This is a genomic window from Roseibium sediminicola, from assembly GCF_023156505.1.
Classification (GTDB): Bacteria; Pseudomonadota; Alphaproteobacteria; order Rhizobiales; family Stappiaceae; genus Roseibium; species Roseibium sediminicola.
The window spans coordinates 56,222-113,408 of the sequence record NZ_JALNMJ010000003.1 but is presented as its reverse complement, the minus strand read 5'-3'; the positions used below and the strand labels follow the sequence as shown (position 1 = coordinate 113,408).

Sequence of the window (57,187 nt, the reverse complement as noted above, 5' to 3'; positions counted from 1 at the left end):
GTTCTGGAAATGTCTCGGGTGTCGGAGGTCATGCGGCCCTTGCTGGCTGGCAAAAGAAACAACCAGCGCCGTTTAACGCATTTGGCGCGGCTTGCCCAGCGGCACCCCAAATGCCGATCCAGGGCCATGTATCAGGACCAGAGAAATGTCGGATTACAATCATTGATTGGTAATCGGATCGGGCGCGCGATATGCGATAAGTCCCACCGATATCCGGAGTTTGCCGTGACCAACGGCGTCCAGCCTCTCAGGATTGCGCCGACAGGCCTGGAACAGGGCATGATCTTCATGGCTGTTGCGGTCCTGATTGCGCCCATTTCCCACGCGATCGCAAAATCGCTCGGGTCCGAAATGGCGCCCGCACAGATCACGGTGGCAAGGCTTCTGTTTCAGGCGCTCATATTGGCCATTGTCTGGAGACTCGGCGACCGCAGACCGCTGCCGGCACCAACGATGTCCCAGGTGATCCGCGGGGCTTTGCTCGCGGCGGTGTTTCTGGGCGAGAGACTGGGCCTCAGGCGCATGGTGGCCATTGCCGTCGGCTTTGCCGGAGCTCTGGTTGTCACCCGTCCGGGTTTTGACTATTTCGGCCCGGCTGCTCTGCTGCCGTTGTTGTCAGCCGTTTTCGTGGCCACCGTGTTCACGATCACGCGGGCGCAAAAGGCAAAGGAAACGCCGCTCGCCCTGCAATTCTGGATCTGCGTATCGGGATCCTTGGCAACGGTTGCTGCAATGACATTGGGCGCGCCGTTGCAGGTGCCGTTTCTCGCCGCCTCTCAGCCCTCGGCAACAAACTGGGCACTGCTGCTTGCCCTTGGCGCGGTTGGGACTGTGTCACAGCTTCTGGCGACCAGGGCCGTCCGCATGGCCCCCGCCGGCGCGCTCGCGCCGCTGCAATATCTGGAAATTCTGTCCGCCAGCCTGCTCGGCTATCTTGTCTTCTCGGACATTCCCGATGAAACGACGCTCACCGGCATCGCGATCATCGTTTCGGCGGGTCTTTATATCTTCTACAGGGAGCGGCAAATCTCGAGGCGGTCGTTCGGGAGATGACCGGCCGGGCGTGAAACGCCGCTCTATCGATCAGTCGAGAAATGTCCACGTGTCGGCACCGTCGAAATGGCGGTGGCCGATGGCTTCGATGGTGCCGGGTTCAGCCAGGCGCAGGTTGACGGCCATGCGGCCCCTGGCCTCGCCGTCGATGCCTTCCCAATGGGTGGTGCAGCCACAGGTGCGGCAGGAGTGAAAGGCGAGCTCCTTATCTCCCCAGGAGTAGCTCAGCGTTGCTTCCGGCGCCGATTTAATCTCGATCTCGCCTGCCTCGCCGTGGCCCCAGACGGTGCCGAGACGGCGGCAGATCGAGCAGTTGCACTCCACGGCGTATTTGGGCTGTGTCTTCATTTCGTAAGACACGGCCCCGCAATGGCAGGTGCCGGTGATCGGCAGCTCAACGGACACGGCTCTCTCCTCCCAAGGCCTATGATTATTCCAGGCCGATCTTCTGCTTCAGCATGTCGCTGACGGCCTGCGGGTTGGCCTTGCCCTGGGACTGTTTCATCACCTGGCCGACAAACCAGCCGAGCAGGCCCGGTTTCGCCTTGGCCTGTTCGACCTTGTCCGGATTGGCGCCGATGATCTCGTCGACAATCGTCTCGATGGCGCCGAGGTCGGTCACCTGCTTCATGCCACGCTCTTCGACGATGGCCGCCGGATCTCCGCCTTCGGTCCAGACGATTTCGAAGAGGTCCTTGGCGATCTTGCCGGAAATGACACCGTCCTTGATCAGGTCGACAATCGCGCCGAGCTGGTCGGCGGAGACCGGGCTCGTCGCCAGATCCTTGCCTTCCTTGTTGAGGCGGCCGAAGAGTTCGTTGATCACCCAGTTGGCGGCAAGCTTCGCATCGCGGCCCTTGGCAACGTCTTCGAAGAAATCCGCGGAGGCCTTTTCGGCGACCAGAATGTCGGCGTCATAGGCGGTCAGGCCATAGTCGCCGATGAACCGGTTTTTCTTTTCGTCCGGCAGTTCCGGCAGATGCTGGGCCAGATCGTCGACAAAGGCCTGCGTGAATTCCAGCGGCAACAGGTCCGGATCCGGGAAATAGCGATAGTCATGCGCTTCTTCCTTGGAGCGCATGGAGCGGGTCTCGCCCTTGACCGCGTCGAACAGCCGGGTTTCCTGGTCGATCGAACCGCCATCCTCCAGGATCGCAACCTGGCGGCGGGCTTCATATTCGATGGCCTGGCCGACAAAGCGGATGGAGTTGACGTTCTTGATTTCGCAGCGTGTGCCGAACTCGCCGCCCGGCTTGCGCACGGAGACGTTGACGTCGGCGCGCATGGAGCCCTGGTCCATGTTGCCGTCACAGGTGCCCAGATAACGCAGGATCGAGCGCAGCTTGGTCAGATACGCCTTGGCTTCGTCGGAAGAGCGCAGATCCGGCTTGGAGACGATTTCCATCAGCGCCACGCCGGAGCGGTTCAGATCGACGAAGGACATCGACGGATGCTGGTCGTGTAGCGACTTGCCGGCGTCCTGCTCCAGGTGCAGGCGCTCGACGCCAATCTCGACCTGTTCGTCCGGCATGTCCAGAAGGATCTTGCCTTCGCCAACGATCGGCTGCTTGAACTGGGAGATCTGGTAGCCCTGCGGCAGATCCGGGTAGAAATAGTTCTTGCGGTCGAACACGGATTTCAGGTTGATCTCGGCCTTCAGACCAAGGCCTGTGCGGACCGCCTGGCGTACGCATTCCTCGTTGATCACAGGCAGCATGCCGGGCATGGCCGCGTCCACGAGGCTGACATTGTCATTGGGATCCTTGCCGAATTCGGTCGAGGCACCGGAAAAGAGCTTGGCGTCGGACGTGACCTGGGCATGGACTTCCATGCCGATCACGATTTCCCAGTCGCCGGTCGCGCCCTTTATGAATTTCTTCGGATCGGGTGTGCGTACGTCGACAATCGTCATTTTCGTCAAGAATCCTGTGTTCGGTTTCGCGCAGGAAAGCAGCGAGGCAGGATTGCTGCGGCGCGATTTGATTGCAGACTGATGACCTAGTCGGGAATTGGCCCGGCTGCAAGGGTTTCGTTGCCCCATAGCCGCGCTTTCGCACAGTCACGCACCTGCTCACTCCTTCGGCGGATGCTGTGCGTTGCCGGTGCGCATGATGAAACCGATCAGCACGGCGACCGCCTGATAGAGTTCAATCGGAATTTCCTGGTCGATCTCGATCTGCGACAGCGCCTCGGCCATCATCGGGTTCTGCTCGATCGGAACACCGGCTTCCTTTGCCAGCCGTTCGATCTGTTCGGCGACGGTTCCGGCGCCCTTGGCCGTGACGACAGGCGCCCCGTCATTGTCGTATTTGAGGGCAACCGCCAGTTTCTTGTCCTTGTCGGTCTGGCTCACGGAATAATGCCCCTCATGACTGCCGGTCCACCATCGCGCCGTAATAGGCGGCCGTCCTTGGTGGCACCCCCCGGATCAGCCGCAGCTCCCGCAGGTCAAGACCGGCGTCGGCAAAAGCCGCTTCCATGGTCTCGCGGACCGCGTTCAGATTGTCGAATGTGTCCTTGCGGTCGACCCAGAGGCTGGCATAGGTGCCACCGCCGCGCAGGCTGATCGCCGCTTCCAGCGGGCCCGTCGCCGTCAGATCGAGCGCGAACCTGAGGCGCCAGGCGGGCTCACCGTCCTGTTCGGCCTGCGTGCCGGGGCCGTCCCGGCCGATCTGCATCTGCATGACCGCCGTCTCCTGGCCGAGCGCGAGCGGCAGTTCCAGCACCAGATCCATCGGCTTGGAGGCCGCATGCGGCGCCCCGCCTTCCCTGGCCAGGCCGGTATTTGTCAGCTGGGTCAGACGCAGGCGGGCGAGCGCCGCGTCGGTTTCCTTCATCAAGGCTTTCAGGTTCTGCGGCGCGGCGCCGGCCCAATAGCCGCTAGCCGATTGCGGGGCCTGCCCCTGCGGCGCGTGGTGGCGCGACGGCGCGGCCGGCTGTCCGGCGGGCCGGCTGATTTCCGAACGGGCGCCCAGCTGCTGCAGCAGCGATTTGAAGGACAGCAGCGCGGATTTGAGATCTGCTTGCGCGCCCGCGCCGCGCCCCGGCAGGGCCAGCTGGGCCTCCCGGAACTGACCGGACTGGCGCACGGCCTGCTGGAGATCATCGGCGCTGGTGCCTCCTGAGGCATTCAGCCTGAGCCCCAGGATCTGTTGCATTGCCTTGACCACCGGCTCGGGCAACGTGACCGCCCCAGCGCTTTGCGCGCTCATCAGGCTGCCGACCTGGGCAAACAGGCTGGCGAGACCTGCCTGCTGCTCGGCGAGCGGCTGGCGAAGGGCCCCGGCAACTTGCGCGGCTGGTCCAGGGCTGGCGGCAGCAGTCTGTTGGCCTGTGGCGGCTGAAGCGGCCCCTCCGAGCCGCTGGCCGCCAAGTTGCTGGTAGGGCTGCCCGCTTAAAATTCGGACGGGCGCGGCTCCCGGCTGCTGGCCAAGGCCGCCAGTGCCTGCGGTCAGGGTCGCCAGGGCCGCCCCCTGCCCTGTCGGCAGGGTGCCCGGTTGAGGCGCGGCAGCCGTCGCCACGCCGGAAGGGCTCGCACCCGTCCCGGCAGCCGGTGCCGGGATCGTAGGCGCTTGAGCCGGAGCCGGCGGCTGAAAGCCGGCCTGGTTTGCAACGGGCGTAGTTGTCTGACCGGCGGCGGCCGGACCGGCGGCGGCCGGAGATCCCGGTTGCGCCTGAACGCCTGGCGATCCTGATTGCGCTAGAGGGCTGGCCCCGCCTTGCTGCACCGGCGTGGTTGTGCCCGCCTGTCCGCCCGGGGCAAGCGGCGCACCGCTTTGGCCTGTTGAATTGTTGGCCGTGGCAGCCGTTGGTCCTGCGGCCGGCGCCTGGGCACTGGCGGGGAGCGCGGAGGGAGCCTGCCGGACGGCTCCGGATTGCGGGCCGTTTGCGGGACCAGTTTGGATTGGCCCGCCGCCGGCCGGTGTGGCCGCCGCAGCAACCGGAATAGAAGCAGCTGGGGAGGAAGTTGCCGGAGTGCCGGGGGCTTGTGGCGTCGCGCTGGCAAGCGCCCCGGATTGCGGCGGCAAGACCTGGCCGGAACCGCCCGCAACAGAAGGATTTGGCGATGTTGTCGGCGACGGGCCCGGTATCGGGTTTTGCTGAGCCAGGGATCCCGCAACGGCTCCGCCGGACGGCGCCTGCGCGGCAATCGGACCAGACTGCAGTGGAGCCTGCAGCGATCCGCCGACTGTCGATGGAAGCCCTGGCGCGCTCCCAGCGCCTGTGGGCGCCGCGGAGGATGCGCCAGCGGGCAAGGGAGCCGCAGCTTGTGCCGGAGGAGCCTGGACAGGCTGTGGAGAGGCCGCGAGCGAGGCCTGCCCCGGCAAAGGCACTTGCCCTGCCGGCCCCTGCACCACTCCCCCGCCGGCGGGAAGCGTCACCTGGCCGGCTGCGGCCCCACCGGATGCGGGGACCGCATTGGCGGCCAAAACCTGAACAAGATGCGCACCGGCCGGTGTGGCCGTGAAAACCGGTCGGGCGGCGTTCGCCTGGGCCGCGGGTGCGGTTGGGCTTGCTCCGGATTGCGTCGGATAGGACTGGGGTGAATTGGCCTGTGCTTGCTGCCCCCCCTGGCCCTGAGAGCCTGCGCCGGATTGCTGCCCGGCCTGGGCGGGCGCCTTGTCGGTGGAGATCTGAATAACCGGTTGCTGCTTGCTGCCGGTCACCGTTACCGTCACTTCCGCTTCGGCCGGCAAGGGTGCGGCAACGCGCAGGTCGACCTTACCTTCGGCGGTCGCAAGGCGCACGATGCCGCCCGGCAGGTTGCTTTCCACTTTGGCCTTGAGTTCGGTTCCCGGCTCAAGCGGCGGCGCAGCGGACCCGTTGCTGGTCCCCTGGGGCAGTGGCGTCGCACTCACCGTTTCAACCATCACACCGTCTCCGGAGGCGTGGATCCTGAGCGCAGGAACCCGAGCACGGAATCATAAGGGGCGAGTATGGCCGGTTTCTTAAAGCTTGCCCAGAGTTGACACGGATCAAGGCCTTGTCGGCCGCAATGGGTCAGATTCGCCACATCAGCCGATGTCAGGCTCCTGGCCGGCGCGAGACAAGAAGGGCGACACAGAGCGCGATAATCCCGCCCCGACAGAAGGAGAGAGAGCGTGAACTGGATGGATCGACTGAACGAGCGCGCCGACCTGATGGGCAGGATGCTCGACACAATCGGCGCGATGAAGCAAATGCCTGTAGGCGTGCAGTCTGGCGCCGCCCTGCGATCCGCCGCTCACCGTTGCATCAATTGCTCGGAAACCGAGGCCTGCCGCGCCTGGCTGGACCAGCATCCGGATGGGGCCGACAGACCGCTGCAGGAATGTCCGAACGCCCAGCTCTTTAACAGCTGGCTGGAAAACTGAAATCCAGCAGCAGCAGGTCAGCCGCGCTTGCGCCGTTGGCTGAGCCAGAACGCCAGCCAGGCGGCAAGCAGTCCACCCACAAATCGGAACGGGAACATGGCCAGGGCGCCGGCGTCCTGCGAGATCGGCTGCGGCAACTGCAGCATTCCTACCGCCGCTTCGAGGATCAGAGACAGAGCGGCAGCCGCGAAACCCGCGATCCACAATTTCTGAGCCCGATCGGCACGCCACCCAAGATAGGCGCCGATCAAAAGCGCAAACGGGTTCAATAGGCCGGACAATTCGAACAGGTCGTACCAGGTGTCTGAGAGCGTCGTCATACGCTCCTCATACCCACAGCCGTAAGAAAAGGCGAGAGGCATTCTTTGGTCCGACGCCCTCCGCTGTTGTTCCATCGCGCAAGTTTCGCGCAATCCGACACCTGCGGCAAACTGCAGCAACAATAGGCAATATTACGAAAGCACTCGCAAACCAAGCAATATGAATGACTATTCATGTAAATATTCCAACTTTACTTATTGCTACTGTGTGCTACTTTTAATATAGAGGGCTCTAAAATCGCATTGCCCATGGCCTTTCCATTTCCTATTGGCAAGATTGAATTACATGTCTTTACTTCCTTTTATTGCCGCAGACGACCCCACCGTCCAAGTATTGTGCGATTCCGACCGGCGCCTTGGCATTCTCTGCGGCCATTGCGGCCGCTTTCGCTACATGAGCGCAGCGCGGTTTGCGGGCGATCAGAAAATTTCCGCTTTAAGCGAAACTCTCAAATGCAGCGCCTGTGGCTCCAAGGACGTCAGCGCCGTCGCCGTTTCCAGAAATCCCGACAATGGGTATTGGCCTGCCGAACGCAGCTGATATTCTTTCGGATAGCCTGCCATTTCCAGCGCCAAGACCTGTCATAAACGCTCTCGCATCAATTGAGAGGTTTGGATCCAAACAACCTAACCGGGTTGAAAAGGGTACGGGTAAAACTCGACAACCGCTAAACCATCAGACACCGGATTCCTGAAGCGAAATCCGGCTAGACAGCTTTGAACGGTTTGAAACCGATGCCCGTCAGGCCCTGTTGTTTCATTTCATCGACGACGGCACTGGAAAGGAAGTTGCCATAGATCACGTGCTTGTCGACCCAGGCATGAGCATCGCCAATCTGTTTCAGACTGAACACAAGCTCCCCGGTGCGCGGCTCAAATGCGATGCCTTTTATGAGCTGAGCTGTCGCCTGTTCCCGGTCCATCCCGTCCAAGCGAGTGCAGATGTTAAAGAAGTACATCTGCCGCGCGAATGACCCGTCCTTGTAGACCAATTCGACCGGAAAGAACTGATGAACGCCCGATTCATGGCGTTCAATGATGTCCTTGAAGGCCTCCGACACCAAATACATCTTGCGCGTGTACACAACATCAGGGGGGGGATACCGCTTGCTTCCCCATTGTGCACGCGTTGGAACATGGTCTGGCTTGACTGCGCGACCTGCATACAGCTCGCCTGCGTCAAACAATGGTGTGTGCCCCTTGTCACGGGTTGTATCGACATATTCGATCTTTTTGACATCACCATCCAAAGGAGCACACCCGATCATATGCGGGGCCTCTTCTCTGGCCCCAAAGCTATAGATGACACCTTCGGTCATTTTCATCTCCTCACGCTGATCATGCTGACCCTAGTTGGGCTTGCCTGCGGTTCCGGGCTGATTTGGTGCGTTTGCGAAGGCATTTAGTTCAGGAATATCAACCAGGTAACCCATCAGAAAACCCTTCTAAAAAAATGTAATTTCGCTAGACAGCTTTGAACGGTTTGAAAGCGGTGCCCGTCAAGCCCTGTTGTTTCATTTCATCGACGACGGTACTGGAAAGGAACTCGCCATAGATCACGTGCTTGTCGACCCAGGCATGAGCATCGCCAATCTGTTTCAGACTGAACACAAACTCTCCGGTGCGCGGCTCAAATGCGATGCCTTTTTTGAGCTGAGCTGTCGCCTGTTCCCGGTCCATCCCGTCCAAGCGAGTGCAGATGTTAAAGAAGTACATCTGCCGTGCGAAGGACCCATCCTTGTAGAGCAATTCGACCGGAAAGAACTGATGAACGCCCGGTTCATGGCGTTCAATGATGTCCTTGAAGGCATCGGACACCAAATACATCTCGTACGTGTACACAACATCAGAGGGGGGATACCGCTTGCTTTCCCACTGCGCACGCGTTGGAACATGGTCTGGCTTGACTGCGCGGCCTCCATACAGCTCGCCAGCTTCAAACAAAGGAGTGATCCCTCTGTCAAAAGTTGTATCGACATATTCGATCTTTTTGACATCACCATCCAACAGAGCACATCCAATCATATGCGGGGCCTCTTCTTTGGCCCCAAGGCCATAGATGACACCTTCGGTCATTTTCATCTCCTCACGCTGATCATGCTGACCCAAATCGGGCTTGCCTGCTGTTCTGGGCTGATTTGGTTCGTATGCAAAGGAGGCATTGGAAGACGTTGTTCCGTTTTCAAAAGCGAGCAGTCATGTGTCTGAAGCCTTGAGATCCGGCCGGTCACCAAGCAAATACCTTGGTCCGCGGCCCTTGTTGGCCGCGGCGTCGCCGGCATTATAGAGCTGGCAGGACTTCAGTGAGAGGCAGCCGCAGCCGATGCATGAATCCAGCTTGTCCCGAAGCGCCGTCATGCGAGCAATCCGCTGGTCGAGATGGGATCTGAATTCCCGGCTGATCCTGGTCCAGTCCGCCTTGGTCGGTGCCCGGCCTTCCGGCAAGCGTTTGAGCTGCTCCGCGATCTCTGCAATCGAAAACCCGAATTCCTGCGCCACAAGCACGAAGGAGAGCCGCCGGATGTCGGCCCGCAGAAACCGCCTTTGGCCGCCGGCGTTCCGGCTCGGGCGCACCAGCCCCCTGTCCTCGTAGAACCGGATCGCAGAGACCGAAAGGCCGGTCCGCTCCGCCAGGTCTCCGATCGTCAGAAGATCGCCCCCCTTCATAAGCTTTTTCATCTTTTTGACTTTTCCCCCTTGACCTCAACTATACTTGAGGAATTATCTCCAGTGTCCAGCAAAGGTCAAACCTTGAAAGGACAGCAAATGAGCAGCGCATTCCTGGAACATGTGAACGTCACCGTCAGCGATCCGGAGGCGACCGCAAAACGCCTGGAAACCTGGTTCGGCTGGAAGGTGCGCTGGAAAGGTGCCGCCAAGAACGGCGGCACGACCTATCATATCGGCAACGACACCAGCTACATCGCCGCCTACACACCGCCGGAAGCGCCGAAGCGCTCCGACACCGTCAGCTATCATACCCATGGAGGCCTCAATCACGTCGCCGTGGTGGTCGACGATCTCGATGCCACCGAAGACCGGATCAAGGCCGGTGGCTACAGAACCCACAATCACGGCGACTACGAACCCGGCCGTCGCTTCTATTTCGACGACGATGACGGCATCGAGTTCGAGGTGGTCAGCTACGCGGACTGAGCCAGCCAAACAAAAAGAGACCGGGTGCCGAGACCCGGGCTCTTTTATTCGGCAGCGCGTATTGCCCTAATGCCCCGTCAAGACCAGCGTCTTTACCGGGAAGAGCAGTGCCTGCAGCCGCAGCAGCATGGCGTGAACGAGGCCGACCGTGTCAACCGCGTGCAGGAAGATGAACTCGCCGGTTGAAAGCGGTTCGCCCGATGTCAGCCTGTCGTGATTGCTTGTATAGGCATTGACGATGCAGATGGCCCCGGGTGGCAAATCCTCCAGCCCGTCTTCGTAGAGCGGTTCCAGCATCGTGGTGATCGTTGCCGGTTTCACGGACTGGCTGGTATCGACGAGTTGCCCACCCGTGCTGACCTGGCCCGAAGCGATCTGGGTCTGCACTTCCGTCACCACAAGCGGAATGATGGTGAAGGGAACGGCGCCGCAAAAGGCTTCCGCGACCATCCCTTCCTTAAGCACCTGCGCCTCGATCTGGCCAAAACCGGCAATGATCCGCTCTCGTTGTGTGTCTTTGGGAATCAAAACGCCGGCCGGCCGCATGAATGGATTAACGATGTCACCCTTTTGCAGAATAAACTGGCTGATGGTGCCGTCGACACCGGCATAGACGGTCATCTTTTCCAGCTCCACCTGCGCTTCGTTCAAGCGGGCCTCGGCACTCTTGAGCTTTGCCGGCAGCGACACGTTGATCTTGGTCTCGACCAGTTCCTGGTTGGCCTCGGCCGCCCTCAAGCCGCCGGATCTCGCATCCACTGTGTTCTGCAGCTTCTCGATGTCGCGCTCGCTGACCACATTGGCATTGCGCTGAAACAGTTCCTGACGTGTGTCGAGTTCGTCCTGCGCCTGTTTCAGAGATGCCTGCGCCTGCTCGACCTGGGCGGTCACCACAGCCAACTCGCTTTGTGCCAAGGCCATTTCACCCTGGATTTCAACGATCTGCTGTTCGGCTGTCACCACATCGGCTTGCTGGCGGGTGTCGTCCAGCTTGAAGATCGGATCGCCCGCCTTGACCTCGACCTCGAGTTCGCGCGGGACAAAGGTTTCGACCACGCGGCCGGAGCCTTCGGGAAGGATCGGCACCGTCCGGAAGGTGGACACGGCCGTGGTCGCGGTCGGGTGGTAGTAAAAAATCAGCGTGATCAGGGACACGGTCAGGATCAGGCACAGAACGATGCCGTAGCGCAGCTCATACCATACCGAATAAAGCGTGATCTCATGACCGATACGCTTGCCCTGGACGAAACGCCGGATCAGGAAGTCCGGCAGGATGGTGAGGAGCGAACAGAACAGGAGCTCAAACATGTTTGTTCTCCCCGCTGTCTGCGGCCGTTGCCTGGGTCGCGCCTTCAGAGGAAACAGTTTTGTCTTCGCCCGCCGGCGGATCCTCGGCGAGACCGAATTCAACTTCCGTGTCGTGTTCCACGAGTGTCTCGGAAGAGACGCCACCCGTGCCCGCCATCCGGCTCAGCGAATGCGCGATCGACTCCAGCGGCGTCCAGAAGTCGGGAAGCTGAATGAAGGCCAGCAACAGCGCCGCCACCCAGAAGATGTTGTTGTGGGTGAACAGTGCCAGCAGGCCCAGCACGGCAACCAGCTCGAACTGCATGCGTCCGTGCTTGTGCGCCAGTCGCTCCGGGATCGAATGAAGATGGAGGTAGAACACGCCCGCCAGAATGACACCAACGATCAGGGCGATCAGCATCACCGACATCAGCCAGTCGCTGCCATCCGAGGCCGGTATGAACGGCGGCAGATGATGCGGCGCCAGTTCATGCACGTGTTCAGCCATAAATCTCTCCCCAATCGTCAAGGTTGCGCCGCTCCATTGAGCACCGCGACGTCAGCTTAATCGGGAAATGAACACATGCGTATGAAAAAGTGTGTCTGTGGAAGACTTTGGCGAGAACGGCGGCGCGCTGACCCGCGCCGCCGGCAGTTGTGCCTTGTCAGCGCGGGGCCATCCGGATGGCGCCGTCCAGGCGAATGGTTTCGCCATTGAGCATGTCGTTCTCGCAGATGGATCTGACCAGCTGGGCATATTCCGTTGCCCGGCCGAGACGCGAGGGGAACGGCACCTGCTGGCCAAGGGAGTCCTGCACTTCCTGCGAAAGGCCCAACAGCATCGGCGTTTCAAAAATTCCCGGCGCTATGGTCATCACGCGGATGCCGGATTTGGAGAGGTCTCGCGCCACCGGCAGCGTCATGCCAGCAACCCCGGCCTTGGAAGCGGCGTAAGCCACCTGCCCGATCTGGCCGTCGAAGGCGGCGACGGACGCAGTGGAGACGATTACGCCGCGGCCACCGTCCGCAGTGACGGGATCCAGGGCGGCCATGCCCGTTGCCGCGATCGACAGGCAGCGGAAGGAGCCGATCAGGTTGACGCCAATCACCTTCTCGAACATGTCCATCGGATGCGGCTCGCCGCGCGACGTGGTCTTGGCCACCGGCGCGATGCCGGCGCAATTGACCAGGATCCGTTCCTGGCCATGGGCGCTGCGCGCCGTTTCAAAACCGGATTCCACACTGGCCTGGTCCGTGACATCGACATCGGCAAAGACACCGCCGATTTCAGAGGCGATTGCAGCGCCCTGATCGGCATTTCGGTCGAACAGAGTAACCTTGACGCCTTCGGCAGCCAGCATGCGAGCCGTCGCCGCGCCCAACCCGGAAGCACCGCCGGTGACAATGGCGGAAAGAGAAGAATCCAGTTTCACATCTACCTCCAAAGACACAATCCATTGAAAATAATGGATTTAATCTGTTTTATTGACGAAAAGGTCAATTTGAAGGGCAAAGTGACCGAGAACGAGGCTTTGGTCAAGTTATTCTGCGTTGCAGACAGGAGACGTTGCTCCGAGCCAGATCAGGTTGCTATCGGGCCAGGACAACCAGGTCGACCGGCGTCTTCATGCCGGCGACCGCTTCCGCCGGGCGCGATTCCAGCAAAGGCACCGCGTATCCTTGCGCACAGGCCAGCTCGAAGGTTGTCCGGTCGGTCAGCGCCTTGGATTTCTGGATCTTGTTGGCGTCCTCAAGTTTGGCAGCCCGGTTGACCGCATCGCCGATCACCGTGAATTCAAGCCTGCGTTTCGAACCGATCACACCGACGGTGACCGGACCGGCGGACACTGCAGTGCCGATGCGAAGCTCCTCCGGCCAGCCGGCAGCTTTGAACCGCGCCTGCTCGTTGGCAGCGCTCTCAACCAGGCGCGCAGCGGCCCGCAGCGCGTCTGCGGCATAGGTCTCGGACGGGTGAACCGCGCCGAAGGTTGCCAGGATGCCGTCGCCCAGGAACTTGTCGACGCGGCCGCCTTCCTCGACGATCACCTCGACGGCCATGTTCTGGTATTCCGCCAGCACGGCCAGCACCGTTTCCGGCGCCAGGGTCGCCGAGGTCGACGTGAAGGAGCGGATGTCGGCATAAAGGATCGCGGCGTCACGCTGAACGCCTTCACCTGCCTGCAGTTCGGTGTCCGCACCTGTGATGGAGGCGGCCACTTCGGGCGAGAAAAACCGGCTCAAATCCATGGCCGCGGCATGATCCCTGGTGGCCTCGAACAGCATGGACCGCCCCCGGTAAAGGGCCACGGACAGGATGACCGTGACCGCCAGAATGACCATGGTCTTGTCCAGTTCTGCACCGACCAGGATGGTGTTGCCGGTCAGGTATTCGACATAGTTGCGGGTGACCCGCATGCGGTCCATGTCGGCAATCACCGCATAAAAGACCAGGCCAAGCCAGCCGGCGACCGCGACCAGACCGGTCGTCAGCACGAAACGCGGATCGAAACGCAGTGCCCTCAAGCCGATGAAGATGAACACATACATCAGCGTCGGTGTCTTTAAGTAGAAGGTCGGGTGCTGGTCATACTGGATATGGAAGGAAAAGATCAGTCCGACCAGCAGGCTCATGTCGACAAAGATAGAGATCAACAGATACCACTGCGGCAGCTCAAACCGGTAGGACAGCACCAGCCGGAGCACCGTGAAAAGGAAATAGGCCGCCAGGGCGAGCGGCACGAAGTTGAACCCGGCAGAGCCCTCCGCGCGGGGCGCGATCGCGTAAAGCGTGGAAAAGAACAGCACAATGCCCAGCTGGACCCAGCCGATCAACCGCTCCGAAGACGCCTCCCGGGCGCGGATGTCATCGCGGATCCGCTCCGGAAGACCGGTTTCCGGCGGACCGCCGCGCAGGACGTATTTCACATTGTTCAGAAAAGAAGCCATCACGACGCCACTGCAAAGAATGAGTGTGCGGAGTTTCCACGCCGGCGCGCGTTTGCGCAAGCGGCCTACCGGAAAGTGACCGGAAGTGAGCAACCGCGAGCGGGTTCCCAGTTGTATCTATGAAGGCCACTCGGTCTGCAGACGCAGTTGTTCCACCTTGCGAACCAGATCGCTCTGGCGTCGACTGCCGGTCTTGGACAGCGCCGACTTGATCTGGTTTCGCGCCGTATGCACGCTGATCTGCCGGTCTTTGGCGATTTCCGCCGGAGTCAGTCCGTCCCCGAGCCTGAGCACAGTGGCGGCCTCGGCTTGGCTCAGACCAAGAACTCTTTGCACATGGTCGCCGAAAGACACCCGGTTCCGCTCCGGTTTCAGTGCGACTAGAACCGCGGAAATGGATTTGTCCATGAAAATGCCAAAAGGCGTGCGATCGAGATCGGCGAGCCGCAGGGCCAAAGTGCGGCAGGTCCATTGCTGCCCGTCCTGATCCGAAAAGCGCCAGTTCTTGAAGATGTCGTGCTCGCCCCTGGACTGGAACCGGGTGAAAGCGGAAAACTCCTGCTGAATAGTCTCAGACCGGAATTCAAGTCGGCGGTCGAAGCCGTTGCGGACCAGGGTTCCTCGGTCCAGCAGCAACTGCGCTTCCGCACAGGCATAGTGGATGCTCATGTCCGGATCGACCACAAAGATGGCGGTGCCGGTTCCCAGAAAATGCTGCTCTGCGGCCCACTTCTCGAAAGAAAGACCTGAAATTGTCCGGTTGACCTCAAGCGATTGACGTATGACGGGTGTCAGGCCGACGCAGAGACTGAGCCAGTCATCTTCGTATTTGTCCCGGTCCCTGGCGCGCATGTTGCCTCCAATCAGGAACATCCGGTCCGCGTCGTAGGCCAGCATCGCGCCACCGCCGCCGGTGATATCCTCAAGCGGGGCCAGCAAATCCGCGTAGAACTCCGTCTTTTTCAGAGCATCTGGCGGACACAGCTGAAATGTGGAGATGACCTCCCCGACCGCGCATTTGGAAAAATTCGCGGCAAACGGGTTCTTGTCGGCATAGTGCTTTTCATAAAGCTCGAGGATGTCCGGATCATAGCCGGACGAATAGGCCAGCGGCGCCGCCCTGGTGAGCTGGTCATAGCCGATCAGTTGCGTGCAGACGCGGGTCCCGAGGGCCTGCCCGAGTTCATCGAGAAACACCTGCCAGCGATCCGGATCCAGGGCCGCCGAAACTGCAAGATTCGTCAGGTGAATGTATTTTTCCGCAGCAACAACCACATCACCCCCGGCGGATCCTGTTGTTTTTTAACGATACCGCCAAGGCAACGCTGACGGTCACCTGCGAAAATCGCCCCTCATAGTCCATTTGGATCATGCACTTAATGCATACACCCTGTAAACAACTATTGATCGTATCTGACAGTCATACGTACCGGGCTTTGAAGGTGTGTATGGCCGTTTACCGGTCGCACCAATGGGATACCCGCATTCCAGCGTCCGGCGTACGATCAATTTTTTAGGGGTAGTGTTTTTTGGGCGGCCATTTGGGCCGCCCATTTTTTATGAGTTCAACTGCCCACGCTCAGGGACGCAGCACCATGCCTTCGCTGGCAACGAGGGTGCCTGGATAGGCATTTTGCGCGGCCAGGCCGATTTCATCCAATTCGTCATCCGAGCGGCGTGGATCATGGTGAAACAGCACCGGCGTCCGGACATTGCCGTCCTTCGCCAGCTGAACCGCCTTTTGCCAGGTGGAATGGCCCCAGCCCTTGTAGGTCAGATATTCGTCATCGGTGAACATGGCGTCATAGATCATGACATCCGTGTCCCGGACAAAGTCCGGCAGGGCAGCGTCGATCTCGGGATCGCCGTGCTCGTGATCCGTGATGATGCAAATCGATTTGCCGTGAAATTCGAAGCGATAACCGCAGGCGCCGCCCGGATGATTCAGTTTGGTGGTCCGGATCACGAGGTCATCGGATCTTGGAATCGGGTCACCTGCGGCAAAGGACTTGAACTCGACCGCCTTGAGCGTCTTCGCCGCCACCGGAAAGATCGGCGGCGACATGATCCGGCTGACAATATCCACCAGTTCTGTGCCGTCCTGAAAATGCCCGGCCCAGGCGGTGACCTCGAAACTCGGATCGTAAGCAGGTTTGAAAAACGGCAGACCGCAGATGTGGTCGAGATGGGTGTGCGTGAAAAGGAGATCAAAGGAGCGCGTGTTGCACTTGCAGATTTCCATACCGAGATTGCGGGCACCGGATCCGCAATCGACCAGGACGAGCGCATCGCCCGCACGGATTTCGAAGCAGGAGGTTTCGCCGCCATAACGGAGCGTACTCGACCCGGGGGTCGGTGTGGATCCTCTGACGCCCCAGCAGCGAAGCGAAAATTCCTCGGTCACATGCCACTCCTCAGCCGGCGCCGGCACCACGGCGCGCATCGGCCAGATCTCTGGTTGTCCGCTCGAGACGCAAAGCCAAAGTCCGCATCACTTCAAGTGAGATATCCGGAAATTCTTTCAAGAGTTTCAAGAAATCGTCTTTCGAAACGGTCAAAACATCCATGTTGTTCGCAGCAACAAGTGTCGCGGTTCTTGGTACGTCGCACAGAATCGCAATTTCGCCAACGATTGAATTTTCAGAAACCTGCGCGACCTTCTTTTCTCCTTCCGGCGTCGCCACCAGAACATCGGCATCGCCGGACAAGATGATAAAGGCGCAGTCACCTTCTTCGCCTTGAGAGCACAACCGCTCGCCTTCCGGATACTCCGTACGGTCGCTGATAAATGCCAGCAAGCGCAGCTTTGTTTCATCAATGCCGTGAAAGAGCGGCACCTTTCGGAGGGCCTCGACTTCGGTCTCAAGTGTCATGTTGTCCTCCCGTTTGTCATTTCCGCGCGTTCTGCCCGTTTTGCCGCGATGTTACGCAGCCGGCAGACCGGCTGCCCGCCTGTCCCCAAAGCCATGTTCTATCCCTTGTCAGAAAGCCGTCCTTGATCGAATACAAACTGTTGATCGAATTCAGCCGCAATGTCGGCATTGGACGTGCCGTACAAGAAGGTTTTGCCAGCAAGGGTGGCGCGCAATCCGTTGCGCAGTTCCTTGTCATCCTCGGTCATTCCGGTCGCGATATCATCCAATATGGTGATTTTTGCGTTTTTCAGAAGCCCGCGCACGAGGGCGATCTTGCGGCGCTGCCCCGCGGAAAGCTTGGATCCGGCCACACCGACGTGGTAACCGAAGCCGGCGTAGATGATCGGATGACGCAAGCCGGTCTCCTCGACGATGGCCCGGATGACGTCGTCGATCCGGCGCCGGGCGTCCCGGCGGTCGACACGGGCCCGGCCGAAGAGAAGGTTGTCCTCGATGGTCAGGGTCGGCAGATAGACATCCGGATCGAAGGCGACGAACTGGTCGGAGTTGCTGACCACGCCATCCAGGAAACGCTTGCGCGCTTCGACCACTTCCGTCTTGAGATCGTCATCCATGACACCGAGACGATGGCGGGCCGGGACCAGCTTGAAAGCCAGGCCAAGCAGGCGCGACTGGTCGGCCTCGCTCAGGCCGGGCCGCTGCTGCTCGGACTTGGCCACCCGGACAATCCGCTCAAAGTCGGGAATTTCGTCCAGCGTGATGAAGGAATAGGCCCCGAGAAGACCGCTGTCGCCGGAGACATTCGAGAACAGCTCCAGCATGGTCTCGGCGATTTTCAAGCCGATCTGCTGCAGTTTCTTGTCAAAGCCGGTTTCGGACAAAAAGGCCTTCACTTCCGGCAGATCCGGCACTTCGTCCATGGTGATTTCAGGATCGGAGGGCACGGCGAAGAACAGGTTGTCCGCCAGGCTCGCACTCGAGTTGAACCGGTCCCGGTGCCAGAGTTCGACCAGACCGCCCAGCGCCGGTTCCTTGGCGAGCCGATCGGCCAGATTGTTACGCACGCTCAGGATCTTGTCGGCAAAGCCGTCGTCCATCGACGGGTCGAATCGGGACTGAAGGCCGAGCCGGTAGATGTCATTGTCGATCTTGACTGCCTTCAGCAGTTCCAGCGCCTTGCCGTCAAGCGCGCGTTCGTTGTCGACACCGGCGGCCTCGAAATCCTCCCAGAGCGCGCCCAGATCATAAACCGGGTTCATGGTCAGCTTCGCTTCGCTGACGCGGCGTTTGTAGTTTTTCAGGTCCTCGCCCTCCCTTTGCGGTGGCACCAGCGGCCGGTGGCGAAGGCCGTAATAAAGGTTGTCGCGGATGGTTCCGGTCCAGACATGGACCGCCCCGCCGACATAGGCGATTTCCCGCCCGAGCGTTGCGTCGGTGAGCTTGTCGAGATCGTGTTCGCCGATCGAGACCTTACCGGTCGAGGCGGAGACCAGCCCGGCCGCAAGCTGCAGGACCTCCGAGCGCCCCGAACCGTCCGGGCCGACGATGGCGCAGGCACTGCCTGCCGGAACGGTCAGCGAGACATCCATGACCTCCTGTCCGGCCGCGCCACCGGAGAAATTGACGCTTTCGAACTTCACATCGCCATCGAGCACGACCGTGTCGTCGTTGGTCAGCCGCTCGGTGTCGTAAATGTCGGGCGGGTCGAAATTCTCCACCACTGTCTGGTATTTGACGCTGACATCGGCCGTCATCTGATAGAAAGACAGAAGCAACTTCCAGGGGCCGGCGAGATCCTTGTAGGCCGCGATCACCGCCAGAAGCGCGCCGATGCTCAAATTACCTTCAATCACCAGGTAACCGCCAATCAGGTAGAAAAAGAACGGCGTCAGCTGGTTCATGAAGTTGTTCAGGAACTTGATCAGGAACTTCCGGTTGAAGATCTCGTAACGGATCTTGAAGTTCTCGTAGAGCCGGTCCGAAATGTCCGCTGAATGCCAGGCCGCCGCATCGTTGGCGTGGATTTCCGCAACCCCGGTGATGCTCTCGCCGACCTTGTCTGCGATCAGGCGAACGTTTTTCACCCGCATGCGCGACAAGATAACGACGCGTCGCTGCAACAGCGGAATAACATAACCCTGGATCGGATAGGAACTGACCGCGGCAAGGCCGAGCAGTGGATCCTGCATGAAGATAAAGCCCAGCTGCACGATCAGCATGCCGCCCTGATAGGCGGGCAAGGCAAAGGCTTCACCGATATAGCCGCCGACATCCTCCACTTCCGAGGTGATCATTGGAATGATCTCGCCGGAGCTGACCTTTCTGAAATGCGGCAGGCGGAATCGCAGTACCCGTTGAAACAATTCAAATCGCAAACGGCGCAGCATGCGCTCGCCCAGCCGGCCCTTGTAGACGTTCAGATAGAATTTGAGCCCATTGGAGACGACCACCAGAAACAGGAAGGTAAAACAAAGCAGTAACAGATAGGGAATCTGATCGAAGTCGAAGCCGACAACCGTGCGCGGAAAATTGTCGCCCTGCACCGCGTCGTTGACAATCAGTTTCGGCAGCTCGAGCAGGAAATAGACCACCGGATAAGTGAGCACGGTGACCAGAATAATGAAGATCTGCTGCTTGGCGCTATACTTCCAAATAAAACCGAAAAGGTTCTTTTCCATCAGTTCATCCAAACAGATAAGGATCAAACATGTGCAAGCAGCTCAGATTTGGTATATTAGCGATCCGGATTGGATGCGCCAGTCAGGATTAGCATTTGCAACAAGCCATTTGAAAGGGTCCGCAGACCGTTCCTTGTCGAAAGTTTCGTGTCAAGAGATATCCGCACGTGACAACACCCAATCAGTTGAGACATAAGCCCACCGGGGCAGCATTACAAATTTAGGGGCAGTATGAGTTCCAAGACGCCGAAGATCCTCATCTACAGCCACGATTCCTTCGGGCTGGGCCACCTGAGACGGTGCCGGGCGATTGCACAGTCCCTGGTTGGCGATTTCGACACGCTGTCCGTGCTGATCCTGTCCGGCTCGCCGATTATCGGCAGTTTCGAATTCCGCTCCCGCGTGGATTTTGTCCGCATTCCCGGCGTCATCAAGCTGCGCAACGGCGAATACACGCCCCTCTCGCTGCATATCAACATCGACCAGACCCTGGCGATCCGCTCCTCGATCATCGAGCACACGGCCAAGGTCTTCGAACCGGATATCTTCATTGTCGACAAGGAGCCGCTCGGCCTGCGCGGCGAAGTGTTGCCGACGCTTGAAGCGCTGAAGGAGACCGACACGCAGCTGGTCCTGGGACTGCGCGACGTGATGGACGACCCCCAGATCCTGAAAGAGGAATGGGACCGCAAAAATGTCTATCCGGCGCTGAAGGATCTTTATGACGAGATCTGGATTTACGGTCCGGAAGACATCTGCGATCCGCTGGAAGGGATCGACCTGCCCGCCTCGGTGCACGACAAACTCCGCTACACCGGGTTCCTGCGCCGTGACATGCCGAAATCCGCCCTCGACCAACCGGCGCCCGCGCCGTTCGAGGAGGAACCCTATATTCTGGTGACCCCGGGCGGCGGCGGCGATGGCGTCGAGATGGTCGACTGGGTCATGCGGGCCTATGAAGCCCGACAAAGGCCGTTGTTTCCCGCCCTGATCGTTCTTGGCCCCTTTATGCCGGCTGCCGCCGCGGCGCAGTTCAGCGAACGGGCGGAACATCTGAGAGATGTGGAAATCATCCGTTTCACGCCGCAGATCGAACCTTATCTGGCCAACGCCACGGCGATTGTCGGCATGGGCGGATACAACACATTCTGCGAGATCCTGTCCTTCGACAAGCCGACCCTGATGGTGCCACGCGTGGTGCCGCGCCGCGAACAGGCGATCCGGGCCGAACGGGCCGAAAAGAGCGGGCTGCTCAAGGTGCTGCCGATCGACCGCTATCCCGACCCGGACCTGATGGCGAACGCGCTGTCGGAGCTGCCGGCCATGGCCCCGCCCTCGTCGGCCGGTGTCGACAACCTGCTTGGCGGTCTTGAAATCATTTCGGACAGGGTGGGCGAGATATTCGACGACCAGCAATTGGACAACAGCCGCAAGCTGGTCAATTTCTGAGCCCGACCGCCGACCTTCCTTTCTAGCCTCCGAAAGACACGAAGATGTCCCGTATCGCCGTTGTGGTCAAAGGCTATCCGCGCCTGTCCGAAACCTTTATCGCCCAGGAAATTCTCGGACTGGAACGGCGCGGCATCGGCATTCTGATCGTGGCGCTGCGCAAACCCTACGACCCGTTCATCCACGAGCTGCACCGGCAGATCTCCGCCGAGGTGATGTATCTGCCGGAATATGTCAAAGACGATCCGGCACGGGTCGCGCGGGCGAAGCGCTGGGCGGAAAAACAACCGACCTATGCGGCGGCAAAGGCCCTGTTCGATGCCGATTTCGCCCACCAGCCAAATGCGGACCGCCGGCGGCGCTGGGCGCAGGGCTGCGTCTTTGCCCATGAGTTGCCCGACGACATCGCCTGGATCTACACCCATTACCTGCACACGCCGTGCTCGGCCGCCCGCTACGCGGCGCATCTGTCCGGCCGGCAATGGTCGTTTTCCGCCCATGCCAAGGACATCTGGACAAGCCCCGACTGGGACCTGAAGACCAAGATCAACGATGCCGCCTGGGGCGTGACCTGCACCGCGGTCAACGAACAGCATCTGAACAGCCTTGCCGACGATCCGGGAAAGGTGGAACTGCTTTACCACGGGCTCGATTTCTCCGGCTTTCCCGAACCGGCAGACCTTTCATCGCCGCGTGACGGCTCCGGAGAACCTGTTCGCCTCGTCTCTGTCGGCAGGGCCGTCGAGAAAAAGGGTTATGACGATCTCCTGGCGGCGCTCAGCTCCCTGCCAGCCAGCCTCAACTGGCACTTCACCCATATCGGCGGCGGGGAATTGTCGGACGCCTTGAAGGATCAGGCGGAGGCGCTTGATCTCTCAAAGCGGATCACCTGGCGCGGCGCCCAGCCGCGCGAAGAGGTGATCGCGGCTTGCCGGGACGCCGATCTCTTTGTGCTGCCGTCGAAACTCGCCAAATCCGGTGACCGCGACGGCCTGCCCAATGTGCTGATGGAGGCCCAGGCGATGGGCCTGTGCTGCCTGTCGACCAAGGTCTCCGCAATCCCAGAGCTTATTCTGGACGGTGAAACCGGCGTTTTGGTCGACCCTGGTGCGCCAGGGCAGCTGGCAGACGCCATGAGCCGCCTTATTCAGGCCCCTCAAACGCGCCACAAGCTGGGGCTGGCGGCGGCAACGCGGGTCCGGACAGCCTTTTCCACCGATCCCGGGCTTGACCGTCTGGCGGAGAAATTTCGTAAAGTGCTCTGAACGCTGGCCGCATGAGGACAGACATGAAAATCGCCTTCACAGCGCCGATGAAACCGCTGGACCATCCGGTTCCCTCCGGAGACCGGACCATGGGCCGGCTGATCGTCCGGGCGCTGGAAAGCCTTGGCCATGAGGTCACGATCGCCAGCCGCTTCCGGGCCTGGCGCAAGGAGGGCAGCGACGCGCTCCAGGCCGAGGTGAAGGCCGAGGCCCTCGCCGAAGCGGAGCGGATCGCCGCAGACTGGGAGCGGACCGGCTACCGGCCGGACCTGTTCCTGACCTATCACCTCTACCATAAGGCGCCGGACTGGATCGGCCCCGCACTCGCCGACCGTTTCGACCTGTCCTATGCCATTGTCGAGGCCAGCCGGGCGCCGAAACGCCAGCGTGGCGACTGGGCTTTCGGCTTCGCAGCGGCCGATGTGGCCTTGGCGCGTGCGGACGCTGTCGCCGCGATCCACAATGCAGATCTGGACTGCCTGGCGGCCGCGGTGCCGCATCGCAATCTGTCGGTGCTGCTGCCGTTTCTGGATGCCGGGCCGTTCCTCAAAGCCTCAACCGCGGCCAAGCCGCTGGCCGCCGCACCGCTCAAACTGCTCTCTGTCGGCATGATGCGCGAGGGCGACAAAACCCGTTCCTATGAGGTTCTGGCCGCCACGCTCGCCGAGCTGCGCCACCAGCCCTGGCACCTGACGATCATCGGCGACGGTCCGATGCGCGATCACATTCTGAGCTTGTTCCCGCCGGAACGGATCAGCTTTCTCGGGGCACTGGAGCCCGATGCGCTTCCCGAGCATTACGCCCGTCATGACCTGCTGGTCTGGCCGGCCATCCGCGAAGCCTTCGGTCTGGTTCTGCTGGAGGCCCAGGCAGCCGGTCTCGGTGTCGTTGCCGGCGACACCTTCGGCATTCCCGATATCGTCCGCGCCGGAGAAACCGGCCTGCTCTCCCCGGAGGGCGATGTTTCGGCCCTGGCGGCCAATCTCCTGCGCGTGCTGCAGGAGCCTGAATTGGCCGACCGGCTGGGCTTTGCCGCGCGCCAGCATATTCTTGATTTTCACAGCCTGCCGGCGGGCGCTGCCAGGCTGGAAGCTCTCGTGGAAAAGGCCCTGCGCAACCATTCCTCCGGCAAAGAAAGCCCGGATAAATGACCCTGAACGCCTTCATTCACGTGCAACATCTGCTCGGCACCGGTCACGTTGTGCGCGCCGCCGCGATCGGCAAGGCACTTGCCGCCGAAGGCGTCTCGGTGACGCTTGCCAGCGGCAACAGAATTCCGCCGACGCTGGACACGGGACCGCTGGAGATTGTCGAACTGCCGGCCTGCAAAAGCCCGGACGCTGCGTTCAAGCGCCTTGTCACCTTGGACAATGAAGATATTGACGATGCTTGGAAATCCGCTCGCGTTAAAGCATCGATTCAAGCACTTGAGGCACGGGATTACGATCTGCTCCTGACGGAGACCTATCCCTTCGGCCGGCGGCAGCTCGATTTCGAGCTGACACCGCTCCTGGAAGCCGCCGAGGCCCGTTCAAAACCACCGCTGATCGCCACCTCGATCCGCGACATCCTGGTGCGCAAGAAGGAGCTCTGGAAAGAGCGTTGGATGGCAGACCAGGCACTGAAGTATTACGACCGCATCCTGGTCCACTCCGATCCGGACTTCATCCGGCTCGGCGACAGCTTCCCCTTTGCCGACGATGTCGACGCGCTGGTGCGCTACACCGGCTATGTCGGCACCGCCGCACGTCCATCATCGGGCAGTGCTGACGGCGAGGACGAGATCATCATTTCCTGTGGCGGCGGCGCGGTTGCCGAGAGCCTGCTCTCAGCGGCTCTCGATGCCAGGCCCTTGTCGCGGCGCGCGGAAGACACACACTGGCGGGTGCTGATCGGTCACGACATTTCGGGCGATGCCTTTGCCATTTACAAACAGAGCGCGGCGGAAGGCGTGTTTGTGGAGCGCGCGCGCCCCGACTTTCCGGAGCTTTTAAAGCGCGCACGGCTTTCCGTCAGCCAGGCCGGCTACAACACGGTGCTCGATATCCTGGTTGCCGGGGTGCCGGCCGTGTTTGTTCCCTTTGCCCAGGTCAACGAGACCGAGCAGACGCAACGCGCAGTGGCCCTTGCGCGACATGGCCGCGCCGTGGTGATCCCGGAAGAGGGTTTGACACCGGAACGTCTGGCCGGGGCCATCGACGATGCCCTTGCGCTGCCCCGCAGTTCCCACGCCGTCCGCCTCGGCGGTGCCGAGGAAAGCGCGCGTATCCTAATCCAAGACCTGAAAGAGCGGAATGCATGACGTCTGACCTGCAGCGCTTTCAACAAGAGCTGACCGCGCATCTCGACTGGTTCGCCGAGCGCGGCCGCAAGGTGCGTTTCTGGTGGCGGGACGACGATGCCGTCGCGCCGACGCCCGCTCTTGACCGGATGCAGGAGCTTGCCAACCGGTATGACGTCGATCTGGCGCTTGCGGTCATTCCGAAGGACGCCACAGAGGCGCTGGCGGAACGCCTTTCAGCGGAACCCCATGCTTTCGTGCTGCAGCATGGCTGGCAGCACAAGAATTTCCAGCGCAAGGATCTCGGCGAAAAGGCCGCCGAACTGGGCACGCGCCGCGACCCCGATGCGCTGATGGCCGAGCTCAACGACGGCAAAGCGCGGCTGGAGGCCCTTTTCGGCGAGAAGTTCCTGCCGGTCATGGTGCCGCCCTGGAACCGGATCGCGCCGGAGATCTGCCGCCGCCTGCCCGGCATAGGCCTTCCGGGTCTTTCCACCTTCACCTGGTTCAATTTTCCGCGCGACATCCAGGTCCAGTCCCATGTCGACATCCTGAAATGGAAGAAGCAGGTCCGCTTCATCGGCTGGGAAAGCGCGCGCCTGCGCTTTGACCTGCAATTGACCCGCCGGCGCAACACCGGTGACGAACCGCTCGGGCTGCTGACGCATCACTTGGTGCATGACGCCGGCTGTTTCGAGTTCCTGGAGGTGTTCCTGGAGATCGCGGCGCATCATGACGGGGCGGATTGGCCGGGGGTGAAAGATTTGTTCGGCCGGCCCGGTGACCAGACTTCGGAGCCCGCTGCGGCATGAAAGACACTCTGTTCCTTCTTGCCCCCGGTTTCGAGGACCCGGCCTATCCGTACAGGACCTTCTATTGCTGGCACTGCGCCCTGATGGAAGGAATTCTGGCGTCGTTCCCGGAGCTTGCCGCCAAACTCGATGTCCGCCGGATCGCCTGGCCGAAACCGCGCTGGGAAATCGTCAAGCTTCTGGGCGAAGCCCATCAGAGCCTGCCGGTTCTGGTGCTTGCCGAGGGCGGATTTATCGACGACAAGGACGCCATTCTGGCAGCGCTGACCGAGCGCCACGGCTTCCCGCATCCGCATCCTAGAGGCCTAGTCCCAGACCAAGCCAGTCTCAGGTCTTTAGGTTGCTGTTGCCCGCAAGCGGTTTGGAGCGGTCAGCCGATGCCAGCCACTCAGATACACGCCGCACCGTGGAGCCTTCCGGCTCGTCCTGGCGGAACGTCACGAAATACCCGCGCCGGGAACTTGCCGACCGGTCGGTCAACCGCTGCAGAGCTCCGTTTTGAAGAAACAGGTCCAGCAACCCGGCCCAGCACAGGCAAATGCCCTGACCGGCCAGCGCTGCATTGATCATGAGCGCGTAGCTGTCAAAATCCAGTGTCCGCAGTTTGGCGCGTGCGGGTACACCGACGGCGTCGAACCAGGTTTCCCAATTGTACCAAGCGCCCGTATCTCCTCGAAGTCCGAGGAGCCGTTCGCTCTGGAGATCTTCGACCGAATAGGCCTTGCCCGACCGTTCGAGATAGGCAGGGCTGGCAACCGGAAACACTTCTTCGCCGAGCACCGCCGCGACATCCAGCCCCGGCCAGGAACCGTCTCCGAAACGGATCTGAACATCGGCGGAAATGGTATCATCAGTATGCGTTTGGCTGATAATCTGGATGGAGGCCTCGGGCACGGCGAGTTCCAGATCCGGCAAGCGCGGGATCAGCCAGTAAGCGGCAAAGCCGGACCCGCAGCTGATGCTGACCGTGTCCTGGCTCGAGGTCTGCCGCAAACGGGAGACCACTGCCTCGAGACGCGCCAGGCCGGAGCGCAATACATCAAATAATTCCTGACCTTCCGGCGTTAGAGCCAAAGGCCGCGTGGTCCTGTCGACTACGCTGCAGCCCAGATCCGCTTCCAGTTGAATCAGCCTGCGGCTGACGGCCGGCTGCGAGACATTGAGTTCCGCCGCGGCGCGCGTCAGCGTGCCGAGCCGCGCCACGGCGTCAAAGGCAAGCAAGCTGGAAAAGGGTGGAAGTCGATCCATACTATACCTTCAGCGTATAGTGTCATGAGATTTTCGAGCCTTGCCAGATAAGCATGTTTTTCAGACATTGTCAGCGCCCGCCACACCCCGGAGTTCGGCGGTTCTTCAGTTTTGGAGGCCTTATGAGACACGTTGAGATCGAGCAGGATATCATTTGCAACTTCGTACCCGCTCCCCAAATCCCGGCGGGCGGATTTGCCATGCAGATGGACCAGCAGGCATTGGAGGGCGGCACCGACCCGGTCTTCGGAACCGTGCAGTGGCGCACCCTGATCTGCGCCAACAAAACGCCGTCCAGCGGACTTGTTTTCGGCGTGGCCACCTTCGGTCCGTTGGGCAGCCTCAACCCGCATCGACATCCGCCGGCCGAATTCTATTTCGGCTTGAGCGGATCGGGCACTGTCACGATCGAGGGAGTTGAGATCGCGATCAACGCAGGCACTGCCGTCTTTATTCCACCGAACGCCCGCCATGGTGTCGTCGCGGGCGATGACGGCCTCGTCTTTGCCTACGGGTTTCCGTCGGACACGTTCGATGCCGTTGCCTATGATTTCAGCTAGCCGAAAGTACACGGCAGCAACAGTTGCCTCCGCGGGATGGGGCTATTCCGCGGCCTCGACCCGGTCCGGTCGCAGCCTCCTGGCAAACTGCTGCCGCAGCAGCGCCAGTTTTGGGTCGATATAGGTCTTGCAGAAAGGCCGCTCCGGTCCCTTGGCGTAGTAGTTCCGGAACTGCTCATCCGAGGGCTTGAAGTCGGCCAGCGTCATGACGCTGGTCACCAGCGGCTCGTCGAATTGGTGCTGCAGGGCGCGCAGGATGCGGCCAACCTTCACACCCGTCCCGGCGTCATAGACATAGACCGCGCTGCGGTACTTGCCGCGCATCTTGTGGCGGGAGGTGCTGGAATGGGTGCGCAGGTGAATCTCGATCAGTACTTCCAGCGGCAGATCAACCGGATCGAAGGTCACCACAACGGCTTCCGACCACGCGTCCTCGGGCGGATCGGAGCGGACAAAGCCCTGATCCACCTGCGAGATGCCCTGAATTGCCTGAAAGACGGCCTCGGTGCACCAATGGCACCCGCCGCCCAGTCCGATCTTCACCCCGGCCTCCACTCATCTGACGAGAGGCGCTCAGTGTGCCTGCGCAAAGGGCAATTGCAAAACGGCTTGGCGGAGATTCGCACAAGGGAGATGGAGACACTCCCCTCTCCTTCGTCTTCCCGGCCAAGCGAAGCGCGAGCCGGGACCGGGGAGCCCAGGTACCAGCCGATAGAGACTCCTCTTCACGGCGGACGCTTGTGGCTCCCCGGTCCCGGATCTGCGCTGCGCTCCGTCCGGGAGGACGATGGAGAGAGAATTGATGGAGCGCTCCCCCTCTAAGCCGCCTTCTGCCTCGCCTTCGGATCGGCCGCGAAGTCGATCGCGGCTTTCAGCGTCGTCAGGTCGCCGATCTGGTTGGCGAGGATCAGGACCAGGCGGGCGTTCATGCAATTGGCTTCCTCGTCGCTCATGTGGCGCTGGCTGGAGACCAGGTGCTCGTAGAAGCCGTCGGGGTCCGGAATGTTCCGGGTCAGTTCCAGGGTCATCGGTTCACGCGCCTCCCATCGCGGTTTTCAAGGCACATTCCACCTTGTTGTCGTTGAAATAGCGCCAGCGAGCAGCGACGTGCTGGTCCGGGCGGATCAGGTAGACCGTGCCCGGCTGGCCGTCATAGCGCTCCGCCAGTTTCCCGTCGGCGTCGATGATGTCCTTGCCGACCTTCAGGACACGCGCCTTGATGTCGCCAACGGAAACATCGCTGGAGGCGGTGTCGCCGAAGACCAGCAGGGTGAATCCGTCACCAACCTGGTTGAGGAACCAGGCGTCCTCGCCCTTCACCCTGATCGGCGCATCGGTGCAGCAGGTGCCCGGATGCATCTTGCCGGAGAAGGTCGATTCATCTTCGGTGTTGAGCGGACTGTCCTGATAGGGCGTCGGTGCCGACAGGCGGCCGGAATTGACCAGCGGCTTGGCGAAGTCCGTCACTTCCGAAAGGTCCAGAACCGCGTCCCGGAAACGGCGCGAGGCGCTGTTTTTCGGCGTGATGAAGTCGGTCGAGCGGGTCGAGTTCAGGAGATTGTCATCGGCGGCGAAGGCGCGTTCGGCGTGGTAGCTGTCGATGAGGCTTTCCGGGGCGTTGCCGTCCAGCACGAGTTTCAGTTTCCAGCCGAGATTGTCGATGTCCTGAACGCCGGTGTTGGCGCCACGCGCACCGAAGGGCGAGACCTGATGCGCGGCATCGCCGGCAAACAGCACCCGGCCATAGCGGAACTTGTCGATCCGCCGGCAGGCGAACTGGTAGACCGAGGCCCATTCCAGCTCGAACTCCCGGTCCTCGCCCAGCATCGCCTTGACGCGCGGAATGATGTTTTCCGGCTTTTTCTCCTCTTCCGGATCGGCGTCCCAGCCGAGCTGGAAGTCGAGCCGCCAGACATCGTCGCACTGCTTGTGCAAAAGCGCGGACTGGCCACGATGGAACGGCGGGTCGAACCAGAACCAGCGTTCGGTCGGAAAATCCGCCTTCATGATGATGTCGGCGATCAGGAAGCGGTCCTGGAAGAACTGGCCGGAAAAACCGGCACCGACCATCTTGCGGGTGTCGGAATTGGCGCCGTCGCAGGCAACCACCCACTGAGCTTCCATGCGGAAGACACCGTCCGGCGTTTGCACCGTCAGGATGGCGTGGTCGTCCTCCTGGGTGAGGTTGATCAGCTTGTGTTTCCAGCGTAGGTCGATGAGGTTCGATTTCTCGGCCTCGTCGACCATGTATTCCTCCAGATAATATTGCTGGAGATTGATGAAGGCCGGGATCTTGTGACCGTCTTCGGGCAGAAGGTCGAAGGTATAGGCGAGATCGTCGCGGAAGAAGACCTTGCCGATCTGCCATTCGACGCCCTTGTCGATCATGCGTGTCGCGCAACCAAGCCGGTCCCAGATCTCCAGCGGGCGCTTGGCGTAACAGACGGCGCGCGAGCCGACGGACACGGTGTTGTTGTCATCGAGGACGACGGTCGGAATGCCGCGCTGCGCGAAATCAAGCGCGGCCGTCAAGCCAATCGGCCCGGCCCCGATCACCACCACCGGATGGCGCTTGACCGTTGCCGTGCGCTGCTCCTCCGACTGCCGATAGGTGAATTCCGGATATTGATAGGTTTGAAACATCGGGCTCTCCTCCCAGATCCGCCAGTGCGGTGTCGAGCGCGCGGCATTTGCCGCAGCGCGCGCATTTGTCCTGTTCACACATCGGCCAGCTCTTTGGCGTGCAGCCATTCGGCGTGTTTCGGCGCTCTCTTTGTCTTGGACCACTCCTCAAGCATCTCCCACTTGACCTCGTCGAGACGGGCGAGAAGACGGTCTTCCTCCGGATCCGGGCAGGCCAGCTCGACACGGTGGCCGTTCGGGTCGAAGAAATAGATGGAGTGGAAGATCGAGTGGTCGGTGACACCCAGCACTTCGACGCCGTTTTTCTCGAGGTGTTCCTTGAATGCGATCAGCTCGTCCCTGTCCTTCACCTTGAAGGCGATGTGCTGCACCCAGCGCGGTGTGTTCGGATCGAAGCCCATCTCCGGCTTGGTCGGCAGCTCGAAAAACGCGAGCACATTGCCGTTGCCGGCATCCAGGAAGATGTGCATGTAGGGATCCGGCTCATGGGTCGAGGGAACATGGTCCTCGGCGATCGCCAGGACGAAATCCATGTTCAGCATCTTGCCGTACCATTCGACCGTTTCCTTGGCGTCCTTGCACCGGTAGGCGACGTGATGCATCTGTTCGATTTTCATGGGGACCGCTCCTCCTAGAATTAGTTTCATATGTAACTATATAGAACCGCCAGATCCACGCCTTGATCTAGATCAAATTAGTTACAAGCGTAACTAATTTGATCTGACAGCCCTTGTGCCGATTTGACTGGCCACCGCGTCTTTGATTTGACAGCGCATCACCGTGGCTCTCAAATGTGCTCCCAACTTGTCAGGAGCCCTCCATGTCCGGTCACGACCATTCTCACGATCATGATCACTCTGAGCTCAGCGACATCGAATTGCGTGTGCGCGCGCTGGAGACCCTTTTGACCGAAAAGGGCTATATCGATCCGCCCGCGCTGGATGAACTGATCGAGACCTACGAGACCAAAATCGGTCCGAAAAACGGTGCCCGGGTTGTCGCCAGGGCGTGGGCCGACCCGGATTACCGGGACCGCCTGATGAAAGACGCGACAGCGGCCATTGCCGAGTTCGGGTTCACCGGCCGCCAGGGCGAACATATGGTGGCGGTCGAAAACGACGAGACCACCCACAACATGGTCGTCTGCACCCTGTGCTCCTGTTATCCGTGGACCGTGCTCGGCCTGCCGCCGGTCTGGTACAAATCCCCGCCCTACCGCTCACGCGCGGTGCGCGATCCCAGAGGCGTGCTCGACGAATTCGGCGTGCACCTACCGGAGGAGAAGGAAATCCGCGTGTGGGATTCGACGGCCGAAGTGCGTTACCTGGTGATCCCGGAACGGCCTCACGGCACGCATGGCTGGAGCGAAGACCGGCTCGCCGAGCTGGTCACACGTGACAGCATGATCGGCACGGGCCTTGCCCTCGATCCGGCCAAAAGGGAGACCGCAGCATGAACGGCGCTCAGGATCTCGGTGGCCAGATGGGCTTCGGGCCGATCGAACTTGAAGACAACGAACCGAATTTTCACGCGGCTTGGGAAGAACGCGCCTTTGCGCTTACGCTGGCCATGGGCGCCACCGGCTCCTGGACGATCGATACCTCGCGTTTTGCCCGGGAGTCGCTGCCGCCTGCCGACTATCTCTCGTCCAGCTACTATGAGATCTGGACCAAGGGGCTGGAAAAGCTGCTTCTGGACAAGGAACTGGTGACGGCAGAAGAGCTGAAACAGGGCAAGGCACTCGGTCCGGCAAAACCGGTTGCCCGGGTTCTGACGGCGGAAACCGTTGCACCGGTCCTGGCCAAGGGCGGGCCCGCCGACCGCGAACAGGAGCAGCCCGCCCGGTTCCGGGTCGGCGACCGCGTGCGCACCAAGCGCATGCACCCGGAGACACACACCCGCCTCCCCCGCTACGCACGGGATGCCGAGGGCGTGATCGAAGTCATCCACGGTGTGCATGTCTTTCCCGACAGCAATGCCCATGGCAAGGGTGAGCAGCCGACCTGGCTCTACAGCGTTGCCTTCAAGGGCACGGATATCTGGGGAGAAGACAGCGATCCGAAACTGACCCTGCGCATCGATCTCTGGGAGCCGTATCTTGACATTGCCTGACGCCATTGCCGCCGTTCCGCGGCTTCCGCTCGACGAAGACGGCGGCCCGGTCTTTTCCGCGCCCTGGGAGGCAAGGGTCTTCGCCATGACCCTTCAGGCGCATCAGGCCGGTGTCTTCACCTGGCCGGAATGGGCCGAAACGCTCGGCGCGGAGCTGGCCAGGGACGGCGACGGCAGCGGTGAGACGCTCGGTTACTACGACCACTGGCTGACCGCATTTGAGAAGCTTTTGAAGGTCAAGGGGGTGGCCGGCGCCGGCCAGCTCGCAGACCTTCAAACCGCCTGGGATGCCGCCGCCAAGGCAACGCCGCATGGACAGCCGATCGAACTTCAGCGGAGGTGAACGCGGCATGCATCTGAGGGTCCCACCTGTTGCCGTTTTCCTGATCGCGGCCGCCCTGCTGGCCGCAGGTCACTTTCTCCTGCCCATGCTTTCCCTCACCTTCCCGGGTCAGGTCAGCCTGGCGCTCTTGCTGGGGCTCACCGGGCTGGTACCGGGATTGCAGGCGGTTCTGGAATTTGTCGCCCGCAAGACCACGGTCAATCCGATGGCCCCGGAAACCGCCACCACGCTGGTCACGGGCGGCATCTACCGCATCAGCCGCAACCCGATGTATCTGGGGCTCTTGTGCATTCTTCTGGCACTCGCGCTCTTCTGGGGCACGCTGACGGTGATCGTGATTGCCCCGGCCTTTGTCTGGTACATGACAGAATTCCAGATCAAGCCGGAGGAAGACAGCCTGCGCCAGCTGTTCGGCGAGGAATACAAGACCTATCTCGCCGAGGTCCGCCGCTGGATCTGACAGATTTCACTGCCCGAGATACAGCCCGGCGTTTTCCTTGAAAGAATCTGCCGCGAAACGCAGGAAGGTGCGGATGCGGGCGACATTCTTCAAGTCCGGATGGGTCAGGATCCAGATGTCGAAATAGCGCGTCGGCTCGACGCCCGGCAGACGCATCAGCTCCGGATCCGGGTCGCCGAGAAAACAAGGCAGCCGGCCGATGCCCATGCCGGCGCGGACAGCCGCATGCATGGTGATCATGTCGTCGGTGACGGTCGCCACCTCACCGTTCGGATAGCGTTCGCGCAGTTCCTTTGGCACCTGGTTGCCCCACCATTTGAAGGCGACAAACGGCACCCTGGCCGTGGTCAGGCTGTCACGATAGGCCTCCTGAAATCTGCGGGCAAACTCCCGGGAGACGTAAAAACAGCGGTTCTGACCGGTGGCAAGGCGCCCGAACAGGCTCTCGTCCGGCTTGTCGGTCACCCTGACGGCAATATCCGCCTCGCGCCGGTGCAGGCTGAGGATCTCGTTGGCGGCGTTCATGGTGACATCGATCTGCGGATGCCGTTCCTTGAACCTGGCGACGATCTCGGCCAACTGCACCTGAAAGACCAGCTGGGCCGCCGTCACCCGCAGCGGGCCTTCCAGCTCGGCATCGCGGGCGGTGATGCGCGTATCCAGCGACAGCACCTCCGCTTCCATGCGCCTCGCGGTCTCGACCGCCTCCTCACCGGCGACCGTTGCCGTGAAACCTTCCGGCAGGCGGTCGAACAGCCGCGTGCCGACGCGTTCTTCCAGTGCCGTCAGCCGCCGCGATACGGTGGAGTGGGTCACGCCGAGCGCACGTGCCGCCTTTGTGACACTGCCCGCCTTGGCGACGGCGAGCACGAATTTCAGATCGTCCCAATTGTCCATGCTGTGCATTTTTGCACATGAGCATTCCGGATTTGAAGAATTTTTCGCACCCCATTCCCTCACTATCTTGAGAGCGTCTCAACAAAGGGAGTTCCGAGATGACCGTACAAGCTCTTGCCATGATCACCGTCACCAACAAAGACGCCCTCGGCGCCTACCGGGAAAAAGCCGCCGATGCCCTCGCCCGCCATGGCGGCAGCGTGGTCGCCGCCGATCCGGAGCCGCTGGTTCTGGAAGCCGCCAATGACGCCCCGAACGTCGTCGCCCTGCTCGCCTTCCCGAGCGCGGACGCTGCAAAAGCCTGGCGCGAAGACCCGGACCTCGCCGACATCCACGCCCTGCGCAACAAGGGTGGCAAGTCGACGATCGTGGTGTTGCCCGCTTGACCAACCGGCCGGCGCTGCGCGTCAGGGCCGGCCGTTTTCACGCTCTTGCGCGACACGATTGGAAATGTCCTTCCATGCCGCAATCAGCGCGTCATGGGCTGCGTCGGTCGGCGGGATCATATAGGAATATGGCAGGAGCATTCCGACGGCGTTTTCGGGCACCTGCTTGAGCTCTTCCTCAGACATGTAGGAGGTGAAGTCCTTGACCAGAAACAGCATCTCCGCACCCGCAAGAACCGGAACGCCACACCCGCCCAGATAAAGGTTCCACGTCACAATTGGCACGGCTTCCTCTGGCCCTTTCAGAACGGTCCCGAGGTCATACCCCACTTTGATATAGCCGAAGGGAGCGTGCTGAGAACCGGTTTCGGGGAGGCTTTCTACCGGCGCATTAGGCGCAGGCTTGACGTATTCCGTGCTTTCCACAAATCCGACGAAGACGCGATCTGCTTCGCGGAAATAGTCCTCGTTGCTATTCAGAAACGGGCTGCTGCACGCCTCAGCAGCGGTCGGAACAATGAGACCGAGGAACAGACAGAAAAGGCATTTCATGACGGCTTCCAATCGGCACAACTTGAAATTGCCCCGACCTCACCAGCCACTTGTGGCAGATCTTTGACCGTTTGCGAACTTGACGCTGCAGGTCTTAGAATACGGCCACCTATACACCCGACACCGTCATCCTGAGGAAGCGCGTCAGCGCTGTCTCGAAGGATCGGCCGCATGCTCATTCGCTGGTGGTCCATCCTTCGAGACGGACCTAGCGGTCCTCCTCAGGATGACGTTTGAGTGGAAACCAAAGTGGATTAAACCGGCTTCACCAGCCGCATGCGCCAGGTGACGCCCTTCTTGTCCGAGACCAGACGGTAGTCGTCGAGGACCTCCCACTTGGCTGTGTCGTCGGTCGCTTCCCAGAGCCTGTTGATTAGCTTGTTGGCGCCCGATTCGGGCTTCTTGGGGGAATACATGGACAGCGCGATGACGCCGTCCTTTTTCAGAAACGGCACATAGCGCGCGACCAAAGCCGCCGGGTCTTCGGCAAAATGCAGCACCTCGTTGAAAACGATCGCGGAAAACGTCTCGCCGGCCTGCGGCTCGAACGTGTGCATGTCACCGGCGCGCAAGGATGCGATGGCCGGGTCGACATTGGCGATTTCCAGCGAGGCCGGGGACAGGTCCATTCCGACATAGCGCTTGATGCCCATAGGCTGCAGGCGCTCGTAGAGCAGGCCTTCGCCGCAGCCGATGTCGAGAACCTCATCCATCGTGCCGGTCAGGGAGAGCCACATGCCGATGATGCCATAGCGGCCGCTTTCGGGCAGCGAGCGCAGGAAGGCCCAGCGGCCGGCTTCGTATTCCTCGTCCCAGCCGGCGGCGGTGGTGGCGTTTTTCGACATGGATATCTTCCTGACAGCATTGGCGGGCCAGACGGCCCGCCGACAATTTCACGGTTTCAGATGCATCACTTATAGGGATCGGCCGCGTCGCGCAAACCGTCGCCGAGGAAATTGAACGCCAGCACCACGATGATGATCGGGAGCACCGGCGCCATCAGCCAGGGATAGACCGTCACCACCGAGATATTCTGCGCTTCGTTCAACAGAACCCCCCAGGAAATCGACGGTCGGCGCAGGCCCAGATTGAGGAAGGAGAGCGCGGTTTCGCCAAGGATCATCGACGGGATCGACAGGGTCGCAGAGGCGATGATGTGGCTGGTAAAGCCGGGCAGCAGATGCCGGGTGATGACCCGCTTCGGTTTTGCCCCCATCAGCACGGCCGCCTTGGCATATTCCTCTTCGCGCAGGGACAGGAGCTTGGAGCGCACGGCCCGTGCCAGCCCCGGCCAGTCGAGCAGACCCAGAATGATGGTCAGGCCGAAATAGATCCACACCGGGCTCCAGGTCACCGGCAGCGCCGCGGAAAGCGCCATCCAAAGCGGCAGCTCCGGCAGCGATCGGATGATCTCGATGGAGCGCTGGATCACGCTGTCGGCAAGCCCGCCAAAATAGCCGGCAATGCCGCCGAAAAAGAGCCCGAGGACGATCGAGATGAAAACGCCGATCAGACCGACGGTGAGCGACAGCCGCGCGCCATAGACAAGCCCGGAGAACTGGTCGCGTCCGAGGCGGTCCGTGCCGAGCAGGAACATCGTGCCGCCTTCGGCGGGGCAGACCAGATGGAAGGAGGCGTCGAACAGGCCCCAGAATTCGTAATCGTCGCCGCTGCAGAAGAATCGCAGCTTCTGGACCTGGGTCGGATCGTCCTTGAACACCCATTGCAGGGTCTCCATGTCGATTTCCGAGGTCATGCCATAGACGAACGGCCCGACGAAGCTGCCCTCGTGGAACAGATGGATCGGTTGTGGCGGCGCATAAAGATGCAGGCTGTCGCGGGTGTTTGCGTCATAGGGCGCAATCAGTTCCGCGAAGGGCACACACAGATAGAACAGGATCAGGATCACGCCGGACCAGACCGCAATCTTGTGGCGCTTGAACTTCCACCACATGATCTGCCACTGGGACGCCTGATAGAAACGCTCCTGCTCCGCCGTCATCTCCTCGGTGGTGGCCGGGTTGAACGGCGTCGGATCGACATAATGCTCGACCACGCGCTGCGGCGTCTTGTCTTTCATCTCGATGCTCATGTGGACGCCCTCCCGCCCAGCCGGATTCGCGGATCGAGCACTGCCAGAAGCAGGTCGGAGATCAGCATGCCGATCAGGGTAAGCACAGCAACGAACAGCAGGATGAAGCCGGACAGGAACTGATCCTGCGACTGCAGCGCCGAGACCAGAACCGGCCCGACGGTCGGCAGGCTCATCACCACGGAGACGATCACCGAGCCGGAGACCATTGACGGGATCAGGTTGCCGATATCGGCAATGAACGGGTTGATCGCCATGCGGAGCGGGTATTTGACCAAGAGCTGGCTCTCCTTCAGCCCCTTGGCGCGCCCGGTGGTGACATATTGCCGGTGCAGCTCATCGAGCAGGTTGGCACGCAGGCGCCGGATCATGGCCGCGGTGCCGGAAGTGCCGATGACGATGGTCGGCACGATCAGATGGGCCAGCACGGACATCGCCTTATCGAAGCTCCAGGGCTGGTCGATATATTGCGGGTCCATCAGGCCGCCGACCGACAGGCCGAACCAGCGATTGAAGAAATAGAGCAGGATCAGCGCCAGCAGGAAGTTCGGCGTGGCCAGGCCGATATAGCCGATAAAGGTGATGCCGTAGTCACCCCAGGAATATTGCCGTGTGGCGGAATAGATGCCGATCGGAAAGGACACCACATAGACGAACAGGATCGTGGCGAAATTGAGCACCACGGTCAGCGGCAGGGTCGGTCCGATGACCTGTTCGACCGGTTTGTCATATTCGAAGGACCAGCCCCAGTTGCCCTGGATCAGGCCGTCGAACCCATGCGGACCCTGCCAGAGTCCGACCCAGATCAGGTAACGTTCGAAAAAGGGCCGATCTAGGGAAAACTCCTGACGCAGGAATTCGAGCTTGGCGACGGAAGAGCTTTCGCCGGAGGATTTCAGGGCGGCAATCTGGTTGGAGATATAATCACCAGCCGGAAGTTCGATGATCAAAAACGTCAGGAAACTGATCACCAGCAAGGTGGGAACCATCATAAAGATGCGGCGGAAAATGTAATAGAGCACCTAAACTCCCCTCAACCCCAGACACCGTGCAGACCGCTGCGTGAATACCCGCACTAAAAGTCGATTTCCGTTTCGATCATATGACGAAATTTCGGCACGTGTCAGGTCATGGCGTAACACGTCGGCGCCAACACTGGAAGAAGTCTTGGAAGACCTTTTCCGAATTGGCACCGGGCCGGCCCGGTCAGCAGGAATTTCTGCCGGGCCGTCCGATTTTCTTGAGTGTTAGGCCACACAGCCCCGGGTCAGTTTTTAAAGTAGAACTCATCCATGCGGTGAATTCCGAAATGCGCGCCCGGGTCCCAACCGTAGATGCCTTCCAACGGGACATTTTCCAGGCCCTTGACCACGACCGGCTGACGGACACCCGAGACCAGCCCAATATGGATGGTTTCGTCGGCGTGGATCTGCAGCATTTCCTCCCAGATCTTGGTGCGCTCTTCTGGTGTCTTCGAAACCAACCAGGATTTGTAAAGCTCCATCAGGCGCTCGGCCGGGGCCCAGTCGGGCTTTTCACCGCCCTCACCCTGGGTCTCGTAATAATCGCCCCACTTGTGCCAGGAAAACGCGTCGCCGCGCACCGGCGCGAAATCGTCCGGCGGCATTTCGGACGTCGGAATGCCGTTTTCAAAGCCGGTCCAGACGGACATGACCAGATCGCCGGTGATCGCCCGCTCGCGCATGTTGTCCCGCTGGCTCGGCTTGGCAAAAAGCGCGACGCCGACCTCTTTCCACATTTCCTTGACCAGCTCCAGGGCATCGTCCTGCACCTGTTCTTCGCCGGAGGTCTCGACGATGATTTCCAGCGGACGGCCGTCGGGCATCAGGCGGATGCCTTTGCCGTTGCGCTCGGTCAGACCGATTTCGTCCAGAAGAGCGTTGGCCTTGTCCGGGTCGTAGTCCGCCCATTTGGTCGTGAGTTCGGCCTTGTAGAGCGGGCTGGAGGCTAGCACCGTGTCATTGCCCGGTGTGCCGAGACCGAAGAACAGCACCCGATTGAGCAGGTTGCGGTCGATGGCCACCGACAGGGCATGCCTGAAACGTGTGTCGCGCAGGAGCTCGCGCCAGACCGGATCCTTGACGGTCAGGTTCGGCAGGATCGAGATTTCCGAGCCCTTGCTGTTGGACCAGAGCGCAGTCACATAGTCGTTCTGCTTCTCGCCCTTTTTCAGGACCGTGATATCGGAGAAGCTGAGATTGCGGGCCTGAAGGTTGCTTTCGCCCGCCTGAGCCTTGGCCGGGATCAGCTTGCCGTCGGCCACCGTCATGATGACCTCGTCGACATAGGGCAGCTGCTGGCCGGTACTGTCGACGCGGTGGTAATAGGGATTGCGTTCCAGAACAAAGCGCAGATCGCTGTCGTCGCGTTTGCGCACCCAGGGCTGAAGCGACGGAATGTCGACATTCTGGGCGTTATACATGTCGTCTTTTTTGTTGTGCAGCGGCGCCCAGCTGCGTGCCTTGACCTTTTCGGCTTCCTTCGCGATGAAATCGGCGTCGCCGTATTTGTCGTGGAACTGCTTCAGGTAATGGGCCGGGCGGTAGATGAACGGCGGACGCGACTTGGCCAGTTCCGGCAGGAACAGCGGATTGGGGTCGTCCCAGGTAAAGCGCACCGTCGTTTCGTCCAGCACCTCGAAGTTCGGGCCCTTGCCGTTCACCATCAGGAAGGGCGGCAGACCGGACGGGGTCAGTTCCTCGTTGCTGACCACATCCTCGAAGTAATAGCGAAGGTCTTCCGCCCCGAACGGATGACCGTCCGACCATTTGTGGCCTTCGCGGGTGTGCAGCGTGAAGATGCGGCCGTCTTCCACCTCGACATTTTCCAGAATGTCGGGAACCAGATCCAGCTTTTCATTGTAGCCGACCAGGCGGGCGTACCCCCAGACATTGATCAGACGCACATCCTTGGCGCGACCGATCAGCGTGTCGATCTTGCCGCCGTGTTTGCCGACCGTACGGCCGGTGGCCTCCAGGTCAACGATCAAGGGTTCCGACGGCACCCGTTCGGCAACGGGCGGCAGAGACGGGTCGAGGCCGGGCGTCTCCTTCAGCTCCAGCGCGGCCACCGGCCCCGCGATCATGGCCGCGGTCAGAAACAGACCGGCCCGGATGGAATTTTTGAAGTTCATGCTGCTGTCCCCTCAAGCGCCCCGGTGTTCTTCAGGCCGGGTGCGCAGACAAAGTGATCCGGTTCCATTTCCACCAGGGACGGCACAAGTCCGTCTTCCACGCGGAAGGGTTCCGGCCAAAGATGCGGCTCCGATGCCCGGTTGGCATCGAGAGCGGCAAAATCCAGCGGCGCAGACAGGTCCGGTTCGGGAACCGCCGACAACAGCGCCTTGGTATACGGATGGAGCGGATTGCCGACGACGGTGCGCGTCTCGCCGAGTTCCACAAGGCGTCCACGGCACATCACGGCAATCCGGTCGGCGACATAATCCACTACAGCCAGGTTATGGCTGACGAAGAGATAGGTCAGGTTGAGATCCCGCTTCAGGTCCTGCAGCAGATTGAGGATCTGGGCCTGGACAGACACGTCCAGTGCCGAGGTCGGCTCGTCGCACAGGATGAATTCCGGGTTGAGCGCGAGTGCGCGGGCGATGCCGATACGCTGGCGCTGGCCGCCGGAAAAGGAATGCGGGTAACGGCGCAGGAAACGCGGATCGAGACCGACCAGATCCATCAGGTTGCGCGCCCGTTCCGCCCGCTCCTTCGGCGTACCGATGCCATGGACCTCAAGGGGCTCCATCAGTGTGTCGTTGATGGTCATGCGCGGATTGAGCGAAGAGAACGGATCCTGGAAGATCAGCTGGACCCGGCGGCGGTAATCCATCAATTCCTGGCCCTTGAGACCGGCAATGTCTTCCAGGCCCTTGCCGCGATTGTAGAGCACCTGGCCGCCTTCCAGGCGCATTGCCCGCAGGATCGCCTTGGCGGCCGTGGTCTTGCCGGAGCCGGATTCGCCGACCAGCCCCAGACACTCGCCCCGCCGGATGGTCAGGTTGATGCAATCGAGCGCGGTCATCGTCTTGGCCTTGCCGCCCAGCAAGGAGCCTTTGCGCAGGGTGAAGCGCTTGGTGACGTCGCGCATTTCGACCAGCGGTTCGCCCGGCGTGACGTTGCAGTTCGGACGATTCGCCGACAGATCCTCCGAGCGCAGCACGATCGGCCGGATCGGTACAAGACGCTCGTTCTTGTCCATGTGAAAGCTCGGCACCGCATTGAGTAACGCTTTCAGATAGTCGTGCTTGGGATCCGAGAACAGCTGTTCGGCGGTGCCCTTTTCCATAATGCGGCCGTGATAGATCACCGCGATCTCGTCGGCCATGTTGGCGACCACGCCGAAATCATGGGTGATCATCAGCACCGACATGCGCAATTCGGCCTGAACCTCCCGGATCAGCTTGAGAATTTCCGCCTGGATGGTCACGTCCAGCGCCGTGGTCGGCTCGTCGGCGATCAGGAGCGCGGGCCGGCAGATCATCGCCATGGCGATCATGGCACGCTGGCGCAGGCCGCCGGAAAGTTCGAAAGGATAGGTGTCGAGTGCCCGCTCCGGATCCGGGAACTTGACCAGGCTCAGCATCGTCTTGGTCAGCTCGCGCGCCTCGGCGCTCGACACGTTGCGATGCAGCAGCGCCGCCTCTCCGATCTGGTCGCCGATCGTATGCAGCGGCGACAGCGAGGTCATGGGTTCCTGGAAGATGATGGCGACGCGGTTACCGCGCAGATGCCGCATCCGCGGCCCCTTGCGCTCCAGCGCGGCGATATCGACAGGAGGTTCCGCGCCCGTTGGATCGGCCAGGATCACCTTGCCCGATGAAATGCTGGCGGCCTGCGGCAACAGTCCCATGATAGTCTGCGAAATGACCGTCTTGCCGGAGCCCGATTCCCCCACCAGTGCGACGGTGCGGTTTTCGGGAACGACAAACGAGACATCGTCAACAGCGCGGACCTGGCCTTCCGCCGTATTAAAATCGACCGTCAGTCCCTCGATCGAGAGAACATTCACCGCGCATTTCCTCCCAGGCAAGGATTGTCCATCAAAGGCTTACTAAGCCCGCATTGCATTTGAAAGACAACCAAATTCGCCGGAGGATAGCAATGCAGGATTCAGGATCCCGCAAGTGTGATCTACGTCACATTTTTCGGAAAATGCTGCCGATTGGAGCAGCTGCCCCAACGTGCCGCAGGGTCTGGCTTATTCAGCCGCGCTGACGGGGAGATCCTCTGTCATCAATGCGACCGGGCCGGGCTCGGCAAACGGATCCAGCCAGAAGACTTCCATGCGGCCGCTGCGGCCGCGCAGGTGATGGGCACCGACGGCATGCTGATGGCGTTCGGCCGGCAATTGCGCAACCGTGTCGGCGCTTGCGAGGATCGTTACTTCCGGTTCGCCCTCCACTTCCTTGCCGAGTGTCTGCAGCCGCTCCGCGGCGTTCACCGTGTCGCCGACAACTGTGTAGTTCCACCGGTCGAGCGCGCCGACATTCCCGACAACCGCCGGTCCGGTGTGAATGCCGATGCGCAGGGACATCCGCGGCCGGCCTTTTTCGGCCGCCTTCAGATTGGCTTCATGCAGCGCCGCAGCGATCCGTCTTGCGGTTTTAACAGCGGCTTCCGCGTGGTCCGGACGGGCATCCGGCGCGCCCCAGAAGGCCAGCATGCCGTCGCCCAGGAACTTGTCGACCGTGCCGCCCTCTCCTTCCACGGCTTCGACCAGAATGGCGAAATGCTCATTGAGCAGGCCGGCGGTCTCCTCGGCGCTCAGATGTTCCGACAAGGCGGTAAAGCCGACAATGTCGGAGAAAAGAATCGTGAGTTCGGCTTCCCGGGCTTCGGCCGCCCGCCCGCCTCCGAGGCGCATCAGCTTGATGAACAAGGAGCGCGGCACATAGGTGTTCATGGCCTTCAGGCCTTCCACCATGGAGTTGAAGGCGAGCGCAACCTGATCGATTTCAGCCACCCGGCTGCGCGGCAGAGGCTCGACCTCATTGAGCGACAGCGTGCCGACACGCTTGGACTGCAGCGCCAGGTATTTCAGCGGCCGGGCCACTCGGCGCCCCATCCAGAAGGCGATCAGCACGGAGACGATCAGGGCTCCGAAGCCGACAAACATCGACCCGGCGAGGCGCCTGACCTCGCGCGAGACAGTCGCGCTCAGATAGTACTGCCCGACAGTCCATGGCTTGTCGCTGAACCCGTCCAGCAGAGCCTTCATCACAATGTATTCGTTGCCGTTGGCCTGGACAAATGAGACGTCGATCCCCAGTTCCGCGGCCTTTTTAAATTCCTCCAGCGGCTCTTCATTGGCGATCCCGGCGAGCACCGGATCGCCGACCGTCAAAAACGATCCGGGCAGATTGTCGGTAATCTTGCCGCCGGTCTGCAGCCAGTTGGCGTCCGAATGCAGGATGACCTGGTCGCCCTCGGCGATGATGAAGACTGTGTTGTCCTGGCCTTCGTCCTGTGCCGACACGATCTGGCTCAGCTCTTCCATGGACGTGGCTGCCGTCAGTGTACCGACGAGCCCGCCATCCCGAACGAGCGGCACAGATACATTTGCGAAGAGGCCGACCTCATGCTTGACCAGGGCGCCCCAGGTTGGTGGGCTGTCCACCTCAAGTTCGGGAAGATCCTTCGGCGTCATGCCCGGCGGCGGCGCGTCGGAATTGATTCGCCAGATCTTGCCGTTGGGAGCCCGGTAGACACCGATCCGGCGGCCCTCTGCATTGGTGAGGGCCAGGGTGGTGATATCGTTGTTCGATTTCAGGGCAATCGTCAGATCTTCAAGTGTCCGCTCCGGATCGTCAAAGCCGATCTTGCCGTCGTCGAAATAGGGTTTCAGTCCAATGATGGCATTTTCCACGGACGCAAAGTGGGTGCGCAACTGGGTTTCGAGCGACTGCGTGCTCAGGATCGTCTTGTCGTTAAGCAGCGAAAACGTGTTCTTGAAATTGGCGGAGATCGACAGAACCAGCACCAGCCCGATCGCCAGCGCGACAAACGCACCGAAGCTGAGCCCGACAATGGACGTCAGGGACATCATGATCCGCTTGCTTTTGCGCCTGAGTGTCTTCAACGGGCCTTGCCCCTTACCTGTTCGAAGCAGCTTACCTGCCTGATGCTTTGCGTCAAATTATGGCAGGCTCTCAAAATCCACAGGAAGGAAAGTTCGCAGAGGTGCTGCCCACCACAAGACCTTTCCGACGCACGCGAAACCGAAATCCGCTGCGTCCCGCCAGATATTGGCAATGGGGATTTGAATGCAAATGGCTCATTTCGGCGTCGCAAAGGCTTGAAAGGGCTGACCTTTCCTGCGCCTTTGCTTCTTGAACTCGAGCCATTTGTATTCAAACCAAGACCAAATCCCAATTGTCCACAGACCCTAGACCCCGGCCTGCCGCAGTGCCAGTTCCTGCAGCAGGATGATGGTTTTTGCGTCGGCGATCTCTCCGGACCGGATCATGGCCAGCGCCTCTTTCAGCGGCACATGCATCACCTCGATGTCCTCGCCTTCGCCCGGTTCGCCGCCACCCTCCGCCACCTTGTCCTTCAGATGGTAGGTGCCGGTGAAAAATGCCAGATATTCCGTCACCGAGCCCGGGCTCATCAATACGTCGAACACATGTTCGAGCCTGGAGACCTGAAAACCGGTCTCCTCGATCAGCTCCGCACGCATCCGCTCCTCGGGCTGCGCGCCTTCCAAAAGGCCGGCCGGCGCCTCGATCACAAACGGCTCCTTGCCGCTGAAGAAGGCGGGTAAACGGAACTGGCGGGTCAACAGAACACATTCCGTCTCCGGATCGAACAACAGGCAGGCGGCCCCGTGACCCCGGTCATAGACCTCGCGAATCTGATCCTGCCAGGTGCCATCCCGGCGCCTGTAGCGGATCTTGTGCCGGGTCAGCGTGCCCCAGTTGTCCGACAGCACGGTGCTGTCCACGATCTCCAGGAATTCCGTGTCCGTCATCGCCTTACCTGTGTGTCATTCACCGGAATTGGTCGCGGCCTTAATCCCGAGCTCCGCCAGGATGGCGTCCGTGTGCTCGCCAAGCGCGGGCGCCGCCCGGTCGAGCACCAGCTCACCGTTTCTGAACTTGATCGGCGTGCGCACGGAGGCGACGGTGCCGGTTTCCGTGCCGGTTGCCGGCAGATCGACCTTGAGCCCCCGGTGCAGAACCTGGGTGTCCTGAAAGACGTCCTCGACCGAGTTGATTGGCCCGGCCGGCACGCCCTCGCCTTCCAGCGCCGCCAGAAGATCGTCCCGGGTCCGCGTCTCGGTTTCGGCCGTCAGGATCGACACCAGCTCGGAGCGGCTGGCGACGCGGGCCGCGTTGGTGGCGTATTTCGGCTCAGTGGCCAGGTCCGGACGGCCCAGAACCGCACAGAGCCGCCGGAATTGGCCGTCATTGCCGACCGCGATGATCAGATGACCGTCGCTCGCCGGGAACACCTGGTAGGGCACGATATTCGGATGGGCATTGCCGAGGCGCTTGGGGGACTTGCCGGAGACAAAATAGTTCAATGCCTGATTGGCCAGAACCCCGACCTGGGCATCGAGAAGACCCATGTCGACCCATTCACCCTCACCAGTCTCGTCGCGCCGGCGCAGAGCGGCCAGAACGCCGACAACGCCATAAAGGCCGGTAAAGATATCCGCGAAGGCCACGCCGATCTTCTGCGGATCGCCGTCCGGTTCGCCGGTCAGGTCCATGATGCCGCCCATGCCCTGGATCATGAAATCGTATCCGGCCCGATGGGCATACGGCCCGTCCTGACCGAATCCGGTGATCGAGCAGTAGACCAGCTTCGGATTGACCTTGGCGAGACTGTCATAGTCCAGGCCGTATTTCTTGAGGCCGCCGACCTTGAAATTCTCGATTAGGACATCCGCGTCCGCCACCAGGCGGCGGACAACTTCCTGACCTTCCTCGGTCCGGAAATCGACCGTGATCGAACGCTTGCCGCGGTTGCAGGCATGGAAATAGGCCGCATCGCGGTCGTTGCCCGCCTCGTCCCGGACAAAAGGCGGGCCCCAGCCTCTGGTGTCATCGCCCTGAGGGCTTTCGACCTTGATGACATCCGCACCGAGATCGGCCAGCGTCTGTCCCGTCCAGGGCCCGGCAAGGATACGGGCGAGTTCAACGACTTTGATGCCTTTCAGCGGCGCACTCATGTGGGTGTTCCTATCGTGGCCGGATCAGGCTTCGGCCGTCTTGCGGTAGATGTGGTAACGGCCCGGGTGAATGCCCTCGGGTTTTTCCAGGCGTTCGAAATTGGCCAGGTCCAGTTCCAGCGCGGTCAGCACAAAGCCACCAACGGCCATGCGTTCGTTGACCAGCGGCGCCAGCCAGTGAACGATGGCAAGGTCGTTGGTCGGATCCGCCGAGCCGATATCGATATGGGCAAAGGAGGCCTTGGCCTTTACCCGCGGCCCGCAGAAGGCCAGGGTGTCGCGGATATCGCCGAGGATCATGTGCTCGGCGTCGGGCGCGCAGCTCGGGTGGCAGTTCATGGCAAAATCGAAGACGAAGATCTCCTTGTCCGGATAGATCTCGCGCAGGTGATCGTAAGTGCGGCCGTTGCCCAGCCCCAACTCCAGAACCGGACCTTTAACTTCATTGACCTGGTCGACCAGGTATTCCAGCAGAATTTTCTGCGACGTCATGCGGCGGATAAAACTGTCCAAACGGCTCATTAAAAAGATCCCTGCAAATGCTATTGCCCCTCACATAGACAATGGCCTGCTCTGCGTCAAAACCGATCCGTCGGATCGGCACTTCACGTCTGCGGCACGTCGCCCCGCCCGAGAGGCAGACCAAACAGGTCTTTGCCATATTCATTGATCATGCTAACGCGTTAGCTCGTCCGCTTTCCGTTCCAGTTTCCCGCGGGCCATTTTTCAGGAGACCCAGATGCGTTCCGAAACGGCGCCGGCCATCCGGCTGGAAGACTATCAACCGCCCGCCTACCGCATCGACACCGTGCACCTGAATGTTGATCTCGATCCGTCGGCCACCCGTGTCACGGCAACCTTGAAATTGCGCAGGCAGCCGGAGACACCAGCTGGCTCGCCGCTGCTCCTGGATGGCGACGAACTGACCCTGACGGAGATCCGAATAAACGGAAACCCTCTTGCCGAAACCGCCTTTAAGGCAGACGCGCAGCAGCTCGAAGTGTCCGCACCGCCCGCGGAACCGTTCGACCTGACCCTGGTCACGGAGATCAATCCGGACGCCAATACCAAGCTGATGGGACTTTACCGCTCGTCCGGCACCTATTGCACCCAGTGCGAGGCCGAAGGCTTCCGGCGCATCACCTATTTCCTCGACCGCCCGGACGTGCTGTCGGTCTACACCACCCGCCTCGAAGCCCCGAAAAAGGACTGTCCCGTGCTGCTCGCCAACGGCAATCTGGCCGAGACCGGCGAGCTGGATGACGGCCGGCATTTCGCCGTCTGGCACGACCCGCACCCGAAGCCTGCCTATCTATTCGCACTGGTCGCCGGCAATCTTGCAGAAGTCTCCGACAGCTTCACCACGGCCTCAGGCAAGGGCGTTGCGCTGAACATTTATGTCGAGCACGGCAAGGAAGACCGCTGCGGCTGGGCGATGGATTCCCTGAAACGCTCGATGCGCTGGGACGAAGAGGTCTTCGGCCGGGAATATGACCTTGATGTCTTCAATATTGTCGCCGTGTCCGACTTCAACATGGGCGCGATGGAGAACAAGGGCCTCAACATCTTCAACGACAAATATGTGCTGGCCGATCCGGAAACCGCAACCGATCAGGACTATGCCAATATCGAGGCGGTGATCGCCCACGAATATTTCCACAACTGGACCGGCAACCGCATTACTTGCCGCGACTGGTTCCAGCTGTGTCTTAAAGAAGGCCTGACCGTTTTCCGTGATCAGGAATTTTCCTCCGACATGCGCTCGCGCGCGGTCAAGCGCATTGCCGATGTGCGGCTGTTGAAGTCGCACCAGTTCCCCGAGGACGCGGGACCGCTGGCGCATCCGGTCCGGCCGAAGATCTATCACGAGATCAACAACTTCTATACGGCCACCGTCTATGAGAAGGGGGCCGAGGTTGTCCGAATGCTGAAAACGCTGCTCGGCGATGAAGGCTTTCGTGCGGGGCTCGATCTCTATTTCGACCGCCATGACGGCGAGGCCACGACCATCGAGGCGTTCCTGGCGAGTTTCGAAGAGGCCGCGGGCGCGGACCTTAGCCAGTTCGCGCTCTGGTACGAACAGGCCGGTACGCCGATCGTCACCGCCGAAACCGAATACGACCCGGACCGCAAGACCTTTACCCTGTCGCTCAGCCAGGAAATCCCGCCGGTGCCCGGTCAGAAGACGAGCAGGGCCGCCGTCATTCCGCTGCGCTTCGGCCTGATCGGCCCGAACGGGGAAGATCTGGATGTCGCCGCGCCCGAGGGCGCTATTGTCGCCGGAGATGTCCTGATCCTGGACAAGGCCCATCAGGACGTGACCTTCGAGAATGTCGCGGCGCCGCCGGTTCTGTCGCTGCTGCGTGGTTTTTCCGCGCCTGTCCGGCTCAACCAGCATCTGGAACCACGGGATCTGGCGTTCCTGGCGGCCCAGGACAAGGATCCGTTCAACCGCTGGCAGGCCGTTCAGACCCTGGCCATGCGGGATCTGGTGCGCATGACACATTTGTGCAGTCAGGATCAGCCGGCGACCTGCTCGAAGGACGTGATCGACGTGTTCGCCGCGATCCTGGAGGACGCCGCTTTGGACGATGCCCTGCGCGCCCTGGCCCTGACCCTGCCCAGTGAGGCCGATATTGCGCAGGAAATCGGCAAGGATGTCGACCCGGATGCCATACACGCCGCGCGTTCGATCATGCGCCGGGACATCGGCAGCGAACACAAGACCGCATTCCAGAGGTTTGCCACGGGTTTTGCACCGGAGGGTCCCTTTTCGCCCGATGCCGCCTCCGCCGGCAAGCGGGCCCTCGCCAACCGTGCCCTTTCCTATTTTGCCCTGCCGGGAGACGCTGCCGGCCAGGACACCGTCTGGCAACGGTTCACGTCTGCCGACAACATGACCGACAGGCTCGCGGCACTGACACTGCTGGTGCATGACGGCGCGCCTCAAAAAGACGACGCGTTGGAGGCCTATCGCGACCGCTACAAGGACAACTCGCTGGCCATGGACAAATGGTTCATGACCCAGGCGACAACTCCGGGGCCAAAAGCCGTCGACATCGTCATAGCCTTGATGGGCCACCCGCTCTACGATGCCACCAACCCCAACCGGGTCCGTGCGTTGCTTCAATCCTTCGCCACCGGCAATCCGACCCAGTTTGCGAGGGCGGACGGGGCCGGATTTGAACTCGTCGCCGAATCAGTTCTGGAGATCGACAAGCGCAATCCGCAAGTCGCCTCCCGGCTTTTGACGAGTTTCCGCTCCTGGCGCGCCCTTGACCCACAGAGATCTGCCCTTGCTGAATCTGCGCTCCTGAGGGTTTCCGCATGCGAAGAACTGTCGAGAGATAGCCGCGACATCGTGGATAGAACCCTGCAATAGTGTGCAATACTGAGGAAGGTTAACGGGAGACCAGCAAAACGGCTCAGCCGTTAACCATTTTCTTCTTGGCCAGGTCTGGACAAATTCAGACGTTTTGATTCAAATGGAAGTGATTCGGGGCGAGGCTTCGATGCGGCGGTTTTTAAGGCACACTTCCTATGGCGCGAGCACTGGCTGGCGACGCATCTGCGCGGCGCGGCAATAAGGAGTCGAACGTTGAGAATGGCGCAGGCGTAACCGGCCTGCCGCTGCGCTCGCTGGCCGGCTCCTTCCGCGACAGCCTGGCCCGTTCGGACGGCCTGATGCGGCGGGCCATACCAGGCCTCACCATTTTGTTCATTGTCGTCCTGGCCCTGTTCCGAGCCGGCGAACTTGCCGGCGATTTCACCAAGACCCAGGAACGCGCCGAAACAACCCTGAGCCTGATGGCCACCGTTGTTGCCAATGGCCTCACCGTTTCCGAAGAAAGCCTGCCACAGATCGGCTACCGGACCACGCTGAAACGCGTTCTGGCCGACAGCCTTCCAGCCGGCGCCACCAGTCAAGGCCGCATTTTCCTTGTCGCGGACGAGGCCGGAACAATCGTTGCCTCCGCGCCGATCCAGCCGTCCCTGGAGAGCCGGCCGATCAGCGACCTGCTCGGCCCGTCCCAGCCGCTGACCGTGTTCGGCGCCCGCGCCGGCGTCCTGCCGATCCCGGTGGATCTCGGCGACACCGACGGCGACACCCAGGCGCTGGCAACCGTGCACCATCTCGACGGCCGGCTTGGCATGGTCGCGGTGCTGCAGCCGCAAAACGCCATCTTCGCGGAATGGCGCGACGAGCTGTCCGCGAATGTGACCCTGTTTGTCGGCACATCCCTTGTCCTTCTGGCGGTGATCTACGGTTTCTTCAGCCAGGCAACGCGCGCCGAGGCCGCGGACGACATGTATGCCGCCACCCGCGGCCGCATCGACACTGCCCTCACCCATGGCCGCTGCGGCCTGTTCGACTGGGACCTCTCCCGGGGCCGGATGTTCTGGTCGTCTTCCCTTTATGAGCTGCTTGGCCGCGAGCCGAAGGACGACATCTTGAGCTTTGCCGATGTCGCCGACATCACCCATCCGGACGACATCGACCTTTTGGGCCTTGCCGAACATCTTCTGGAAAGCGGCGAAACGCTGGTCGACGAAACCTTCCGGATGCGCCATGCCGACGGCAGCTGGATCTGGCTTCGGGCACGCGGCGAAATCCAGTCCGAGAGCGGCCGAGCAGAACCGCACCTGATCGGCATCTGCATCGACATCACGGAGCAGCATGAGCTCGCCGAACAAAGCCGCATGGCCGATCTGCGCCTGCGCGACGCCATCGAAACGATTTCCGAAGCCTTTGTCCTGTGGAACGCCAAGAACGAACTGGTGATCTGTAATTCCAACTACCAGTCCCTGCACAGCCTGCCTAATGCCGTGATCCGCGCAGGCACGCCGTACCAGGACGTGATGGCCGCCGCCTGCAACGCGGAAATCGCACCGCAACCCGTCACCGTGCGCCAGCGCGGCGGCGCGCCCGAGGGCTCATACGAGGCGCAACTGGAGGACGGCCGCTGGCTGCAGATCTCCGAGCGCCGCACCAAGGATGGCGGCTTCGTTTCGGTCGGCACGGACATCACCGCGCTGAAGAAACACGAAGAGAAACTGATGGACTCGGAGAAGCGCCTCAAGGCGACCGTTTCCGACCTGCAGAAATCCCGCCAGACGCTCGAGGTCCAGGCCCGTCAGCTGGTAGAAATGGCCGACAAATACCAGGAAGAAAAGACCCGCGCCGAAGCCGCCAACAAGGCCAAGTCGGAGTTCCTGGCCAATATTTCCCATGAACTCAGAACGCCGCTCAACGCCATTATCGGCTTCTCCGACATCATGACCCAGGAAATGTTCGGCCCGCTCGGCACCAACCGTTACGCCGACTATTGCAAGGACATCTATTCCTCCGGCACCTATCTGCTCAACGTGATCAACGACATTCTCGACATGTCCAAGATCGAGGCCGGCCGGATGTCGATCGAGACCGAAGCGGTCAGTGCCGCCGCCGCCGCCGAAGATGCCGGCCGGATCGTTACTGGTGCCGCAACGGAGAAGAACATCACCGTGAATGCGTCGGTAGCAGAAACGCTGATGGTCCAGGCCGACAAGCGGGCCCTCAAGCAGATCCTGCTCAATCTGCTCGCGAATGCGGTGAAATTCACCCCCGACAACGGCACCGTCACGCTGACGGCGCAGCCGCGCGGCGACAAGCTGCGCTTCGAGGTCACCGATACCGGCATCGGCATTTCCGAGCGCGACATCGAGCGCCTGGCCAAGCCCTTCGTGCAGGTGGAGAACCAGTTCACCAAGACCCACCAGGGCTCGGGCCTGGGCCTCGCGATTGCCCGTTCCCTGGTCGAGCTGCATGGCGGCAAGCTGACGATTGCCTCGGAGGTCAAGAAGGGCACCACAGTGAGCTTCACGCTGCCTCTGGCCGAGACAGTCGCCCAGCGGCAAAGCGCCTAAGCCAGCGCCCCGCGGCATTGCCATTTCCAAGCGGACTTGTTCGACTGCCCGCGCAGCGGCCACCTTCGGCGTGCCGCTCGCAAACGGACTTCACTCCCTATAGTTGTTGCTATCCACAAGCGCACTCTGTTAGCGTTTTCGCCAGCCGCGGTTCCAGCAGTCGTACCGCGCCGGGAGGATGTTGCCATGTCCCAATACACGCTAACCCTGAACATCGACGCCCAGGACCTTAAATATATCAAGGCGGCACAACAGCGGATCACGCTCGGCAAGACAGTCGGTGGCGACCAGCCGAATGTCATCTGGCTGTCAATCGACCCGTTCCAGGCCAACATGGTACAATGGACAGACGACGTCTGGATCTATGCGTCAACGACCCAGGTCACCAGCGGCGCGTCCATTCTGAAACTGTCCGAGGTGCAGCCCGGCCCGGCCCTGGACGGCGGCTATTATCCGTTCACCGCCGCGGCGGTGTTCAACGATTTTGTCAGCGCCACGGATGTTCCCGCCGGCACCTATGCAGCCAACAACGACATGCCGGCCTCGAACTACCCCCTGCTGACATTCGGCCTATCCCAGTCCGCGCAGGTCAACGCGGTGCCCGTAACACGCAAGCCGATCTCCGCGCGGATGGTGCTCGCGACCCAGCGCATCTTCATGACGCCCAATGCCAATGTCTATGTCTGGCTGCAGAGCCAGTTCGCCAGTGAAACCATCATCACCAGCATCGTCGGCCGCCACACCATCGCCAGGTTCGGTGGCGGCGTAAACGACATTGCCCTGAAATACGATTTGGCCAGAGGCCTGTTTGTCCCGGACCCCTCCGCTTCAACCGCGCAAGAACTGGTGGACCATGTCGAACCATTGGTCGTCTGACATCCCCGTCAGGACCGGCGGTACCGCAACCTTCAGCTTCTTTCCAGCTCGCGCCTGAACGCCCGGTACAACGTGGCCCGGCTGACGCCGAACCGCCGGGCAGCAGCCGACTTGGACATGCCCTCGACCTCAATCGCGTGCCGCAACTGACCGATCTCGTCCGACAGAATTTTGTGCGGACGGCCGATCTGGCTGCCCCGCTCGCGGGCGGCCGCCATGCCCGCCTTGGTGCGTTCGGAAATCAGAGCCCGTTCGAACTCCGCAAGCGCGCCCATGATGTGAAAGATCAACACGCCGCCGGCCGATCCGGTGTTTATGGCTTCCGAGATCGAAAGCAGGCCGATATTGCGCCGGCCCAACATGGCAACAACGTCGATCAGGTGGGAAAGAGACCGGCCGAGCCTGTCGAGGCGCCAGATCACCAGGGTGTCTCCCGCCGCCAGCACGTCCATGGCTTCGTCAAGCCCCGGACGATTGCGCACCGCGCCGGATTGGCCTTCATCCGTAAACACCCTGTCGCAGCCTGCTTCCGAGAGGGCCTTCAACTGCATTTCGATATTCTGATCGGCAGTCGAGACCCTCGCATACCCAACCTTCATGTCACCGAGCCCCACCCCAGATCGTCCTAACGCCACACTCCAAGACTGCAATCTTCAACCGGCTCAGATCAAAAAATTCGAACGTTTTCAAAGCTGTATCATAAGGGTTCCATTTTGATCACGCTTTTAAGTTGCTGTCAACAAGTTACACACCCATCAATTAGACAACCCTAAATTGTCAAACCTGCAGAACCCCGTTCTTTTTCGCTTTTCGCGCAAAATACCCTCAAACGTAATTTGCCAGAAACCATAAAATTCAAAGGCGCCCTCTACGTTAGCTTTGAAAAACAGACGCGTTATAAACAAGTAGATTTGAGTTTTCTCTCGGCCTTATGACCCGTTTTTCTTTTGCGGTGTCTGCCGCGATTTTTTCGCTTGTCCGAATAGGAACGCTTTCGGAACGCAAACGGCGCTCGAAAGCATCCACCTTTCAAGTCCTGCGATGGGAGGAATTCGGAATGCCTGACTTCACATTGACATTGAATATCGACCCCGAAACTTTGAAGATTATCAAGGCGGCGCAGCAGCGGATCACGCTTGCCAAGCCGGTGGGAAGCGGCGACCCGAATGTGGTCTGGCTGTCGATCGATCCGTTCCAGTCCACCACCGTCGAGTGGACCGAGGACTATTGGATCTACGCGTCGACAACCCAGATTGTCGAAGGAGCCTCCATTTCGAAACTGTCGGAAGTAACGCCGGGTCCCGCCCTGGACGCCGGTTATTATCCCTTCACGTCCGCGGCCGTTTTCAACGAATTCGTGAAAACCAATGAAATCCCGCGCGGCACATATGCCGCCAACAACGACATGCCGGCATCGAGCTATCCGTTCCTTACCTTCGGCCTGTCACAATCCGCTCTGGTCAACAAGAAGATCGCCGAACGCAAGCCGATCTCCGCTCAGCTTGTCCTGCCCACCCAGCAGAGCAAAATGACGCCGTTCACCAATGTCTATATCTGGCTGCAGAGCCAGTTCTCCAGTGAGACCATCATCACCAAGATCACCGGCAAGTCCGCCGTGGCCAAATTCGGCGGCGGTGTGAACGAAATCACCATGGCCTACGATCTCGACCGGGGTGTTTTCGTCCCGGAAAACAACGCTCTTGTCGACGAAGGCATTGTCGAACTGCGCACGCCGCTTCTGAGCTAAGTGCTCCACGGCTTCCCGGGTCAACTCGGGAAGCCCCGTTCAGAAATCCATCTCACTTGAACTGGCCGCCCGGCGCTTGCTGCCCTGCAGGCAGCCGCGCTTGCGGCCGGGAGGACCAGCATGCGTAGTCTTTCAAACCGCTGGCTTTGCGCCACGCTTGCCACAGGCATTTTTGCCGTCGGTGCATCGGCCGCACAGGCCCAGACGCTGATCATCGAAGACGTCACCAATTCCGCAGCACAATCCCTCGCCCTGCCCTTGAGCGCGCAGGAAATTGAAGACGCCGTTCCCCTGCCCGAGGAAGAAGTGACCCCACAGGAACTCGAGCAGATGCGGGAGCGGTTCCGTCAACTCAATCCGGACACGCTCGACACCGAACAGAAACGCTCGGACGTCGAACCGGACACCTTCGGCGTGCCCGAAAAGGTGGCGGCTCCGGCCGCAAACAGCCCCTATTGGAGCACCGGCCGGCTTTTGTTTCGGAAATCCGACGGCAAAACCTATCGCTGTTCGGCGCAATATGTCAGCGACCTCAAGGTCATTCTCACGGCCGCTCACTGCCTTTACGATCGCTCGGCCGGTGCCTTCAACACAGACTTCGTGTTTCAACGCGCCTATAACGAGGGCGCCACCGCCCAGACCGTCGGCTGGCGCTGCGCCTCGGTCTATGCACAGTACCACTCGCCTTCTGTGAACTATGCCTACGACTACGGATTTCTGCTTGCGGACAAGAACGACGAGCGGGCACCTCTGGAATTGCAGACAGGCGCTCCCGCCAACACCGCGCTCGCCGCCATCGGCTATCCGCAGAACTTCGGCGCCGGCCAGGCTCTCTACAAGGTCGACGGTCGATGGGCGAGCGTCTCCGGCGGGATCGTGACCATGTCCGGCAACCCGATGCGCTCGGGCAACAGCGGCGGCGCCTGGTTCACGGAGTTTGCCGTCGATGGCGGCTCGGGCACCAATCTGGTCGTCAGCCTGAACTCGCACCACATCACCGGCAACACCACCGATGAAAACGGTCCCTTGTTCACGTCCGACACCACTCGCCTGATGGAACATGTCCGCGACGGCGGCTGCCTGAACTGACGCAAGATAAACGCTGACCGGCGGCGGCCTTGGCCCTTTCCAGGCCGCCGTCTTCCATTTCGGCAGGTGAGAGGATCAGAAGATGGTTAGGCGCCGTCGACAGCCTCGACCGCACCAACCAACCGCACGAAGGTTTCCCGCACCCTGACCTGCAAATCCGCCAATTCTGCCTCTAGCCGGGAGAAGGTCGGGCTGCCGGAGGCCTGGACCAGCAGGTCGAGCACGCCGCCCGGCGCGTCCGCCGGAACGAATTTGCCGGTGAGCGTCAGACGCAGCACCTGGGTCAGGCGGTGGTAAAGCCGCAGCGCTTCCAAAAGCAGCTCGGCATCGTCCTGGGCGAGAAACCCTACATCGCGTGCAAGTTCCAGCGCCTGTTCGGTGCCCTGTGCCAGGATCGCGGAGTTTTCATGGGCGTTGGCAAGCTGGAGGAACTGCGCCAGAAACTCGATATCCACCAACCCGCCGGGGATCTGTTTCAGATCCCAGATGTCCTTGGTGCCTTTTTCCTTTTCGATGCGGGCACGCATGGAGCGGACATCGTCGGCCAGCTTTTCCGTGTCGCGCGGCTGCACCAGCGTTCCGCAAATGCTGTCGAAGATCTTCTGCTTGAACTCCGGCGAGGTCGATGCAATCACCCGCGCCCTTGTGAGCGCCATGTGCTCCCAGGTCCAGGCTTCCTTTTTCTGATAGGCGATGAAGCCGTCCAGATTGGTCGCCAGCGGCCCTGCGTTGCCGGACGGGCGCAGGCGAAAATCGACCTCGTAGAGCGAGCCTTCCGCCGTCGGAGCGCTGAGCGCTGTCACCAGGCGCTGGGTCAGACGGGTGTAATACTGGGTGATCGCCAGCGGCCGCCCGCCGTCGGACTGCTTGACGTCTTCGGGAGCCTCATAAAGCAGGATCAGATCCAGATCGGAAGCGGCGGTCATTTCCCGGCCGCCGAGTTTACCCATGGCCAGGACGGCAACATTGCCGCCCGGCACCATGCCGTGGCTTTCCGCCACGTGGACAATGACCTGTTTCAGGATCCGGTCGACCACCACTTCGGCCAGGCGCGCCAGGGCAAAGCCGACCCGGTCGGCCGACAGCGTGTCGGAAATCAGCCGAAGCCCGATCAGAAACTGCTGTTCCTGGGCAAAGATCCTCGCCCGGTCGAGCGCTTCTTCATAGAAGCGGGCCTGCGACAGCGTGCGGTCCAGTCCCTGGCGGAATTCCTCGACACTCGGCATGGCCCCGAAAAATGCCGGGTCCAGAACAGCGTCGAGCACATGCACGCGCTTGGAGACCGTTTCCGCCATGCGCGGCGCGGCGCCCATTGTCGTTGCCAGCAGGGTCAGAAGCTGCGGATTGGACTTGAGCAGCGAGAACAGCTGAACTCCGGCTGGGAGCTTGGCCAGAAAACTGTCGAAGGCACGCAGTGCCGCATCGGCATTGTCAGTGGCCGCGAGGGCACCGATCAGCACCGGATGCATTTCCGTCAGGCGCTCGCGCGCCTTGGTGGACCGTGTGCTGGCATAGCGGCCGAAGTGCCAGGACTTGACGATCGCGGCTGCTTCCGAGGGTTGCTTGAAGCCGAGGCCGGCAAGTGTCTCGAGCG

The 57,187-nt window shown here is 61.0% G+C and carries 54 protein-coding genes and 2 pseudogenes (2 of these 56 cut by a window edge); 20 read left to right on the top strand and 36 right to left on the bottom strand.

All coding sequences use genetic code 11. The annotated features are described in order from the left end of the window. Positions 1-32, bottom strand: partial view of a glycosyltransferase family 39 protein gene (locus M0H32_RS05985; protein ID WP_248152084.1) — the 5' end (the start) only. Its footprint begins 1,507 nt before the window's first position; the window shows 32 of its 1,539 coding nt (coding positions 1-32); its start codon is at positions 30-32; the stop codon falls past the left edge of the window. A 193-nt stretch (positions 33-225) separates the two neighbouring features. Here M0H32_RS05985 and M0H32_RS29615 point away from each other — a divergent pair, with 193 nt between their 5' ends. Next, positions 226-1,053 carry a DMT family transporter gene (locus M0H32_RS29615; protein ID WP_248152081.1) on the top strand — a complete coding sequence of 276 codons (828 nt, stop codon included), beginning with the start codon at positions 226-228 and terminating at the stop codon, positions 1,051-1,053. A gap of 30 nt (positions 1,054-1,083) precedes the next feature. Here the strand turns inward: M0H32_RS29615 and M0H32_RS05975 are convergent, their stop codons facing one another. The 4 genes and pseudogenes from M0H32_RS05975 to fliK form a co-directional block, all read right to left on the bottom strand. Continuing rightward, the gene (locus tag M0H32_RS05975; RefSeq protein WP_248152078.1) at positions 1,084-1,458 is read right to left on the bottom strand and encodes a GFA family protein; all 375 of its coding nucleotides are present in this window, start codon (positions 1,456-1,458) and stop codon (positions 1,084-1,086) included. Positions 1,459-1,483: 25 nt separating this feature from the next. Then, positions 1,484-2,965, bottom strand: a complete 1,482-nt coding sequence (gene gatB, locus M0H32_RS05970; RefSeq protein WP_248152075.1) for an Asp-tRNA(Asn)/Glu-tRNA(Gln) amidotransferase subunit GatB — start codon at positions 2,963-2,965, stop codon at positions 1,484-1,486. A gap of 213 nt (positions 2,966-3,178) precedes the next feature. Then, positions 3,179-3,406: pseudogene (locus tag M0H32_RS05965) on the bottom strand (EscU/YscU/HrcU family type III secretion system export apparatus switch protein); the annotation flags it as partial. A 13-nt stretch (positions 3,407-3,419) separates the two neighbouring features. Then, the gene (fliK, locus tag M0H32_RS05960) at positions 3,420-5,924 is read right to left on the bottom strand and encodes a flagellar hook-length control protein FliK (RefSeq protein WP_248152066.1); all 2,505 of its coding nucleotides are present in this window, start codon (positions 5,922-5,924) and stop codon (positions 3,420-3,422) included. A 240-nt stretch (positions 5,925-6,164) separates the two neighbouring features. Between fliK and M0H32_RS05955 the strand changes: the two genes are divergently transcribed. Continuing rightward, positions 6,165-6,407: a DUF6455 family protein gene (locus M0H32_RS05955; RefSeq protein WP_248152643.1), complete on the top strand. Its 243-nt coding sequence runs from the start codon at positions 6,165-6,167 to the stop codon at positions 6,405-6,407. A gap of 17 nt (positions 6,408-6,424) precedes the next feature. Here the strand turns inward: M0H32_RS05955 and M0H32_RS05950 are convergent, their stop codons facing one another. The 5 genes from M0H32_RS05950 to soxR all read right to left on the bottom strand — a co-directional run bounded on the left by M0H32_RS05950 (position 6,425) and on the right by soxR (position 9,394). Next, on the bottom strand, positions 6,425-6,727 hold the full coding sequence (locus M0H32_RS05950; protein WP_248152064.1) for a phosphatidylglycerophosphatase: 303 nt from the start codon (positions 6,725-6,727) through the stop codon (positions 6,425-6,427). 420 nt (positions 6,728-7,147) lie between these two features. Then, positions 7,148-7,303, bottom strand: a complete 156-nt coding sequence (locus M0H32_RS05945) for a hypothetical protein (RefSeq protein ID WP_248152061.1) — start codon at positions 7,301-7,303, stop codon at positions 7,148-7,150. 131 nt (positions 7,304-7,434) lie between these two features. Beyond that, positions 7,435-8,046, bottom strand: a complete 612-nt coding sequence (locus M0H32_RS05940) for an imm11 family protein (RefSeq protein WP_248152059.1) — start codon at positions 8,044-8,046, stop codon at positions 7,435-7,437. A gap of 145 nt (positions 8,047-8,191) precedes the next feature. Continuing rightward, complete coding sequence (locus tag M0H32_RS05935; RefSeq protein ID WP_248152054.1) at positions 8,192-8,803, bottom strand: DUF1629 domain-containing protein; 612 nt, start codon at positions 8,801-8,803, stop codon at positions 8,192-8,194. 120 nt (positions 8,804-8,923) lie between these two features. Next, the gene (soxR, locus tag M0H32_RS05930; protein WP_248152641.1) at positions 8,924-9,394 is read right to left on the bottom strand and encodes a redox-sensitive transcriptional activator SoxR; all 471 of its coding nucleotides are present in this window, start codon (positions 9,392-9,394) and stop codon (positions 8,924-8,926) included. A gap of 99 nt (positions 9,395-9,493) precedes the next feature. On the opposite strand from soxR, the gene M0H32_RS05925 reads away from it, so the two are divergent. Continuing rightward, entirely contained in the window at positions 9,494-9,883 is a 390-nt protein-coding gene (locus tag M0H32_RS05925; RefSeq protein WP_248152053.1) for a VOC family protein, read from the top strand. 66 nt (positions 9,884-9,949) lie between these two features. Here M0H32_RS05925 and M0H32_RS05920 read toward each other — a convergent pair whose 3' ends face one another. The 8 genes from M0H32_RS05920 to M0H32_RS05885 form a co-directional block, all read right to left on the bottom strand. After that, the gene (locus tag M0H32_RS05920; RefSeq protein ID WP_248152051.1) at positions 9,950-11,191 is read right to left on the bottom strand and encodes an HlyD family secretion protein; all 1,242 of its coding nucleotides are present in this window, start codon (positions 11,189-11,191) and stop codon (positions 9,950-9,952) included. Continuing rightward, a complete protein-coding gene (locus M0H32_RS05915; RefSeq protein WP_248152049.1) occupies positions 11,184-11,678 on the bottom strand; it encodes a hypothetical protein in 495 nt (164 codons plus the stop codon). Before M0H32_RS05915 ends, M0H32_RS05920 begins: the two co-directional genes overlap by 8 nt. A 157-nt stretch (positions 11,679-11,835) precedes the next feature. Next, positions 11,836-12,603, bottom strand: coding sequence for an SDR family NAD(P)-dependent oxidoreductase (locus M0H32_RS05910; RefSeq protein ID WP_248152047.1), 768 nt, complete (start codon positions 12,601-12,603; stop codon positions 11,836-11,838). A 157-nt stretch (positions 12,604-12,760) separates the two neighbouring features. Next, complete coding sequence (locus M0H32_RS05905; protein ID WP_248152044.1) at positions 12,761-14,116, bottom strand: adenylate/guanylate cyclase domain-containing protein; 1,356 nt, start codon at positions 14,114-14,116, stop codon at positions 12,761-12,763. A gap of 117 nt (positions 14,117-14,233) precedes the next feature. Continuing rightward, complete coding sequence (locus M0H32_RS05900) at positions 14,234-15,391, bottom strand: helix-turn-helix transcriptional regulator (RefSeq protein WP_248152042.1); 1,158 nt, start codon at positions 15,389-15,391, stop codon at positions 14,234-14,236. 304 nt (positions 15,392-15,695) lie between these two features. Then, positions 15,696-16,520, bottom strand: coding sequence for an MBL fold metallo-hydrolase (locus M0H32_RS05895; protein WP_248152039.1), 825 nt, complete (start codon positions 16,518-16,520; stop codon positions 15,696-15,698). 10 nt (positions 16,521-16,530) lie between these two features. Further along, positions 16,531-16,989, bottom strand: a complete 459-nt coding sequence (locus tag M0H32_RS05890) for a cyclic nucleotide-binding domain-containing protein (RefSeq protein WP_248152037.1) — start codon at positions 16,987-16,989, stop codon at positions 16,531-16,533. 98 nt (positions 16,990-17,087) lie between these two features. Next, the gene (locus tag M0H32_RS05885) at positions 17,088-19,670 is read right to left on the bottom strand and encodes an ATP-binding cassette domain-containing protein (protein WP_248152034.1); all 2,583 of its coding nucleotides are present in this window, start codon (positions 19,668-19,670) and stop codon (positions 17,088-17,090) included. 231 nt (positions 19,671-19,901) lie between these two features. Here M0H32_RS05885 and M0H32_RS05880 point away from each other — a divergent pair, with 231 nt between their 5' ends. The 6 genes and pseudogenes from M0H32_RS05880 to M0H32_RS05855 all read left to right on the top strand — a co-directional run. After that, positions 19,902-21,119, top strand: coding sequence for a glycosyltransferase family protein (locus M0H32_RS05880; protein ID WP_248152032.1), 1,218 nt, complete (start codon positions 19,902-19,904; stop codon positions 21,117-21,119). 44 nt (positions 21,120-21,163) lie between these two features. Then, positions 21,164-22,384, top strand: coding sequence for a glycosyltransferase family 4 protein (locus M0H32_RS05875; RefSeq protein WP_248152029.1), 1,221 nt, complete (start codon positions 21,164-21,166; stop codon positions 22,382-22,384). Between the two features lie 23 nt (positions 22,385-22,407). Next, on the top strand, positions 22,408-23,535 hold the full coding sequence (locus tag M0H32_RS05870) for a glycosyltransferase family 4 protein (RefSeq protein WP_248152027.1): 1,128 nt from the start codon (positions 22,408-22,410) through the stop codon (positions 23,533-23,535). Beyond that, positions 23,532-24,686, top strand: coding sequence for a glycosyltransferase family protein (locus M0H32_RS05865; protein ID WP_248152025.1), 1,155 nt, complete (start codon positions 23,532-23,534; stop codon positions 24,684-24,686). Before M0H32_RS05870 ends, M0H32_RS05865 begins: the two co-directional genes overlap by 4 nt. Beyond that, positions 24,683-25,477: a polysaccharide deacetylase family protein gene (locus M0H32_RS05860; RefSeq protein ID WP_248152023.1), complete on the top strand. Its 795-nt coding sequence runs from the start codon at positions 24,683-24,685 to the stop codon at positions 25,475-25,477. Before M0H32_RS05865 ends, M0H32_RS05860 begins: the two co-directional genes overlap by 4 nt. Further along, positions 25,474-25,776 (top strand): annotated as a pseudogene (locus tag M0H32_RS05855) (DUF3088 domain-containing protein); the annotation flags it as partial. The gene M0H32_RS05860 and the pseudogene M0H32_RS05855, both read left to right, overlap by 4 nt. 28 nt (positions 25,777-25,804) lie before the next feature. Here the strand turns inward: M0H32_RS05855 and M0H32_RS05850 are convergent. Then, on the bottom strand, positions 25,805-26,725 hold the full coding sequence (locus tag M0H32_RS05850) for a LysR substrate-binding domain-containing protein (RefSeq protein ID WP_248152022.1): 921 nt from the start codon (positions 26,723-26,725) through the stop codon (positions 25,805-25,807). Positions 26,726-26,847: 122 nt separating this feature from the next. On the opposite strand from M0H32_RS05850, the gene M0H32_RS05845 reads away from it, so the two are divergent. After that, positions 26,848-27,285, top strand: coding sequence for a cupin domain-containing protein (locus M0H32_RS05845; RefSeq protein ID WP_248152019.1), 438 nt, complete (start codon positions 26,848-26,850; stop codon positions 27,283-27,285). Between the two features lie 42 nt (positions 27,286-27,327). Here M0H32_RS05845 and M0H32_RS05840 read toward each other — a convergent pair whose 3' ends face one another. The 4 genes from M0H32_RS05840 to M0H32_RS05825 all read right to left on the bottom strand — a co-directional run bounded on the left by M0H32_RS05840 (position 27,328) and on the right by M0H32_RS05825 (position 30,545). Further along, positions 27,328-27,828, bottom strand: coding sequence for a peptide-methionine (S)-S-oxide reductase (locus M0H32_RS05840; RefSeq protein ID WP_248152017.1), 501 nt, complete (start codon positions 27,826-27,828; stop codon positions 27,328-27,330). 275 nt (positions 27,829-28,103) lie between these two features. Beyond that, complete coding sequence (locus M0H32_RS05835; protein WP_248152015.1) at positions 28,104-28,313, bottom strand: DUF2783 domain-containing protein; 210 nt, start codon at positions 28,311-28,313, stop codon at positions 28,104-28,106. 4 nt (positions 28,314-28,317) lie between these two features. Beyond that, complete coding sequence (locus tag M0H32_RS05830) at positions 28,318-29,928, bottom strand: FAD-dependent oxidoreductase (protein WP_248152012.1); 1,611 nt, start codon at positions 29,926-29,928, stop codon at positions 28,318-28,320. 74 nt (positions 29,929-30,002) lie between these two features. After that, complete coding sequence (locus M0H32_RS05825) at positions 30,003-30,545, bottom strand: VOC family protein (RefSeq protein WP_248152010.1); 543 nt, start codon at positions 30,543-30,545, stop codon at positions 30,003-30,005. A gap of 203 nt (positions 30,546-30,748) precedes the next feature. Here M0H32_RS05825 and nthA point away from each other — a divergent pair, with 203 nt between their 5' ends. The 4 genes from nthA to M0H32_RS05805 are packed head-to-tail and all read left to right on the top strand — an operon-like array spanning position 30,749 to position 32,843. Then, on the top strand, positions 30,749-31,384 hold the full coding sequence (gene nthA, locus M0H32_RS05820; RefSeq protein ID WP_248152008.1) for a nitrile hydratase subunit alpha: 636 nt from the start codon (positions 30,749-30,751) through the stop codon (positions 31,382-31,384). Then, complete coding sequence (nthB, locus tag M0H32_RS05815) at positions 31,381-32,040, top strand: nitrile hydratase subunit beta (RefSeq protein ID WP_248152007.1); 660 nt, start codon at positions 31,381-31,383, stop codon at positions 32,038-32,040. Before nthA ends, nthB begins: the two co-directional genes overlap by 4 nt. Continuing rightward, a complete protein-coding gene (locus M0H32_RS05810) occupies positions 32,027-32,383 on the top strand; it encodes a nitrile hydratase accessory protein (protein ID WP_248152005.1) in 357 nt (118 codons plus the stop codon). Before nthB ends, M0H32_RS05810 begins: the two co-directional genes overlap by 14 nt. 7 nt (positions 32,384-32,390) lie before the next feature. Beyond that, positions 32,391-32,843: a methyltransferase family protein gene (locus M0H32_RS05805; RefSeq protein ID WP_248152003.1), complete on the top strand. Its 453-nt coding sequence runs from the start codon at positions 32,391-32,393 to the stop codon at positions 32,841-32,843. A 6-nt stretch (positions 32,844-32,849) separates the two neighbouring features. On the opposite strand, the gene M0H32_RS05800 is transcribed toward M0H32_RS05805, so the two are convergent. Further along, a complete protein-coding gene (locus tag M0H32_RS05800; protein WP_248152002.1) occupies positions 32,850-33,740 on the bottom strand; it encodes a LysR family transcriptional regulator in 891 nt (296 codons plus the stop codon). A 98-nt stretch (positions 33,741-33,838) separates the two neighbouring features. Between M0H32_RS05800 and M0H32_RS05795 the strand changes: the two genes are divergently transcribed. Beyond that, a complete protein-coding gene (locus M0H32_RS05795; RefSeq protein ID WP_248152000.1) occupies positions 33,839-34,126 on the top strand; it encodes a DUF1330 domain-containing protein in 288 nt (95 codons plus the stop codon). Between the two features lie 21 nt (positions 34,127-34,147). On the opposite strand, the gene M0H32_RS05790 is transcribed toward M0H32_RS05795, so the two are convergent. From M0H32_RS05790 to M0H32_RS05745, 10 genes are all read right to left on the bottom strand, one after another. Then, on the bottom strand, positions 34,148-34,678 hold the full coding sequence (locus M0H32_RS05790; RefSeq protein ID WP_248151996.1) for a hypothetical protein: 531 nt from the start codon (positions 34,676-34,678) through the stop codon (positions 34,148-34,150). A 254-nt stretch (positions 34,679-34,932) separates the two neighbouring features. Next, entirely contained in the window at positions 34,933-35,523 is a 591-nt protein-coding gene (locus tag M0H32_RS05785) for a class I SAM-dependent methyltransferase (RefSeq protein ID WP_248151994.1), read from the bottom strand. Positions 35,524-35,588: 65 nt separating this feature from the next. Beyond that, positions 35,589-36,770 (bottom strand): ABC transporter permease, encoded by a 1,182-nt coding sequence (locus M0H32_RS05780; RefSeq protein ID WP_248151991.1) that lies wholly within the window; start codon positions 36,768-36,770, stop codon positions 35,589-35,591. Further along, positions 36,767-37,792: an ABC transporter permease gene (locus M0H32_RS05775; protein WP_248151987.1), complete on the bottom strand. Its 1,026-nt coding sequence runs from the start codon at positions 37,790-37,792 to the stop codon at positions 36,767-36,769. The genes M0H32_RS05780 and M0H32_RS05775 overlap by 4 nt, the downstream gene beginning before the upstream one ends. A 245-nt stretch (positions 37,793-38,037) precedes the next feature. Further along, positions 38,038-39,924, bottom strand: a complete 1,887-nt coding sequence (locus tag M0H32_RS05770) for an ABC transporter substrate-binding protein (RefSeq protein ID WP_248151985.1) — start codon at positions 39,922-39,924, stop codon at positions 38,038-38,040. Then, on the bottom strand, positions 39,921-41,807 hold the full coding sequence (locus tag M0H32_RS05765; protein WP_248151984.1) for an ABC transporter ATP-binding protein: 1,887 nt from the start codon (positions 41,805-41,807) through the stop codon (positions 39,921-39,923). The genes M0H32_RS05770 and M0H32_RS05765 overlap by 4 nt, the downstream gene beginning before the upstream one ends. 189 nt (positions 41,808-41,996) lie before the next feature. After that, on the bottom strand, positions 41,997-43,844 hold the full coding sequence (locus M0H32_RS05760) for an adenylate/guanylate cyclase domain-containing protein (protein ID WP_248151981.1): 1,848 nt from the start codon (positions 43,842-43,844) through the stop codon (positions 41,997-41,999). A 339-nt stretch (positions 43,845-44,183) separates the two neighbouring features. Further along, positions 44,184-44,768 carry an NUDIX domain-containing protein gene (locus tag M0H32_RS05755; protein ID WP_248151980.1) on the bottom strand — a complete coding sequence of 195 codons (585 nt, stop codon included), beginning with the start codon at positions 44,766-44,768 and terminating at the stop codon, positions 44,184-44,186. A 15-nt stretch (positions 44,769-44,783) separates the two neighbouring features. Continuing rightward, positions 44,784-45,974: a CaiB/BaiF CoA transferase family protein gene (locus M0H32_RS05750; RefSeq protein ID WP_248151978.1), complete on the bottom strand. Its 1,191-nt coding sequence runs from the start codon at positions 45,972-45,974 to the stop codon at positions 44,784-44,786. Positions 45,975-45,998: 24 nt separating this feature from the next. Further along, positions 45,999-46,496, bottom strand: coding sequence for a class I SAM-dependent methyltransferase (locus M0H32_RS05745; protein WP_248151976.1), 498 nt, complete (start codon positions 46,494-46,496; stop codon positions 45,999-46,001). 217 nt (positions 46,497-46,713) lie between these two features. Between M0H32_RS05745 and pepN the strand changes: the two genes are divergently transcribed. The 3 genes from pepN to M0H32_RS05730 all read left to right on the top strand — a co-directional run bounded on the left by pepN (position 46,714) and on the right by M0H32_RS05730 (position 52,757). Further along, positions 46,714-49,356, top strand: a complete 2,643-nt coding sequence (gene pepN / locus M0H32_RS05740) for an aminopeptidase N (protein ID WP_248151973.1) — start codon at positions 46,714-46,716, stop codon at positions 49,354-49,356. Positions 49,357-49,514: 158 nt separating this feature from the next. Then, on the top strand, positions 49,515-51,881 hold the full coding sequence (locus M0H32_RS05735; RefSeq protein WP_248151971.1) for a PAS domain-containing sensor histidine kinase: 2,367 nt from the start codon (positions 49,515-49,517) through the stop codon (positions 51,879-51,881). Between the two features lie 186 nt (positions 51,882-52,067). Further along, a complete protein-coding gene (locus M0H32_RS05730; RefSeq protein WP_248151968.1) occupies positions 52,068-52,757 on the top strand; it encodes a hypothetical protein in 690 nt (229 codons plus the stop codon). A gap of 32 nt (positions 52,758-52,789) precedes the next feature. On the opposite strand, the gene M0H32_RS05725 is transcribed toward M0H32_RS05730, so the two are convergent. Then, positions 52,790-53,356 carry a recombinase family protein gene (locus M0H32_RS05725; RefSeq protein WP_248151966.1) on the bottom strand — a complete coding sequence of 189 codons (567 nt, stop codon included), beginning with the start codon at positions 53,354-53,356 and terminating at the stop codon, positions 52,790-52,792. A 458-nt stretch (positions 53,357-53,814) separates the two neighbouring features. Between M0H32_RS05725 and M0H32_RS05720 the strand changes: the two genes are divergently transcribed. Both M0H32_RS05720 and M0H32_RS05715 read left to right on the top strand, forming a co-directional pair. Next, on the top strand, positions 53,815-54,504 hold the full coding sequence (locus M0H32_RS05720; RefSeq protein ID WP_248151963.1) for a hypothetical protein: 690 nt from the start codon (positions 53,815-53,817) through the stop codon (positions 54,502-54,504). A gap of 120 nt (positions 54,505-54,624) precedes the next feature. Continuing rightward, positions 54,625-55,593: a trypsin-like serine peptidase gene (locus tag M0H32_RS05715; RefSeq protein WP_248151961.1), complete on the top strand. Its 969-nt coding sequence runs from the start codon at positions 54,625-54,627 to the stop codon at positions 55,591-55,593. Between the two features lie 86 nt (positions 55,594-55,679). Here M0H32_RS05715 and M0H32_RS05710 read toward each other — a convergent pair whose 3' ends face one another. Continuing rightward, on the bottom strand, positions 55,680-57,187 hold the 3' portion of the coding sequence (locus tag M0H32_RS05710) for a bifunctional [glutamine synthetase] adenylyltransferase/[glutamine synthetase]-adenylyl-L-tyrosine phosphorylase (protein WP_248151958.1). Its footprint extends 1,483 nt past the window's final position; the window shows 1,508 of its 2,991 coding nt (coding positions 1,484-2,991); the start codon falls outside the window, past its right edge — the gene reads right to left on this strand; its stop codon occupies positions 55,680-55,682.

Coding starts and splice junctions, on each gene's coding strand:
- gatB (WP_248152075.1), bottom strand. CDS start 2,965: ATGACGATTGTCGACGTACGCACACCCGATCCGAAGAAATTCATAAAG.
- fliK (WP_248152066.1), bottom strand. CDS start 5,924: ATGGTTGAAACGGTGAGTGCGACGCCACTGCCCCAGGGGACCAGCAAC.
- M0H32_RS05955 (WP_248152643.1), top strand. CDS start 6,165: ATGGATCGACTGAACGAGCGCGCCGACCTGATGGGCAGGATGCTCGAC.
- M0H32_RS05950 (WP_248152064.1), bottom strand. CDS start 6,727: ATGACGACGCTCTCAGACACCTGGTACGACCTGTTCGAATTGTCCGGC.
- M0H32_RS05940 (WP_248152059.1), bottom strand. CDS start 8,046: ATGACCGAAGGTGTCATCTATAGCTTTGGGGCCAGAGAAGAGGCCCCG.
- M0H32_RS05935 (WP_248152054.1), bottom strand. CDS start 8,803: ATGACCGAAGGTGTCATCTATGGCCTTGGGGCCAAAGAAGAGGCCCCG.
- soxR (WP_248152641.1), bottom strand. CDS start 9,394: ATGAAGGGGGGCGATCTTCTGACGATCGGAGACCTGGCGGAGCGGACC.
- M0H32_RS05925 (WP_248152053.1), top strand. CDS start 9,494: ATGAGCAGCGCATTCCTGGAACATGTGAACGTCACCGTCAGCGATCCG.
- M0H32_RS05920 (WP_248152051.1), bottom strand. CDS start 11,191: ATGTTTGAGCTCCTGTTCTGTTCGCTCCTCACCATCCTGCCGGACTTC.
- M0H32_RS05915 (WP_248152049.1), bottom strand. CDS start 11,678: ATGGCTGAACACGTGCATGAACTGGCGCCGCATCATCTGCCGCCGTTC.
- M0H32_RS05905 (WP_248152044.1), bottom strand. CDS start 14,116: ATGGCTTCTTTTCTGAACAATGTGAAATACGTCCTGCGCGGCGGTCCG.
- M0H32_RS05890 (WP_248152037.1), bottom strand. CDS start 16,989: ATGACACTTGAGACCGAAGTCGAGGCCCTCCGAAAGGTGCCGCTCTTT.
- M0H32_RS05885 (WP_248152034.1), bottom strand. CDS start 19,670: ATGGAAAAGAACCTTTTCGGTTTTATTTGGAAGTATAGCGCCAAGCAG.
- M0H32_RS05880 (WP_248152032.1), top strand. CDS start 19,902: ATGAGTTCCAAGACGCCGAAGATCCTCATCTACAGCCACGATTCCTTC.
- M0H32_RS05875 (WP_248152029.1), top strand. CDS start 21,164: ATGTCCCGTATCGCCGTTGTGGTCAAAGGCTATCCGCGCCTGTCCGAA.
- M0H32_RS05870 (WP_248152027.1), top strand. CDS start 22,408: ATGAAAATCGCCTTCACAGCGCCGATGAAACCGCTGGACCATCCGGTT.
- M0H32_RS05865 (WP_248152025.1), top strand. CDS start 23,532: ATGACCCTGAACGCCTTCATTCACGTGCAACATCTGCTCGGCACCGGT.
- M0H32_RS05860 (WP_248152023.1), top strand. CDS start 24,683: ATGACGTCTGACCTGCAGCGCTTTCAACAAGAGCTGACCGCGCATCTC.
- M0H32_RS05850 (WP_248152022.1), bottom strand. CDS start 26,725: ATGGATCGACTTCCACCCTTTTCCAGCTTGCTTGCCTTTGACGCCGTG.
- M0H32_RS05845 (WP_248152019.1), top strand. CDS start 26,848: ATGAGACACGTTGAGATCGAGCAGGATATCATTTGCAACTTCGTACCC.
- M0H32_RS05835 (WP_248152015.1), bottom strand. CDS start 28,313: ATGACCCTGGAACTGACCCGGAACATTCCGGACCCCGACGGCTTCTAC.
- M0H32_RS05830 (WP_248152012.1), bottom strand. CDS start 29,928: ATGTTTCAAACCTATCAATATCCGGAATTCACCTATCGGCAGTCGGAG.
- M0H32_RS05825 (WP_248152010.1), bottom strand. CDS start 30,545: ATGAAAATCGAACAGATGCATCACGTCGCCTACCGGTGCAAGGACGCC.
- nthA (WP_248152008.1), top strand. CDS start 30,749: ATGTCCGGTCACGACCATTCTCACGATCATGATCACTCTGAGCTCAGC.
- nthB (WP_248152007.1), top strand. CDS start 31,381: ATGAACGGCGCTCAGGATCTCGGTGGCCAGATGGGCTTCGGGCCGATC.
- M0H32_RS05805 (WP_248152003.1), top strand. CDS start 32,391: ATGCATCTGAGGGTCCCACCTGTTGCCGTTTTCCTGATCGCGGCCGCC.
- M0H32_RS05800 (WP_248152002.1), bottom strand. CDS start 33,740: ATGGACAATTGGGACGATCTGAAATTCGTGCTCGCCGTCGCCAAGGCG.
- M0H32_RS05795 (WP_248152000.1), top strand. CDS start 33,839: ATGACCGTACAAGCTCTTGCCATGATCACCGTCACCAACAAAGACGCC.
- M0H32_RS05790 (WP_248151996.1), bottom strand. CDS start 34,678: ATGAAATGCCTTTTCTGTCTGTTCCTCGGTCTCATTGTTCCGACCGCT.
- M0H32_RS05785 (WP_248151994.1), bottom strand. CDS start 35,523: ATGTCGAAAAACGCCACCACCGCCGCCGGCTGGGACGAGGAATACGAA.
- M0H32_RS05780 (WP_248151991.1), bottom strand. CDS start 36,770: ATGAGCATCGAGATGAAAGACAAGACGCCGCAGCGCGTGGTCGAGCAT.
- M0H32_RS05770 (WP_248151985.1), bottom strand. CDS start 39,924: ATGAACTTCAAAAATTCCATCCGGGCCGGTCTGTTTCTGACCGCGGCC.
- M0H32_RS05760 (WP_248151981.1), bottom strand. CDS start 43,844: ATGATGTCCCTGACGTCCATTGTCGGGCTCAGCTTCGGTGCGTTTGTC.
- M0H32_RS05755 (WP_248151980.1), bottom strand. CDS start 44,768: ATGACGGACACGGAATTCCTGGAGATCGTGGACAGCACCGTGCTGTCG.
- M0H32_RS05750 (WP_248151978.1), bottom strand. CDS start 45,974: ATGAGTGCGCCGCTGAAAGGCATCAAAGTCGTTGAACTCGCCCGTATC.
- M0H32_RS05745 (WP_248151976.1), bottom strand. CDS start 46,496: ATGAGCCGTTTGGACAGTTTTATCCGCCGCATGACGTCGCAGAAAATT.
- pepN (WP_248151973.1), top strand. CDS start 46,714: ATGCGTTCCGAAACGGCGCCGGCCATCCGGCTGGAAGACTATCAACCG.
- M0H32_RS05735 (WP_248151971.1), top strand. CDS start 49,515: ATGGCGCGAGCACTGGCTGGCGACGCATCTGCGCGGCGCGGCAATAAG.
- M0H32_RS05730 (WP_248151968.1), top strand. CDS start 52,068: ATGTCCCAATACACGCTAACCCTGAACATCGACGCCCAGGACCTTAAA.
- M0H32_RS05725 (WP_248151966.1), bottom strand. CDS start 53,356: ATGAAGGTTGGGTATGCGAGGGTCTCGACTGCCGATCAGAATATCGAA.
- M0H32_RS05720 (WP_248151963.1), top strand. CDS start 53,815: ATGCCTGACTTCACATTGACATTGAATATCGACCCCGAAACTTTGAAG.
- M0H32_RS05715 (WP_248151961.1), top strand. CDS start 54,625: ATGCGTAGTCTTTCAAACCGCTGGCTTTGCGCCACGCTTGCCACAGGC.